Here is a 56,258-nt window from a genome sequence, read left to right on the forward strand (position 1 = left end):
CCACATAGCGCGCGCCGGTGCGGATGATGGCCAGCAGGCGGATGATCGCGCTGGGCATCAGATAGTTGAAGGTCTGGGCGGCCAGCATGCCGGCCACGCCGGCCAGGGCCGCGCCGGTGATGAACCAGCCGGACAGGCCCAGCAGACAGACCGCCGCCACCGAGACCGCCGCCCCGCCGGCGGCCGCCAGCCTGAGCCGGCCGCGCTCAAGGCGGCGCTGCCCGGCGATCATGGCGCGGATGCGCGCGCCCTCGACGGCCCGGCTCACAGCCGCACCACGCGGTCGGCCATGGCCGCAACGGCCGTGGAGTGGGTGGCGATCAGGGTGGTGCGGCCCCTGGCGGCCTTGCGGATCACATCCAGCATTGCGGTCTCGCTCGCAGAATCCAGATTGGCCGTGGGTTCATCCAGCAGCATGAGGGGTGCGCGCTTGAGCATGGCGCGGGCCATGCCGAGCCTGCGGCGTTCGCCGCCCGACAGACCGCCGCCACGCTCGTCCAGAACACGGTCCAGCGACAGGTCGAGTCCCGCCGCGCGGGCGGCGGTCGAAACCTGTTCGAGGGAGGCGCTCTGGTCGGCGACCCGGATGTTGTCCGCCAGGGTTCCGGGAATGATGACGGGGTTCTGGCCAGCCCAGGCGATCTGGCCGGCGAAATGGCCCGCCTCGCCGAGGGGCGCGCCGCCGACCTCCACCTGGCCGCCGGTGAGCGGTGCGAGGCCGAGCAGCAGATGCAGAAGGCTGGACTTGCCCACCCCGCTGGCGCCGGTCAGGGCCACGATCTGGCCGGGGCGCACATCCAGGGTGAAACGGTCGATCACCGGCGCGCCGGGACCGTAGGCGATGCGCACCTCCTTGAACCGGACGGCGGGTGCGGTCATCGGCAGGTCGACCTGACGCTCCGGCACCGCCGCCTCGACCACCAGCGAAGGAACCGCGGCCTCGGCGGCCTGCCGGTCATGATAGGCCGCAGCGAGCCGGCGCAGCGGATGATAGACCTCCGGGGCCAGGGCGAGGACGAAGAAGGCCTGCGCCAGGGTCAGGGCTTCCGGAACGGGAAACGGGAGCAGGCCCAGCAGGTTGAAGCCGCAATAGACCGCCACCAGCGCCACCGACAGGGCGGAGAAGAACTCCAGCACCGCCGAGGACAGGAAGGCCACCCGCATGACCCGGGCCGAGCGGGTCTCCAGCTCGCGGGAGGCGTCGGCGATCTCCTGGGTGACGCGCGCCTCGGCGCCGAACGCCAGCACGGCAGGCAGGGCGCGGATGCGGTCGATGAACAGGCCGGACAGCCGCTCCAGCGCCGAGAACTGACGGCGGCTTTCAGCGGCGGCCGCGGATCCGGCCAGGGCCATGCCGACAATTAAGGGAAACAGGGTGAAAACCAGAAGGCCCGCAGTGACCGGGCTGGCCATGGCGGCCGCCGCGATGATGATCAGCGGCGAGACCCCTGCGGCGATGCGCAGCGGCAGGAAGCGAGCGTAGTAGCCGTCCAGCGCCGCCACCCCCTCGACCGGCGCGGCCAGGCGGTCGGCCGAACGCCGGCCCCGCTGGAAGAGATCGGCCAGCAGCCGGGCGCGCACATCGGCCTTCACGTCCCTGGCCATCGTCGCGCCCATGGCCAGCATGGCCTGGCTGACGAAGCCGCGCGCGATCAGGCTGACCACCGCCAGGGCGAGCCAGGGCGTCGCCGCCGACAGGCCGTCGCTGAAGCGGGCGACGGTCATGGCCAGACCGCCCGCGAAGCCGATGGCCGGCGCCACGTCGGCGACGGTCAGCAGCGTCGTGACCGCGACCTTTCGCTTCCAGGGTCGCGCCGTGGCCTTCAGCCAGGCGGCGGGCGCGATGTCGCGCTCTGCGGTCATGGTCATGATCAGATGTCGTCCCGGAAGCTCACCAAACGGCTCTAGAGGCTGCCGCGCGCGCGCACTTTGATCAGGATCAAAGTCGAGGGAGGCCGGACCCGGCTAAGGGCCGAGAGACATCGGTCGTCGGGGCCGATTCCAGGAGTCTTCAGCCATGATCGACCTTGCGGTCGTCGACCTCTCCAGGCTGCAGTTTGCACTGACAGCCCTCTACCACTTCCTCTTTGTGCCCCTGACTCTGGGGCTCTCATTCATGCTGGTCATCATGGAGTCGATCTATGTGATGACCCGCCGGCCGATCTGGCGGACGATCACCCGGTTCTGGGGCGTTCTGTTCGGCATCAACTTCGCGCTCGGCGTCGCCACCGGGATCACCATGGAGTTCCAGTTCGGCATGAACTGGAGCTATTACAGCCACTATGTCGGGGACATCTTCGGGGCGCCGCTGGCGATCGAGGGGCTCATGGCCTTCTTCCTCGAAGCCACCTTCGTGGGCCTGATGTTCTTCGGCTGGGACAAGCTGAAGCCGGTGACGCACCTGTTCGTCACCTTCCTGGTGGCGCTGGGCACCAACTTGTCCGCCCTGTGGATCCTGATCGCCAACGGCTGGATGCAGAACCCGGTGGGTTCGACCTTCAACCCGGACACCATGCGGATGGAAGTGACGGACTTCATGGCCGTGCTGTTCAATCCGGTGGCCCAGGCCAAGTTCGTCCACACGGTCTCCGCCGGCTATGTGATCGCGGCGGCGTTCGTGCTGGCCGTGTCGGCCTTCTACCTGCTGCGCCGGCGCCACGTGGGCTTCGCCAAGCGGTCCATGACCGTGGCCGCGGCCTTCGGTCTGGCGGCGTCCCTGTCGGTGGTGGTGCTGGGCGATGAGAGCGGCTACGCCCTGACCGACAACCAGAAGATGAAACTCGCGGCCATCGAGGGCATGTGGCACACCCACGAGGCCCCGGCCGGGCTGAGCATCGTCGGTCTGCCCGACATGGCTGCCCGCGAGACCCGCTACGAGATCCAGATCCCGTGGGCTCTGGGGCTTATCGCCACCCGCAGTCTGGACGGCACCGTCGACGGCATCTTCGAGCTGGTCGCCATTTCCGAGGACCGCATCGAGCGGGGGGTGCTGGCCTATGACGCCCTTGAGCGGATCAAGGCCGACACCACCGACGTGCAGGCCCGTGCGGACTTCGAGGTGCACCGCAACGACCTGGGCTACGGCCTGATGCTGCGGCGCTATGTGGAGGATCCCCGTGACGCCACGCCGGAGCAGATCATGATCACCGCCTGGGACACCGTGCCCAACGTGCCTCTGATGTTCTGGACGTTCCGGATCATGGCGGGGATCGGCTTCCTGATGATCGCCCTGTTCGCCACCGCCTTCATCCTGTGCACCCTGCGCAAGCATGAGACACGATGGTTCCTGTGGGTGGCCCTGCTGGCCATGCCCCTGCCGTGGATCGCCGCCGAACTGGGGTGGATCGTCGCGGAAGTGGGTCGCCAGCCCTGGGCGGTCGAGGGGGTTCTGCCCACTTTCCTGGGCGCGTCCAGCCTGAGCGTTCCGCAGCTGTGGACCACGATCATCGGCTTCACCCTGTTCTACGGCGCCCTGGCCGTCGTGGAGGTGGGACTGATCCTGCACACCATCAAGAAGGGGCCTTTCCACGAACACAGCCTGTTCGGGGACCCTGACCCGCAGCCCGCCGAAGCCGCGCGGGAACCCGCGCCGACCGTGGCCTGACCTCGTCTTTCAAAGGATATCCGATCATGGATCTGCCGATCGATTTTGCGACGCTACGCGTCTTGTGGTGGGGCTTGCTGGGGGTGCTGCTGATCGCCTTCGCCCTCACCGACGGGTTCGACCTGGGCGTGGGGGCGCTGCTGCCCTTCGTCGCCCGGACCGATGAAGAGCGCCGCATGGTGATCAACACCGTGGGCGCGACCTGGGAGGGCAACCAGGTGTGGTTCATCCTGGGGGGCGGCGCCATCTTCGCCGCCTGGCCGCTCGTCTATGCGGTCAGCTTCTCGGGCTTCTACCTGGCCATGTTCCTGGTGTTGTCCGCCCTGATCCTGCGACCGGTGGCGTTCAAGTACCGGTCCAAGCGGACCTCGCCCCGGTGGCGGGCGTTCTGGGACTGGAGCCTGTTCATCAGCGGCTTCGTGCCGGCCCTGGTGTTCGGCGTGGCGGTGGGCAATGTCCTGCTGGGCGCGCCGTTCCGCCTGACAAGCGAACTGCGCATCTTCTATGACGGGACCCTGCTGGGCCTGTTCACCCCCTTCAGCCTGCTGGCGGGTCTCCTTTCCGTCGCCATGCTGGTGGTGCACGGCGCGGCCTGGCTGAGCATCAAGGCCGAGCGGGGACCGGTGCTGGACCGGGCCAGAACGTACGGCAGCATCGCCGCCATCCTGTCGCTGATCCTTTTCGCGGCCGGCGGCTTCTATGTGGCGTACGGCGGCGTCGGCTATGCGGTGACCGGCGTGCTGGACGTCCAAGGCCCATCCAACCCGCTGCGCGCCCTGACCGAAGCGGTCCCGGGCGCCTGGCTGACCAACTACCAGACCTATTCCTGGATGATGGCGGCGCCGGTTCTGGGCTTCCTCGGCGCCCTGGCGGCCCTGGCCGGCATATGGCGGCGATCCGCTGTGCTGGCGTTCGGCGGGTCCTCGGTCTCGACGGTGGGCATTATCTCCACGGTCGGTCTGTCGATGTTCCCGTTCATCCTGCCCAGCTCCATCGATCCGGCCTCCAGCCTGACTGTGTGGAACGCGTCCTCCAGCCACCTGACCCTGTTCATCATGCTGGTGTGCACGATCATCTTCCTGCCGCTGATCCTGATCTACACGGCCTGGGTCTACCGGGTGCTGTGGGGCCGCACCTCCACCGCCGAGTTGAAGACCAACCCTGACCTCTACTGAGCCGAGGAGCTCTCATCCCATGTGGTATTTCGCCTGGATTCTGGGCCTGGGCCTCGCAGTCGCCTTCGGCATCCTGAACGGCCTGTGGCACGAATTCCGCCTGTTCGACGAAGGAGACGCCGGGCTTTCGGCGCCGGACCCCGACGACGCCGAAGTCGGTCACTGACCCTCCACTGTCGCGGCGCTTCACCTGCGGAGCGCCGCGACCTTTTCTTTTGAAGAGCGCCTTCCATGCTCAGCCACAGCCTGTCCGTCACTTCCGCAGCCCCGTCTCCGGAGATCGTGCGCGACCTGATTGCGCGCTATGACGCCCATGCGCCGCGCTACACATCGTATCCCACCGCCGCCCAGTTCACCGCGGAGGTGGACGGGACGCGATGGGGCCAGTGGCTGTCGACGGCGCCGGTCGAGACCCCGATCTCGCTGTATCTGCACATCCCGTTCTGCAAGCGCCTGTGCTGGTACTGCGGGTGCAACACGCGGGCGATGAACCGCGTGGCGGTGATGAGCAGCTATGTGGATCTGCTGCTGGCCGAGGCCGATCTGGTGCTGGCCCATGTGGGGCGGGGTGTCCGGGTGGGGTCGATCCATCTGGGCGGGGGCACGCCCAATATGCTGCCGCCCGAGGAGCTGGAACGGCTGATGGCGGGCTTGGCCGGCCGGTTCGACCTGTCCGACTGCTACGACATCGCCGCCGAGCTGGACCCCGAGGTTCTCACCGACGACTGGATGCGGGCGGCCGGCCGGATCGGCCTGAGCCGCGCCAGCCTGGGCGTTCAGGATCTGTCGCCAAGGGTGCAGGCGGCGGTCAACCGGCCGGAGTCCTTCGAGTCCATCCGCCACGCCGTCGAAGGGCTGCGGGCGCAAGGGGTGACCTCGCTGAACCTGGACCTGATGTACGGCCTGCCGCTGCAGACCGAGATCAATGTGGTGACGACCCTGGGCCAGATCACCGATCTGAAGCCCGACCGCATCGCCCTGTTCGGCTATGCCCATGTGCCCTGGATGAAGCCCCACCAGAAGCTGATCCGCACCGAGGACCTGCCGGACTCCGGGGCCCGTTTTCTTCAGAGTCAGGTGGCGACACGATACCTCCAGGCCAAGGGATGGACGGCCATCGGGCTGGACCATTTCGCCCTGCCGCACGACTCCATGGCCGCGGCGCAGAGGGCGGGACGGCTGCGCCGCAATTTCCAGGGCTATACGACCGACACGGCCCCGACGCTGATCGGTCTGGGCGCCTCGGCGATCAGCCGGACGCCGCAGGGCTTCTCGCAGAACCTCGTCCAGGAGCGCGAGTGGCGCCAGGCGGTCCAGAAGGGACAGCTTCCGGTGGCGCGCGGCGTCGGCCTGACCGATCAGGACGTCCTGATCGGCGCGCTCATCGAACGGCTGATGTGCGACTTCGCGGTGGATGTGGACGCCTGCACCCGGCTTCACGGTTTCGATCCGGACAGCCTGGGCGATGTCTGGAGCCGTCTGGAGCCGTTCGCAGCGGACGGCCTGATAAGGATCGAGGGGACGCGGGTGACGGTGACCCCGCTGGGACGTCCGTTCGTGCGCGCCGTCTGTGCGGTGTTCGACGCCCATACCGTGCCCGCTGACCGTCATGCGCGCGTGATCTGAAACGTCTTTTCCAGCAAGGACTTGCGCTAAATCAAGGCGCGGGCTTCGGCCCCGGTTCATCCTCTGCACAAGACGCCACAGAGGCCGCATGAGGCGACCGGGCGTCGGGGATGACATCATGAAAGCGAAGACCTTTATCCTCACCGCCCTGGCCGCGGCCACCTGCGCCGCCCCCGCCCTGGCCCAGAGCGACGACGCCTGGCGCGCGCCCCGCGCCGGCGAGTGGCTGATCTCGGCGCGGGTCAGTAATGTGTCGTCGGGCGCCGACGACGCGATCCTGACCTCGGCCGGCGTGGGCACCGGCCTGAACGTCGATGTGGGCGACAGCACCATGCCGACGCTGGGGTTCACCTATTTCCTGACCGACCACTTCGCCGTCGAGGCCATTCTGGGCGCCACCAAGCATGAAATCCGCGCCCAGGGACCGGGCACGGATGTGGCGGTGCACGAGACCTGGGTGCTGCCGCCCGTGGTGACCCTGCAGTACCGCCCGCTGACCGAGGGACGGTTCAGCCCCTATGTGGGTGCGGGCGTGAACTACATGGTCTTCTTTGAAGGCGAAGACATGAACGGCTTTACGGTGGACCTGGACGACGGCTTCGGCCTGGCGCTGCAGGCCGGGGCCGACATCGGGCTGCAGGGCCCGTGGAGCCTAAACGTGGACGTGAAGAAGATCTGGTTCGACACGGACGCCGAGATCAACGGCGGCGCCCTGACCAGCGACGTCAGCCTGGATCCCTGGGTGGTCTCGCTGGGCGTGTCGCGCCGGTTCTGACGCCGGTTCAGCACGACAGGCATGGAGCGGCCCCCGATGCGGGGCCGCTTCTGTTTCAGCCACAGCCGGATACGCGCCGCGCCTCAGGCGCCGCTCGGCTCCAGGGCCGGGGGGCGGAATGCGTAAAGGGCTGCGGCGAGCGGAAAGACCACGGCGTATCCGAGGATGCCGATGTTGCGGATGTCCATCCGTCCGAGGACGGGCCCCAGCAGCCCGATGAGGGCGAGGGCGGCCGCCAGCAGCAGCAGGCGGCGGATCAGCTTGCTGCGAACGGCCGGGGCCGCGCAGAACAGGGCCAGGGGGAAGAACCCGTCCCACGCCAGGATGTCCAGGGCGTAAACCACCGACGGCCACTCGAACGCGAAGACCCCCGACCACGCGGCGTCAGAGAAGGGCGGCGTGCGGCTGAGGGCGAGAATCGAGAAATGAACCGTAGAGGTAATCGCCGCCGCCACGGTCATGAAGGCGACCGCGAGAAGCGCTCCAGTCCTTGCCTCGGGCGTCGCCCGCGCATGGATGTCCGCCATCATCGCCACCATCAGGGGCGCGATCAGAAGGATCAGCCCCTCCATCAGGGTGAACCACGGATCGGTGATGGGGGCGCCCTCCGGCGCCGTCGCCAGGCCGAGGACGAGGACGATCAGATAGACCGCCCCGAGTCCGGCCAGAGCCGCAGAGCTGCGCCCCTTCCATCGCGGCCTCAGCCCGCGGGTCATCAATGGGAGAGAAGGACCGGAAATTTGGGATCCTTCAGGAGCGCGCCGGTCGCGCCGCCGAGCAGGAAGTCGCGCACCCGGGAATGGCCGAAGCCGCCCATCACCAGCAGGTCTGCGTCCTGCTGGTTCATGTAGGTCTCCAGCACCTGGCCTATGGGCCGGCCGGCGGCGTCGACCTCATCCACCGTCGCCTGCACGCCGTGCAGCGCCAGATGCCGGATCACCTCTGCGCCCTGGCCGGACCTGGCCGAGGCCTTTTCGCCGACCACGGTCAGAATACGGACGTCGCTTGCGCCGATGAGCAGGGGCAGGGCGTCCCCGAGGGCTCGCGCCGCAGCTCGGCTTGCGTCCCAGGCCACGACGATGCGCTCGAAGGTCCCGCTGTCCCGCAGCGGATTGGCCTCGGGGAAGATCAGGAGCGGTCGCCCTGACGAAAACAGCATCGATTCCGCCGCCGCCTTGTCGATTTCCTGCTCGGGACCGATCGAGACCATGCAGATGTCGGAGGTCCGCGCCGCACTGGAAAGCGCCTCGGCCTCGCCGAACATGTCCACGTCGCGGATGAACGTCCGGTTTCTCAGGCCGCACCCGGCGGCGATTTCCGACCACGCGGCGGCGGTCTTTTCGGCCACGGCGACGCATCGACGGTTTTCTTCACGGATCAGGTCGTCCGTCTGGGCCAGAAAATTCGCCAGACGGTTCCGCGTGGGCTGGATCTGGACCCTGAAGACCATGGCGGCCAGTTCGCCGCCGTCCGATCCGCAGCCCAACCGCATGGCTATGGCCGCGGCGTTGCGCATGGCCGATTCGGGGATGGGCGTCGGGTAGGTGAAGAGGGGCAGAAGAATATCTTTGTACGCCATGGGATCCTCGGGGCTGTGCGATGGGTGCAGGTCAGTGGCTGAGCAGCAGACAGAGCGGGCTTTTCTCCAGCAGTGTGCGCGTCACGCCGCCCAGAACCCGTTGTCGCAGCCTTGCATGGCCGTATGCGCCGGCGACGATCAGCCCGGCGCCGTAGTCGTCGGCCGCCGCAAGCAGGCCGTCGCCTGCGGAGGCTGACCCGATGGCGCTGGCTTGAGACCCCGCGGTGATCCCGTGCAGACGCAGAAAACCGGCCACGTCGGCGGTGCGGGCGCCGGCGTCCTCCAGATCGTCGTCGCGGCAGAATTCGAGGACCTCGACCCGTTCCGCCAGCTTCAACAGCGGGAGTGCGGCCAGGGCCGCCCGGCGGGTCTCCGCCGTGTCTTTCCAGGCCAAGAGCACGGGAGCGCCGACCGGATTCGGGGCCGGGTCAGGAGGCGTCAGCAGCAGCGGCCGGCCGGCGGCGAACAACACATCCCCGACGTCGATCCGCCAGACGGCGTTTGAATGAGGCTGACGGCCCAGGATGATCACGTCGGCGGCGCGGGCCTGCCGGGGGATCACCTCGACCAGGTCACCCATTTCGCCGCGCCATTCACACCGGCTCGCCCGGGGTTTGGTGAGGGTCGCGAAATCAGCGGCCGCTTGAGCGAGATTGTCTCTGGCCATGTCCATGTACATGTCGAGCGCATCGCCCAGCAAGGCGCCGTGCATGTAGGGCGCGATGGCCCAGGTGTCCGGCGCAGTGGCGGCGACACCGATCAGCCTGGCGTCAAACGTCGTCGCCATGTCGTGCGCCAGGGTCACGCGGGTGTCGCTTTCCACACCATGGTCGACGTGAACCATCAGACTTGCATAGGCCATGGGACGTTCCTTCGTTGGGACTCTGGCCCGAGCGGACCCTGCCGGACGGTCGTTGCGTTACAGCCGGCCCTCACGCTCCAGCCTGCGGAAATAAGCCATCAGATCGTCGATCTCGCTGGCGCGGTATCGATACGGCGGCATGTCGGGATGAGAGGTCACCAGGCCCCGCCCGAAGTCCTCTTCAAGGAGAAAGAGATCACGCCTGGCCGCGACTTCGCGGAAAGGCGGCGCGGACGGCAAGGGGCTGGCGCCGGTCAGTCCGACGGCATGGCAGCCTGAACAGTTCGAGCGTACGATCATCTCCGCGCGCTCGGCGGCCGCGGCTTCCATTCCGGTGGAGTCGAGACGCGCGTCTCCGGTCGTGCTGATCTCGGGCGAGGGCGCGCAGGCGGCGCCCGCGCAGGCCATGGCGGCGACGAGTAGATTACGCATGACATCACTCCTTGATTGGCGGTTCAGGCTTGTCCGCGAAGGCGCCTGACGACGTCGCGAAGAGCAGTGGGGGTCTCGCCGCATCGTTCGGCGGCCTCGCTGGCTCCCAGTCGTTTCAGCGTGGCGGGCGGCAGGGCTGAACGTAAGACGCCAAGGGCCCGTGGGGGCGCGATGAGGATCACGTCTTCAAAGCCCTCGCTGACGACCAGCTTGTCCACGCGTTCCGCCAGATTTTCGAGAAATCGTGCTTCGGACCGGTCCTTGGGCCGCATGGCGTCAATGGTGTGCGATCCGGGACCGAAGCGCTCGAAAACCCGGCCCTTGGCGTGGGCGGTGGTCGCCGTGGGCGTGAGATCTTCGGTCCAGGCAGGGCGTTCCGCCAAGGGACCCCCGCGCCGCCCCTCCTCGAACAGGCGGGCGTTTTCCCCATCCGCCACCACAACCAGGCATTTGCCGTACATCTGCATGAGCGCCTCCTTGAGCGAACCATCCCTCCGCCAACGCCAAGCCGCCATGATGCAGATCAAAAGGCGGGGCTGGCCACTCCGTAGAATCCCTTAGGGGGCGGTCCCGAATTTCAGGGTCTCCGGCGCGCGCCTAGCTTGGGTTCAAGGAGCAAGCCCATGACCCTTCTGGATCCCGCCCTTCAAACCCTCGCCCATCCGGAGCCTTTCGAAGGACTCGGCGTCCGGATGGTGTTCGCCCGCGGCGAGGACATCTACACCCAGGACGAGAAGGCGGACCTGCTGTACCGGGTCATCTCGGGCGCGGTGCGCACGACCCGGATCATGAGCGATGGCCGTCGCCAGATCGGCGATTTCTATTTCGGCGACGACATGTTCGGGCTCGAGTGCGGTCAGACGCACCGGTTCGCAGCCGAGGCGCTGACCACCTGCGAAGTGCTGGTCTTCAAGCCCGGCGCGGCGCTTCCGGGGCACACCGGCGACACGCGCATCCAGGCCGCTCTTTGGGAAGCCACCACCCAGGAGCTGGAGCGGTCGCGGGAGCATCTGATGCTGCTGGGGCGCCATACGGCCCTTGAGCGAGTCGGTGTGTTTCTGCTGTCGCTGAGCCGCCGCATGGGTCATGGCGAACTGGCCATGGGCCGTCAGGACATGGCGGACTATCTGGGCCTCACGATCGAGACGGTCTCACGCATGCTGTCCCAGCTTCAGGCCGAGGGCATGGTCGAGTTCTTCGGCGCGCGCCGCTATCGCCTGCTGCGGCCTGAACGGCTGCGGGCCTGGGCCGACGCCTGACGTTGCGTCCCACGGCGACGGCGGGCGCCACCGCGCCGGAAAGAAGTGGCGGCGTTCGGCGCCGTCGTGATAGTCCCCGTGACCTCTCCTTTGCGGCGATGGGCATGCGGCTAGTCAACCTGACGGCAGTCAAGAGGGATGATCTCGTTCGAGGCGTCCTGGCGGTGGTCGCGGGCGTCGCCGTGGTGCTCATGCTGCGCTTCGGCCTGGATGAGACATTCACCGACCGCAGCTTCTTCCTGCTCTACCTGCCGGTTGTGCTGCTTGCGGCCACGTTCGGCGGGCGCACCCCCGCCCTGGCGGCCACGGGCCTGTGCCTCATCATGTCCGTCCTGCTTCTGGGCGACGCGCTCTGGCTCAATCGCGCCAACATCCTTGACGCCCTGCTGTTCCTGATCATCGGGCCCGTGGTTGCGCAAATGGGGCACATGAATCTCACGCGTCGCCGACAGGCCGCCGCGCGGCAGGCCCACCTTCAGTCCATCCTGGATACAGTCCCCGAGGCCATGGTCGTCATCGACGAAAAGGGCATTATCCAGTCGTTCAGCGCGACGGCCGAACGACTGTTCGGGTGGCGGACGGCCGAGGTGGAGGGCCGCAACGTCAAGGTGCTCATGCCGTCTCCCTACCGGGATGATCACGACGTCTTCATGGACCGGTATCGAACGACCGGTGAACGCCGGATCATCGGAATCGGGCGCATCGTCGTGGGCCAGCGGCGCGACGGGTCCACCTTTCCCATGGAGCTGGCGGTCGGCGAGGCGAATTTCGACGGAGATCGCTTCTTTACCGGCTTTGTGCGCGACCTGACCGACAAGCGCGAGCAGGAGCGGCGGCTTCAGGAGCTTCAGGCGGAGCTTGTCCACGTGTCCCGCCTGAGCATCATGGGTGAGATGGCGTCGTCGCTGGCCCACGAACTCAATCAGCCTCTGGCAGCCATCAACAACTACATGAAGGGCTCCGCCACCTTGCTGGAACAGCCCGATCCCGATCTGAAGCGGGTGCGTGAAGCGCTCAGGAAGGCGGGGGATCAGGCGCTCAGGGCCGGGGATGTGATCAGCCACCTGAGGGAGTTTGTCGCCAAGGGCGACACGGAGCGGGCGCCTCAGGATCCGGTCAAGATCATGGAGGAGGCCAGCGCCCTGGGCCTGATCGGCGCGCGCCCCCTGGATCTGCGTGTCTCCTATCAGTTCGACCGGAACGTAGGCCCGGTGCTTGCGGACTCGATCCAGATCCAGCAGGTGGCGCTGAACCTTATCCGCAACGCCATTGAGGCCATGGTCGGGGAACCCCGGCGCGACCTCATCATCGGCGTGGCCGCTCACGATGAAGGCTTCGCCCGAATCTGGGTCAGCGACACTGGAAAGGGCCTGGCGCCGGAGGTGCAGGCGCGGCTCTTCCAGCCCTTCGTCACCACCAAGTCTGACGGCATGGGCGTGGGGCTTTCGATCTGCCGCACCATCGTGGAGGCTCACGGCGGCTCGATCTGGTGTGAGCAGAACGACGTGGGAGGGACCATGTTCGCCTTCACGGTCCCCCTGGCCAGAGAGGGGGTCTGATGACCGATCCTGTGGTTCACATCGTGGACGATGACGAAGCCATGCGGGAGTCGCTGTCTTTCCTGCTGGACGTCCGCGGTCATGCGCACCGCACCTATCCGGAAGCCCATTCCCTGCTGGCTCGCGGACGGGATCTGGAGCCCGGGTGCATCGTGACGGATGTGCGCATGCCGGGTCTGTCCGGGCTCGATCTGCTGCGGCGGATCAGGACGCTCGACCTGCCCCATCAGGTCCTCATCATCACGGGGCACGCGGATGTGTCGATGGCGGTCGAGGCCATGAAGGCGGGGGCCTGGGATTTCCTTGAGAAGCCGTTCCACGACCAGGTGTTCATCCGGCTCGTTGAAGGAGCGCTGGCGGCTTCGGCCCCGACGCCGGCCGGCGCCGCGTCGGTGGACACGCCCGAATGGCTGAGCCGTCTCAGTCCCCGGGAGCGGGATGTGCTCGCCGGGGTGGCGTCGGGACAGTCCAACAAGGAGATCGCGCGAGACCTGGAGATCAGCGCGCGCACGGTCGAGGTCTACCGGGCCAGCCTCATGACCAAGGCGGGCGTCCGCACCCTGTCCGACCTGATGCGGCTGGCTCTGGCGGCGGGCTACTGATCCGGCCGGATCACCTGTCCCGTTGATCTGAATCAAGGCCGGCCGCGAGGCGGGCGACGATCATGGCGCATGGACACGCTCCGCAAGCCGCCCCGGCGCATCCTCATCATCGAAGGTCATCCGGATCCTTCGCCGCAGCGCCTGTGCCATGCCCTGGCCGAGGCCTATCGTGAAGGTGCGCGTGAGGCGGGTCACACCCTGCGCACCCTGATCCTGGGTGACCTGGACATTCCGTTGCTCACCAGCCGCTCGGACTGGGAGAGCCCGGCGCCGGAAATCGTGGAGATCTGTCAGCAGGATCTGCTCTGGGCCGAACATGTGGTGGTGATCTATCCCCTGTGGCTGGGCGATGTGCCGGCGGTCCTCAAGGCTTTCCTCGAACAGGTGTTGCGTCCCGATTTTGCGTTTGATCCGAAGCGTACGGCCAAGGGCGGGTTGCTCAAGGGGCGGTCCGCGCGGCTGGTCGTCACCATGGGCATGCCGGGCTGGGTCTATTTCAGCTGGTTCGGCGCGCACAGCCTCAGAAGCCTCAGCCGCAACGTCTTCCAGTTCGTAGGTTTCGGGCCGGTCAAGACTACCGTCTTCGGCATGGTCGAGGGGGCCTCTCTGGGACGACGGCGCGTCTGGCTGGACAAGATGAGCCGCCTCGGCCGCCTCGGCTTGTAATCCGTCATTTACGATCTTCATCAGGGAAAGGAAGAGCGCGCCGTCCTTGATCCGGATCAAGGACGCGAGGATTCACGACGCCCAGGATCGAGGGGAAAGGAGACCATCATGACTCTTCAATCCCTCATCATTCTCGGCGGCGTGGTCGCCGCCTTCGCCGCGTTCATCGTGTCGGTCGGCGGAATCGCCATTTGGTCGAATCTCGATATGCGTGATCCTGGAGCCGGAGAATGAGTGCTCAGGCCGCCTTTCACCACGTGCGGCTGGAACTGGCCCGTGAACCGGATCATCCGGCCGGGGATTCCGGCTTCGGCTATGATCTGGTCATCCCTCTGGACAGCGACCAGAAGCTGGACAAGGCGGCCTGCCGGACCCAGGCCGAGCACTGTCGCGTCCGCCGTTTCCGCAATGATGCAACGGAAGCCGTCGGTCGCCTCGCCCAGTCTGACGATGGCCGATGGTTCTTCGATTTCGAACCCGGCGAGGCGGATGACGAGTTCGGCTTTCGTCTGGACGACGAGCGTTTCGTGCCGGGCGAATATATCTCGATCCGGGCTGCGGACGGCGATCTGCACACCTTCAGGGTGATGACGTCTTCGCCGGTTGACCTGGGCGGCGCCTGAAGAGGGCCCTATGGGTCCGCGCCGGTTCGAGGTGTTTGCGGTCGTAAGCCGTCGCGTCACTTCACCGGCGGGGCGATGTAGGCCTCCACGTCGATCTCGTTCTCCCACTTGCCGACGACGGTGGCGACCGCGAGGTCGCTGATGACGTTGGCCACAGTGCGGGTCATGTCGAGGATGCGGTCGAACGGCAGGACGAAGCCCACCAGCAGGGCGGTCTGCATCGGATCGACGCCGATTCCCTGAAGCACGGCCGCAAGCATGAACAGCGAGGCCGAGGGGACCGGGGCTGTGCCGATGGACACCAGCAGGGTCGTGACCACGATCAGGGCGTAGTCGGACGCGCTGAGGGTGATGCCGAAGGCCTGGGCGGCGAAGACGGCGAGGATGCCGATGTACAGGGCGGTGCCGTCCATGGACACGGTCATGCCCAGCGGCAGGACGGTGGAGAAGACCGGCTTCTTGATGCCCAGATTGCCCTCGGCCACAGCCATGGTCACCGGCAGGGTCGCCGAGGACGACGAGGTGGAGAAGGCCACCAGCGCCGCGTCGGTCACGTCGCGAAAGAACGGCCAGACCGGAAGTCGCGCGAACAGCTTGATGATCCCGCCCTGGAAAACCAGAATCTGGATCAGGCAGCCGACCACCACGCACAAGGCCAGCAGCGCCACATTGACGAAGGCCGACAGGCCGGTGGTGCCCATGACCCAGGCGATCAGGGCGAAGACGCCGAAGGGCGCCACCTCCATGATGAAGCCCACCAGCTTGAGCATGGCCTCGGCGGCGGAGTTGAACACATCGGCCAGCGGCTTGCCCGCCTCGCCGGACACCAGAATGGCCGCGCCGAGGATCAGGGCGAAGAAGATCACCGCGAGAATCTGGCCCGAGGCCAGGGCGGCGATCGGGTTGGTCGGCACGATCATCTCGATCAGGCCGGCGAACGGTTGGGCCGCCTCGAGCCCTTCGCGGGGGATCGCGTCGGAGAAGTCCACGCCCGCACCGGGCTGGATAAGGAGGGCCAGGGTCAGGCCGACACCCACTGCGGTCAGGCTGGTCAGCACATACAACGACACGGCCTTGACCCCGATGGAGCCCAGACGTTTGGGGTCGCTGAGACTGATCACGCCGGACACGATGGTGACGAACACCAGCGGCGCCACCACCATCTGGATCAGACGCACGAACAGGTCGCCCAGCCAGCGGATCTGGCCGGCGCCTTCGCCCCAGATCAGGCCGACGACAGCGCCCAGGACCAGGGCCAGCAGAATTCGTTTCCACAGTACGATCCCGAACCAGTAGCGGTGCACGACGCCCCGGGGGCGTTCGTCGGCGGAGTCGCTGTCCAGGGTCATGCGGTCGTCCCGAGTCTGAAAACTATGGTGAGGAGAGGGCGGCGCGACCCAGCCCTGCGGCTGCTGCTCGGCCTCCACGGATGCACCGGCGTCAGCAAGGACGACGGCCCCCGAACGCATCCGATGTGGTCATGAAGCAGATGTGAGAGGCCTAACGCAAGACGGTCCTGTCGCTGGCGGCTGGACAGGGAGCTGGAGCGGGTGCGGCCTCACGAAACTGTTGCGCTCTTGACGCTAGGTGATCTTGTGGCCCGCCGCGTCGAGGGCTACCCATCACATCAAACGTCGATCAAGGGAGACGACCATGGCCGATCTGGCTTCCGTTACCGAACACATCCGCAGCGCCGTCGGCGAGAACTCCGGCCTGGGCAAGACCGTCAAGATCGACCTGGGCGACACCGGCCAGATCTACATCGACGGCGCCTCGGTGCCGAACACCGTGACCAATGAGGACAAGCCCGCCGACGCCGTGGTGTCGATCAGCTGGGACGACTTCATGGCTCTGTCGGAAGGCAAGCTGGATCCGATGATGGCCTTCATGCAGGGCAAGCTGAAGATCGCCGGCGACATGATGATCGCCCAGAAGCTGGCCCCGCTGCTGAAGCGCTAGGCGGCCTGGCTGCATTTCTCCCTCCCTCTCGGGGGAGGGCCGTCAACGCGCAGCGATGACGGGGTGGGGGCGCCTTGAGCGAGACAGCGAGCCTGCCTTGCCGAGTCCTCCCCACCCGGTCGCTTCGCGACCACCCTCCCCGGGACGGGGAGGGAGAGGGGATACGCCTATGCATTTCCAGCATTCCGACCGCGCGCTTGAATGGCAGGACCGCCTGAAGCGTTTCATGGACGCGCGTGTGCTGCCCGCCGCCGCCGATTACTGGGCCGAGGTGCGGGCCGAGCCGAACGTTCAGCCGCCCACCATGGAGCGGCTCAAGGCCGAGGCGAAGGCCGAGGGGCTGTGGAACCTGTTCCTGCCGGGCGAAGACGGCGCCGGCCTTACGAATATGGAGTATGCGCCCCTGGCCGAGATCATGGGCCGGGCGTTGTGGTCGGCGGAGGTGTTCAACTGCAACGCCCCCGACACCGGCAACATGGAAGTGCTGCACATGTTCGGGGACGCGGCCCAGCAGGACCGCTGGCTGAAACCCCTGATGGCCGGGGAGATCCGCTCGGCCTTCCTGATGACGGAGCCGGAAGTGGCCTCGTCGGACGCCACCAATATCCAGACCCGCATCGAGCGGGACGGCGACCACTATGTGGTCAACGGGCGCAAGTGGTGGTCCACCAACATGGCGCACCCGAACCTGGCCGTGACCATCGTCATGGGCAAGACGGACCCGGACGCCTCCACCCACGCCCAGCAGTCCATGGTCATCGTGCCGGCGGACACGCCCGGCTTCCGCGTGGAGCGGATGCTGACGGTGTTCGGCTATGACGAGGTTCCCATCGGCCACGCCGAGGTGGTGCTGGAGAACGTGCGCGTGCCGGCCGAGAACCTGATCGCGGGCGAGGGCCGCGGCTTCGAGATCGCCCAGGGGCGTCTGGGGCCGGGCCGCATCCACCATTGCATGCGCACCATAGGCTGCGCGGAGGCGGCGCTGGAGCTGATGGTGCAGCGGCTTCTGACCCGCACGGCCTTCCGCAAGACCATCGCCGAGCATTCGGTGTGGGAGCAGCGGGTGGCCGAGGCGCGCACCAACATCGAGATGTGCCGGCTGCTGGTGCTGAAGGCCGCCTGGATGATGGACGAGGTGGGGGTCAAAAACGCCCGCTCCGAGATCGCCCAGATCAAGGTGGCGGCGCCGCGCATGGCGCTGCAGGTCATCGACGACGCCATCCAGGCGTTCGGCGGCGCGGGCGTGTCGGGCGACACCGAGCTGGCGGCCATGTACGCCATGGTCCGCACCCTGCGCATCGCCGACGGCCCGGACGAGGTTCACAACCGCACCATCGCGCGGCTGGAATACGCCAAACACGCCGTCAAGTGATCCGTCTGCGTCGCACATCCTGTGCGCGACAGGCGTGACGGATCATGGCAAGCTTGGCCTTTGCAGCGCGTCGGGGGACGGATTGGCCAAGGATTCTGACAAGCGCGGAAAGCCTGCGTCCCTGCGCGCCGACGCGGTGTTGAAGGCTGCGGTTCGCCGGATTGAATCCGAAAGGGTTCCCGAGACGCTGGAAGACCACGCCCGGCGCATCAGCGGCGCGCCCTCGGCCAAGGGCGACAAGCGCAACTAGGCCGCGTCGCTCTCGCGATCCACGTCCATGATCTGGGCCAGACGGTTGCGCGCCCGGTTGACCCGGCTCTTGATGGTGCCCAGGGCGCAGCCGGCGATCTCGGCGGCTTCCTCGTAAGACAGGCCCGCAGCGCCGACCATGACCAGGGCCTCGCGGTGTTCGGGGGGCAGGGTGTTCAGGGCGGCCTGAAGCTGATGCAGTTCGACGGACCATTCCTGCGACGGCGGGCTGGTCAGGGTCGCGGCCATCTTGCCGTCCTCGTCCGGCGTCTCGCGGCGGTGTTTGGAGACGGCCGTGTACCAGCTGTTGCGCAGGATGGTGAACAGCCAGGCGCGAAGGTTGGTGCCCGGCTGGAATTTGTCGCGGTGGGTCCAGGCCTTGGTCAGGGTCTCCTGCACCATATCGTCGGCGTCGGACGGGTCGCGCGACAGGGACCATGCGAAGGCTCGCAGCGAAGGGATCAGGGCGATGACCTGTTCTCGCCAGACCGCGGGTTCGGCGATGCCGGTGTCGGCGTCCCCTTCAGGGCGCGAATCAACAACAGACGCGCGAGCGGGCATGGGCGGGACCTTGCGGACAGGAACTGGGGCCGCCACATCCGGCGGACGATGCTGAGAACGCGAGGCCAAACAGAGTGTTCCGGCCATAGGCGCATTTGGGGAACAGCGCCCGGCCCCGGGTGTTAGACTGTACGCGGAAGGGCGAATGGACGTTCAGAACACGGGGGGCGTCACGCCATGAACATCGCCAGCAGGGTCGACGGGGCATCCTGTCAGGACACGGATCGCTACCAGATCGTGCGCGCGCGGATGACCGGTCTGGCCGCCGGATTGTCCGCCGAAGATCTGGGCGCCCAGTCCATGGCCGACGCCAGTCCGGGCAAGTGGCACCTGGCTCACACAAGCTGGTTCTTCGAGGTGATGTTGCTGGCGCGACGGCCAGGCTATCAGCCGGTGGACGAGCGTCTGGGGCGGTTGTTCAACTCCTACTATGAGGCGCTCGGCGCCCGGGTGGTGCGGCCGAACCGGGGTCTGATGACGCGCCCGTCGCTGGACGAGGTGCTGGCCTATCGCCGCGAGATCGACCGCCGCATGATCGCCTTTCTGGGCGAGGGGCTGGAGGATCCGCAGGAACGCTATCTGTTCGATCTGGGCCTGAACCACGACCAGCAGCATCAGGAGCTGTTCCTGACCGACCTGCTGCACCTGATGTCCTGTTCGCCGCTGGAGCCGGCGGCCTATGGCGCGGAGCCGGGCGGGCCGGACGCGGCCGGCGCGGATCGGGGATGGACGGATTTCGACGGCGGGCTCGTCAGCATCGGCCATGACGGCGCGGGCTTCGCCTTTGACAACGAGGGGCCGGCGCATCCGGTGATGCTGGCGCCGTTCCGGATCGCGCGGTCGCTGGTGACCAATGGCGACTGGCTGGCCTTCATGGCGGACGGCGGCTATCGGCGCCCCGAGTTGTGGCTGTCGGACGGCTGGGCGGCGGTTCAGGCTCACGGCTGGACCGCGCCAGACTACTGGCGCGGCGAGGGGAATGACTGGCGGGTCTTCACCCTGGCGGGCCCGCAGGCGATCGATCCCCACGCGCCGGTGCGTCATGTCAGCTTCTATGAGGCAGACGCCTTCGCACGCTGGTCCGGCAAGCGGCTGCCCACCGAGTTCGAGTGGGAGCATGCGATGAAGCAGGGGACGCTGGACAACGCCTTCGACCAGGTCTGGCAATGGACCGGCAGCGCCTATCTTCCCTATCCGGGCTTTCGCGCCACGGAGGGCACGGCGGCGGAGTACAACGGCAAGTTCATGGCCAACCAGATGGTGGCGCGGGGCGCCTCCTGGGCCACGGCGCCGGGGCATTCGCGCGCGACCTACCGCAATTTCTTCTATCCGCATCAGAGGTGGCAATTCATGGGACTGAGACTGGCCGAGGACGCGCCCGCGCGGCGTTCGCAAGGGACCGACGATCTGGAGCCGTTCGCCCAGGCCCTGATCGAGGGGCTGTCCGCCTCGCCGAAGGCCATGTCGCCCAAATGGTTCTATGACGCCGCCGGCTCACGTCTGTTCGAGGACATCACCCGCCTGCCGGAATACTATCCCACGCGCCAGGAGGCGGCGCTGCTGGCCGAAGTCTCCCCCCGACTGGCCGAGGCCATGGGTGAGGATGCTGTGCTGGTGGAGTTCGGCAGCGGCGCCAGTGAGAAGACCGAGGTGCTGCTGGACGCCGCGCCCGGCGTCGCCGCCTATGTGCCCATCGACATCAGCGAGACGGCGCTGGAGGAGGCTGCGGTCCGAATCCGGACGCTTTATCCGAGGCTGGATGTTCGCCCCATGGCGGGCGATTTCCTGCACCCGGCGGCGTTGCCTGAGGGCTTGCCGAGCGGGTGTCGTGTCGGCTTCTTTCCGGGCTCCACCATCGGCAACCTGGACCCCGAAGAGGCGAGAGCCTTCCTGAAAGACGCGCGCGCCATGCTGGGCGAGGGCTCCCTGTTCATCCTGGGGGTGGATCTGGTCAAGGATCCCGCCGTGCTGATCGCCGCATATGACGACTCCGCCGGGGTGACGGCCGCCTTCAATCTCAATCTGCTGGAGCGGGCGAATGTCGAGGCGGACGCGGACTTCGACCCGTCGGCGTTCCATCATCAGGCGCTGTGGAACGCGGACGAGGCGCGCATCGAGATGCATCTTCGCGCGCGCCGGGATCAGGTAGTGGAGGTGTCTGGGCGGCGGTTCAAGTTCCGCGAAGGCGAAACTCTTCACACCGAGAATTCGCGCAAGTTCACACCGGATCGTGTGACGGCCCTGGCTGAGTCTGCGGGCTGGCGGGTGCGCGACCTGTACGTCGGCCCCGAGCCCAGCGTGGCGCTGGTGCTGCTCGGGGCCTGATCGTAAGCGTCAGTTCTGGATCAGCCCTGGTCGTTCTTCTCGGGCTTGCGGGCGCCGTGAGACGCTTCGCCGCCCTTGCGGCCGGCCTGGGCGGCCAGGCTGCGGTCCTGGGAGAAGCTGCGCTTCTCGCTGGGGACGCTGGCGCCGCCCTTGCGGGCGATTTCGCGCTGGCGTTCGGGGTCCATGGACGCGAAGCCGCGCTTGGATACGCCGGACGCGCGCGGGGTCTGTCCTTCAGCCATTTCGGGGCTCCTTTCGGTTCGCCTGAGAGGCGTGCTTTGCTGTTGAAAAGTGAACCCCGGGCCCCCGCCATGGTTCCGCTTGCGGATGGTAATTCGCGGGTCTTCAGTCGTGGGGGCGGGAGTCGCCTTCATCACCGCCGCCCGGTTCCAGCGGCGGCATCTCGGTGGGCGTGTCCGCGGGATCGATTTCCGGGCCGGGGGTGTTGCCGGGCTCGATCTCGGGCGACGGTCCGCCGGGAGGCGTGGGTTCGATGTAAGTCATGGGGTGGTCTCCTTTGTCAGGAAGCCAACGCGCCGCGGTCGTGCATGTTCACGGCCAAGCTGGAACCGTCTGCGCGGGCGCCAAGTTGAACAGGCTCCACCCCATGCAGGAGATCGCCATGACCGACGTCACCGCCCGGACCGACACGAACACGCCCGAAACCGGCTCCCTTGACCCCACATTGTCCCCCCGGCCTGATCTGAACGCCGGCGCGACCAGCGGGTCGTCGCCCATGACAGCCCGGATCGAACGCGGTCTGCGGGAAGGTCGCAGCTGGGCTGAAAGCCGCACACAGCGCGCCGGCGAAACCATCCGCGCCCATCCTGTGCGCAGCAGCCTCGGCGCCGTCGGCGTCGGCGTCGTGCTGGGCATGCTTCTGCGGCGCTAGGGCGTCAGGCGCGCTTCAGCGCCGAGTCCGACACGAACGGGTTGGTCCGGCGCTCCTCGCCGAGCGTCGAGACCGGCCCGTGGCCGGGGGCGAAGGTGACATCGTCACCCAACGGCCAAAGCTTGGTCACCACCGAATCCAGCAGGGTCTGATGATCGCCGCGCGGGAAGTCCGTGCGGCCGATGGAGCCCTTGAAAAGCACGTCGCCCACCTGGGCGAACCTGGCCGCCCGGTTGAAGAAGATCACATGGCCTGGTGTGTGCCCGGGACAGTGGCGGACCTCCCAGACGGTTTCACCCAGCGTCATCACATCCCCCTCGTCGAGCCAGCGGTCCGTTTCAAAGGTCCGCGCCTCGGGCATGCCGTACATCTGGCCCTGGGCGGCGAGGCCCTCGATCAGGAACTGATCCTCGGGGTGGGGGCCCTCGATGCGGACGCCGGACTTCTCCTTCATCTCCGCCGCCCCGCCCGCATGGTCGATGTGACCATGGGTGATCCAGATCTGATCAAGGGTCAGGCCGCGCCGCTTCACCTCGGCCAGGATCATGTCGACGCCGCCGCCCGGATCGATCACCGCCGCCTTGCTGGTGGCGGTGCACCAGACGACGGTGCAGTTCTGCTGCAGAGGCGTGACGGGGGCGATGAAAACGCCGATGGGGGAGGCGGGCTGGGTCATGCCGTCCAGATAGCCACGCCGGGCGGCAAACGAAACCCGGTCGTTGACCTGAACCGCCCTTGCCGACATAAGGGCGGGCTTCGAGGAGCCGCTTCCGCACGGGGCGGCCCTTTTCGCATTTTCCACCCGCGAGCGCTGCTCGAAAGCGCCGCCACAGAGCGTCAGACACGTCCATGCAAGTCGTCGAAAAGTCCGCCGAAGGTCTCAGCCGCGTGATCGCGGTGACCATCCCCGCTTCCGAGCTGAACGCCAAGCTGGACGCCAAGGCGGCCGAAGTCGCCCCGCAGATGAAGCTGAAAGGCTTCCGCCCTGGCAAGGTGCCGGTGTCGCACGTGCGCAAGACCTATGGCCGCGACCTGATGGGCGAGATCGTCAACGACGCCCTGAACCAGTCCAGCCAGAAGGCCCTGGACGACGCCAAGCTGCGCCCGGCCGCCCCGGCCGAGATGAAGCTGGTGTCCGACATGGACAAGGTGGTCGCGGGCCAGGAAGACCTGTCCTACGAGATGGCTCTGGAAGTCATGCCGGACTTCAAGCCGGTGGACCCCAAGTCCCTGAAGCTGACCCGCCCGGTCTATGAGGCGGCCGATTCCGATCTGGACGAGGCGCTGAAGGAACTGGCCGGTCAGGCCAAGACCTATGAGGACAAGGGCGGCAAGGCCCCGAAGGCTGCCGAGGGCGACCAACTGACCATCGACTTCGTCGGCAAGATCGACGGAGAGGCGTTCGAGGGCGGCTCGGCCGAGGACGCGGATCTGATCATCGGCTCCAACCGCTTCATCCCCGGTTTCGAGGAGCAACTGACCGGCGCCAAGGTCGGCGACGAGAAGACCATCGAGGTCACCTTCCCCGAGCAGTATCAAGCCGCTCATCTGGCCGGCAAGGCCGCGACCTTCGACGTCACGGTCAAGGCCCTGAAGGCCCCCAAGGACAGCGCGATCGACGATGAATTCGCCAAGCGCCTGGGCCTGGAGTCGCTGGACAAGCTCAAGGAGCTGCTGCGCGACAACCTGAATCAGCAGTACAAGGGCGCCGCCCGCTTCAAGCTGAAGCGCGCCCTGCTGGACCAGCTGGACGAGCAGCACTCCTTCGACCTGCCGCCCAAGATGGTCGAGGCCGAGTTCGACGGCATCTGGCAGCAGGTGGAGGCCGACAAGGAAGCCGGCCGCCTGCCCGAGGCCGACGCCAAGAAGTCGGAAAAGAAGCTCAAGGAAGAATACCGCAAGATCGCCGAGCGCCGCGTGCGTCTGGGCCTGGTGCTGGCCGAGATCGGTCGCGAGAACAACGTCACCGTGACCGACCAGGAGCTGAACAACGCGATCATCGCCGAGGCCCGCAACTATCCGGGCCAGGAGCAGGCGGTGCTGAACTTCTATCGCCAGAACCCCAACGCCGCCGCGGGCATGCGCGCCCCGATCTACGAGGAAAAGGTCTGCGACCTGATCTTCGATCAGGCCGAGGTCAAGGAAGAGCCCATCAGCAAGGAAGACCTGTTGAAGGACGACGAGGAATAGTCATCGTCAGACCCGGTCAGTCGCCGCTCGGCGACCGCTGATCCTAGAGTGCCCCCGGCGAACCCATCGCCGGGGTTTTCTTTTGGGCGCTCGACATCTTCTCATCGCGGTATTGGCGGCCTCGCTTGCGGCAGGGACGCTCGCCCACGCCCGTCAGGACGCGCTGGATCCCGCCCTGGCGGCGGCGTCAGAGGCGGACCGCGAGGCGCTTGCACGCATCGAGGCGCGTGTTCTGGCCGACTATGAAGCCGGACGGTTTGCTGAAGCCGACGCCGGGCTGGTCGAAATCCTGCCGATCGAAATCCGGGTGTATGGAGAGGATCACCCCATCGTCGCAGCCACCCACGCCTCACGCGGAGCGGTCGCCGAGGCGGTGGGGGACAATGTGGCGGCGGAGGCGCACCGACGCCGCGACCTGGCCATCCGCGAACGTCTGGACGACGAGGAGGCGCTGGCGGAATCGCGCCGCGCCCTCGGCGCCAATCTGGTGGCTCAGCAGAAGCACGACGAAGCCCTGCCATTGCTGACGCAGGCGCACGCGGTGCTCGCTCCCTCGGCGCCGCCGTCCGATGAGCAGATCGTCAGCGCCGCCTTCAACCTGGCGCGCGCGCTGTACGCCGGGGGCGAGCCTGAGCAAGCGCTCGATGTCCTGACGCCGTCTGCGCAGGCGCTGAACGACCCGTCACACGATACCTCGGCCTGGGCCGCGCTGGTTGCCTTCGACCACGGCTTCCTCCTGCGCGAGCTCGGCCGGGCCGAGGAGGCTGCGCCGGCTTTCGGGCGCGCCTGCGACCTGTGGCGCGCGCATGGCGGAATCAGCGCCACGCCGGGCGAAGCGTGTCTGAGCCAGGCGGAAATTCTCAAGGATCTGGGACGCGACGCCGAGGCGGAGCCGCGGCTGGCCTACGCTCTGGACGCGCCCGACCTGACGACGGCCCGGCGCAGCCATGCGGCCGAGCACCTGATCACCACTCGCACGCTTCTTCACGGCGAGGACGCGGTGGATGAGCCCCTGCTGCGACGGGCCCTGGAGCTGAGCATCGCGGCCTGGGGCGATCACACCGCCACCGCCTACGCGGCGAACCGGCTGGGTCTGGTGCTTCGTGATCGGCTTTTCCTTCAGGAAGAGTCACTTGGCGAGTTCAGACGCGCCCAGGCGATCTATATGGGAGAGCAGGGGCCGGCAGGGCAGGGCAGCATCGCAGCCACAGCCAATGTCATTTTCACTCTCAACGCGCTGGGGCGCTACGACGAGGCGCTGGCCGAGGGCGATGCGCTCCTCACGATTGCGGCGCCAGGCGAGAACGGAACGGACTCCGAGCGCCGGTCATGGCGGCCCTTCAACCTTTCCCGCGCCGATGCCTTGAAGGGGCTCGGCCGCTACGGCGAGGCCCGCGCCCTGCTGATCGCCCGTCTGGCCGAACTGGAGGGAGAGGGCGCCGACGCCGCCCAGATGGCCGATGTCCACACCCGCATCGCCCAGGTGGCGTCCCTGCAACGCGACTGGCCAGCCATGGCCGACCATCGTCGCCGGGTCATGGAGCACCGACGCGCGCTGGGTGATCCTCATGCGTTCGGCATGGCCATGGCGCTCTATGGCCAGGTGCTCAGCCAGATCGGTGAGGATCAGGCCGCCTATGAGATCCTGACCGAGGCGCTGCGCATTCTCGAGGGCGCCGAAGAGACCACGGCGCAGGACCGGCTTTATGTCCTCACCTACCTCGGCTACGCGGCCGTGGAGTTGGGGCGGCTGGAGGAGGGCGAACGCCACCTGGAAGCGGTCATCGCGGCGTATCGCCTTGACGGGGAAGGTCAAGGCTCCCTGGCCAATGCGCTGCGCTATCTCGCCAGCCTTAGGACGGAGCAGAACCGCTTCGACGATGCGGAGGCGCTTTATCTCGAAGCCCTCGCCCTGACAGAAGGCGCGAATGATGAGGAGGCTGCGTCCTTTGCGTACGGCGCCCTGGGCGAGCTCTGGCGCTTTATGGGGCGACACGACGAAGCGGAAACGGCCCTGCGCCGCGTGGTGGACTTCACGACCCAACAGTATGGCGCCGACAGCATCGAGAACGCCGTGCCCCTGCGCAATCTGGCTGTTCATCTGGGTTCCACGGGGCGTCAGGAGCGCGCCCTTGACCTGCTGCTTCAGGTCCTGGCGCTCGAACAGGCCGTGCTGGCGCCTGACGCCGCCGCGCTTCTGCGCACACGGGTGCTTATCGGCCGCGTGCTGGCCGACCTGGGACGCTATGGAGATGCGGAGGTGATGTTCACCGAGATCCTGGCCCTGGCGCTCCCGGCGCTGGGAGAAACCAATGTGGTCACCCAGGAGGCGGCGAGCCAACTGGGCTTCGTGATGGCTCTGCAGGGCCGCTACGACGACGCGATCCCGCACCTGCAATCCGCAGCGGACATGACCGAGCGCAGCTTCGGGCCGGACAGCCGCCAGATGATCAATGCGCTGCAGCTGTTGTCCTATGCGCTCTACATGGAGCGCCGCTTCGACGAGACCATCGTCATCATGACGCGAGCGGTGCAACTTGTTGATCTGGAGGGCGCCCGCTGGCCCAAGACGGTGGTGGATGTGCGGTCCAACCTGGGCCGGACCTATCTGGAGGCCGGCCGTCCGGAGGAGGCTTTGCCGCCCCTGCGCGAGGCGGCTGCGCTCGCCGCCCGCATCAGTCGCGAACGGGCCACGGCCATCAGCACCCAGGCGGAAATCAGCCGCGCGCCGTTCCGCGCCCTTGTCGACGCGGCGTGGGAGGTGGCGGAAGCCCGCTGACCCGTCACACGCGAAACCGTCGGCCGCGCCTTGCAAGGCGGCGCGGGGAACGCGATATCAGGAAGCAACGATGCGCGGCGCCCGAGTCGCGCACGCACGCAGCTTCGAGAAGGCCTTCATGCGCGATCCGATCGACTACATCCAGAGCAACCTCGTCCCCATGGTGGTGGAGCAATCCAGCCGCGGTGAACGGGCGTTCGACATCTTCTCGCGCCTGCTGCGCGAGCGCATTATCTTCCTGACCGGCCCGTTCGACGACGGCATGGCCAGCCTGATCTGCGCCCAGCTTCTCTTCCTGGAGTCCGAGAACCCCAAGAAGGAAATCTCCATGTACATCAACAGCCCCGGGGGCATTGTGACCTCGGCGCTCGCGATCTACGACACCATGCAGTACATCAAGTCGCCCGTTTCGACGGTGTGCATGGGCATGGCCGCCTCGGCCGGATCGCTGATCCTGACGGCGGGCGCTGCGGGCCAGCGGGTGTCGCTGCCCAACGCGCGCATCATGGTGCACCAGCCCTCTGGCGGGTTCCGCGGCCAGGCCTCGGACATCGAGCGTCACGCCGAGGACATCATCAAGACCAAGCGCCGCCTGAACGAAATCTATGTCCAGCACACCGGCCGGACCTATGAGGAAGTCGAGCGCACCCTGGACCGCGACCACTTCATGAGCGCCCAGGAAGCCAAGGACTGGGGTCTGGTGGACCATGTCTATGAGCAGCGTGAGGAAGCGCCGGCCGAAGAGCCCAAGAAGAGCTAGGGTTTAGCCGTAAACACCTGAAACCCGGGCTGGTCAGCGATGGCCAGCATTTCGGTGTCGCCGGAGGTGTCGCCGTAGGCGGCGGTCAGGCGGACGTCGTCGCCATAGGCTGTCTTGAGCCGCGTGACCTTTTCGCAGCCCCGGCAGTTTTCGCCTGCGAAGGCGCCGGTGATGCGGTCGTCGTGATCAAAGGCCAGCTTGGTGCCCAGCAAGGCCTCCGCGCCCAGGCGGCGGGCGAAGGGGGCCACGGTGATCTCGGGCGAGGCGGTGACGATGACCCGGTGCGCGCCCTTGGCGCCCCAGTCGTTCCAGCAAGCCAGGGCGTCGGGGCGCATGAGACGGCTCCAGGCCTGTTCCGCATAGGTTTCAGCGAGCCCTTTCAGGGTCTTGCGGTCGACGCCGTCGAGGAACTCGGCCACCGCCGCCGCCTTGATGGCTCCGCGGTCCCTTGTGCGCAGGTAGGAGAGGGCGGCGGGCGTCAGACGCGCCATGCCGAACAGGTAGCCCACTGCACCCACGCGCCAGCGCAGGAAATCGGTGAAACTGTCCCTGACGGTCATGGTCCCGTCGAAATCGAAGGCGACAAGAGGCTGGCCCGGCGCGGGACCCAGAACCTGGGGCTGGCGAAGTGGTGCGAGATTTCCCATCTGGAATGACCGTAACGACCTTTCCCCCGCCTCGTCCATCCCGCGAAAACCCGCCGCCGGTTCGCCTCGTCGGGGTTGTGATGGACCTTCGGATGGGTGATTGTCATTTTTTGAAGACCTTCCGGCGCAGGATTTGCGAATCGTGACGGAAGGAGGCGCGCCCGGATCGTTTCGGGACGCGAGAGTGAGAAGGCCGATGACCAAAGCCGCCAGTGGCGACGCCAAGAGCACCCTGTACTGCTCCTTCTGCGGAAAGAGCCAGCATGAGGTGCGCAAACTCATCGCCGGACCGACCGTGTTCATCTGTGATGAATGCGTCGAACTCTGCATGGATATCATCCGCGAAGAGCACAAGATCGCCTTCGTGAAGTCCAAGGACGGCGTGCCCACGCCCAAGGAAATCCGCGAAGTCCTTGACGATTACGTGATCGGCCAGAGCCACGCCAAGAAGGTGCTGAGCGTCGCCGTCCACAACCACTACAAGCGCCTGAACCACGCCACGAAGAACAACGACGTGGAGCTGGCCAAGTCCAACATCATGCTGATCGGGCCTACCGGGTCGGGCAAGACGCTGCTGGCCCAGACCCTGGCGCGCATCATCGACGTGCCGTTCACCATGGCCGACGCCACCACCCTGACCGAAGCCGGTTATGTGGGTGAGGATGTCGAGAACATCATCCTGAAGCTGCTCCAGGCGTCCGACTACAATGTCGAACGGGCCCAGCGCGGCATCGTCTACATCGATGAAATCGACAAGATCAGCCGCAAGTCCGACAACCCCTCCATCACCCGCGACGTGAGCGGGGAGGGCGTGCAGCAGGCCCTGCTGAAGATCATGGAGGGCACCGTGGCCTCCGTGCCGCCCCAGGGGGGCCGCAAGCATCCCCAGCAGGAATTCCTGCAGGTCGACACAGCCAACATCCTGTTCATCGTCGGCGGCGCCTTCGCCGGCCTTGAGAAGGTCATCTCGGCGCGTGGCGTGGGGGCCTCCATCGGCTTCGGCGCCAAGGTCAAGGAGATCGACGAACGCCGCATGGGCGACATTCTCAAGGAGGTCGAGCCCGACGATCTGATGCGCTTCGGCCTGATTCCCGAGTTCATCGGCCGTTTGCCGGTTCTGGCGACGCTGGAGGATCTGGACGAGGCGGCCCTGATCACCATCCTGACCGAGCCCAAGAACGCCCTGGTCAAGCAGTACGGCCGCCTGTTCGAGATGGAGAACGTGGGGCTCACCTTCACCGATGACGCCCTGTCGGCCATCGCCAAGAAGGCCATCACCCGCAAGACCGGCGCCCGGGGCCTGCGCTCGATCATGGAGGGCATTCTGCTCGAAACCATGTTCGAACTGCCGACCTACGAGGGTGTGGAAGAGGTGGTGGTCAACGCCGAGGTGGTCGAGGGCCGGGCCCAGCCGCTGCTGATCTATGCCGAAAAGCCCAAGAAGCAGCAGGACGGCGCCGCCTGATTGCGGCAGGATCCCTGAAAATCAAAAGGGCGGGCCTCACGCGAGACCCGCCCTTTTTCCTGGCCTGAGCCGCCGTCGCTATTCGGTGCGCGGGCGCAGGTTGGTGGATTCCGCCTCGGCCTGGGCGTCGGCACGGGCGTCTTCGGTCACCGGGCCCGGCCCGGTGTTCATATCCGCAGGCGGAACGGCGTTGTCCTGCGTGGTCGAATCCATGACAGGGGCGCTTTCGGGCTCCGGGTCGGTCGCGGCGGTGTCGATCGCCACATCCTCGGCCGCGACGGTCTCGTCCATGGCCGGCGTGTCTTCTTCCTGATTGCAGGCCGCCAGGCCCAGAACCGCAGCGCTCGCGGCGACGATCATCAAACGCATGGCATCCTCCTTGAATGGACGCCTTCAACGGCCAAGCTGGCGTTCGGTTGCGCGAAGGTTGGCCGCCAGGGAGGAGCGCGCTGCCTTCATGTATGTGCAGTTTATGGTCAAGCTACCAATAATTAAGCCTTTTCGGTCAGGGGTGATTCCGTAGTTCTGCGCTCAGAAAGGGCGTTTGTAGTGATCGAACGCATGCGTCCCTATGCGCCCACGGGCATCATCTTCCTGTTGATCCTGTACTTCGGGGTGCAGGCGCTGACCGGCGAGCGTGGCCTGCTGAGCCATGGCGAACGGGCGGAGATGCTGGAGCGCCGTCAGGTTGAGCTGGCCCAGCTGGAAGACCGGCGTCAGGATCTGGAGCTCCGCGTTCGCTACCTGCGCACCGACAACCTGTCGCGGGACTTGCTTGAAGAGCGCGCACGCGTGGTTCTGGGCTTCGCCGCGCCCGGCGAATATCTGATCCCGGTGGAGCGGCGCGCGGTCACGGCCTCCTGAACTTTCGTTACAGGCGAAGCCCGGCTTTGCCATCCGGGAAGGAAGGCTGCTAAAGCCCCCTTTCCGTAACGATAAGAACCCGTTCGTTCAGAGTTCAGCTGGAGGGCGCCGGATGGCGAAAGCCGCCGCTCAAAAACCGACCACCGCCAAGGGCAAGCCCCCGGCGAAGATTCCAAACACGCCTCAGGCGACCAAGGACGAGCTGCTCGAGTACTATCGGCAGATGGTCCTGATCCGCCGCTTCGAGGAGCGGGCGGGCCAACTGTACGGCATGGGCCTGATCGGCGGCTTCTGCCACCTGTACATCGGCCAGGAGGCCGTGGCGGTGGGCGTGCAGGCCAGCGTCAAGCAGGGCCACGACAAGATCATCACCGGCTACCGCGACCACGGCCACATGCTGGCCGCGGGCATGGATCCGAACGAGGTCATGGCCGAGCTGACGGGGCGCATCGGCGGCTCCTCCAAGGGCAAGGGCGGCTCGATGCACATGTTCGACGTGCCGACCGGCTTCTATGGCGGGCATGGCATCGTCGGCGCCCAGGTGGCGCTGGGCACCGGCCTGGCCTTCGCGGGCAAATACCGGGGCGATGACTCGGTCAGCTTCGTCTATTTCGGCGACGGCGCGGCCAACCAGGGTCAGGTCTACGAGAGCTTCAACATGGCCCAGCTGTGGAAGCTGCCGGCCATCTACATCATCGAGAACAACCAGTACGCCATGGGGACGAGCATCGAGCGCTCGTCGTCCACCACCGACCTGAGCCAGCGCGGCGCCAGCTTCGGCATCCCCGGCGAACAGATCGACGGCATGGACGTGCTGGCCGTGCGCGACGCGGTGAAGCGCGCGGTGGAGCGCGCCCGGTCCGGCGAAGGCCCCTACATCCTGGAAGTGAAGACCTACCGCTATCGCGGCCACTCCATGTCCGATCCGGCCAAGTACCGTGCAAAGGAAGAGGTGGACGAGGTCAAGAAGACCCGCGACCCCATCGAGCACGTCAAGAAGCTGCTGGCGGACGCCAAGGCCACCGAGGACGAGATCAAGGCCATTGACGCCGAGATCAAGGCCATCGTCGCCGAGGCCGTGCAGTTCGCTCAAGAGAGCCCGGAGCCGGACCCGTCCGAGCTCTACACCGACGTCTACGTGGAGGCCTGACCCGTGACCGACATTCTGATGCCGGCGCTGTCCCCCACGATGGAAGAGGGCACGCTGTCCAAGTGGCACATCAAGGCGGGGGACACCGTCTCCGCCGGTGACGTGATCGCCGAGATCGAGACCGACAAGGCGACCATGGAGGTCGAGGCGGTGGACGAGGGCGAGGTGCTGGAAATTCTCGTTGCCGAGGGCTCAGAGGGTGTGAAGGTGAACACGCCGATCGCGCGCTTGTCCGGAGACGACGCCGCGCCTGCACCGAAGAAGGCTGACGCCGACAAGGACGAGCCCAAGGCCGAGCAGGCCGACTCCCCCGAGAAGGAAGCGGCCACCACCGAGGGCGAAGGCGCAGCGCCCGTGACGCCCAAGGTCGCGCTGAAGGATCCGGAAATCCCGTCCGACGCCAGGCTGGTCAAGACGACCATCCGCGACGCCCTGCGCGACGCCATGGCCGAGGAGATGCGCCGCGACGACCGTGTGTTCCTGATCGGCGAGGAAGTGGCCCAGTACCAGGGCGCCTATAAGGTCAGCCGCGAGCTGCTTCAGGAGTTCGGCGACAAGCGCGTGGTGGACACGCCCATCACCGAGCACGGCTTCGCCGGGCTGGGCGTCGGCGCGGCCATGGCCGGGCTGAAGCCCATCGTCGAGTTCATGACCTGGAACTTCGGCATGCAGGCCATCGACCACATCATCAACTCGGCGGCCAAGACGCTGTACATGTCGGGCGGCCAGATCCGCGCCCCCATCGTGTTCCGCGGTCCCAACGGCGCGGCCAGCCGCGTGGGCGCCCAACACAGCCAGGACTATTCCGCCTGGTACGCCCAGGTGCCCGGCCTGAAGGTCATCGCGCCCTATGATGCGGCTGACGCCAAGGGCCTGCTGAAGGCGGCCATCCGCGATCCCAACCCGGTCGTCTTCCTCGAGCACGAGATGATGTACGGGCTGGAGTTCGACGTGCCCGAGGTGGAGGACTGGGTCCTTCCCATCGGCAAGGCCAAGGTGCGCCGCGAGGGCACGGACGTGACGATCACGGCCCACAGCCGCATGGTGGGCTTTGCGCTCGCCGCCGCCGAAAAGCTGGCGGAAGAGGGCATTGAGGCCGAAGTCATCGACCTGCGGACCCTGCGCCCGCTGGACCACGAGACCATCGTGGAGAGCGTCAAGAAGACCAACCGCCTGGTCTCGGCCGAGGAAGGCTGGGGCCCCATGGGCGTCGGCGCCGAGGTGGTGGCCCGGGTGATCGAGCATGCCTTCGACTATCTGGACGCCCCGCCGCTGCGGGTGCACCAGGAAGACGTGCCTCTGCCCTACGCCGCGAACCTGGAAGCCCTGTCGCTGCCGGGTGTGGACAAGATCATCAAGGCCGTGAAGGCGGTGACGGCATGAGCCAGTCCGAGGACTTCAAGCTGCACACGCCGGACAGCGTCGCGGCCGATCCCCAGGCCGTCGAGTTCACCCGCATGTGGTGGTCCAGGGGCGAGCCGGTGATGTCCATCAAGCCGGCGTTCAAGGACCCGGCCGAATATGGCCGCATGCTGGCCATCGCGGCGCGCCACATGGCCCATGGCTATTCGGTTCGCCACGGTCAGGACGAGCGGGAGGCGTATCACCGCATCCTTCAGGGGATGAGCGACGTCATCAAGGCTGACAACGCCCAGACCGTGGTCGAAGACACCAAACCCGGAAGCGTCCAATGACCGACATCCTGATGCCCGCCCTGTCGCCCACCATGGAGGAGGGCAACCTCTCCAAATGGCACGTCAAGGTCGGCGACACCGTTTCGGCCGGTGACGTGATCGCCGAGATCGAGACTGACAAGGCGACCATGGAGGTCGAGGCGGTCGACGAGGGCGAGGTTCTGGAGATTCTCGTGGCCGAGGGCGCCGAGGGCGTGAAGGTCAACACGCCCATCGCGCGTCTGTCCGGCGACGAGGCCGCGCCCGCGCCGAAGAAGAAGGACGAGCCGAAGGCGGAAGCCAAGGCCGAAGAGAAGGCCGAGCCCAGGCCCGAAGCCAGGGCGGAAAAGGCGGAGGCCCCCAAGGCTTCGCCCGCGCCCGTCAAGGACGGCGAGCGCATCTTCGCCTCTCCGCTGGCGCGCCGCCTGGCGAAAGACGCCGGGCTGGACTTGAAGAGCCTCAAGGGCACGGGCCCGCACGGCCGCATCGTCAAGGCGGACGTGGAGTCCGCCGACAAGGGCGGCGCCGCAAAGGGCGCGACCGCCGCCGCATCGGGCGAGCCGCGCAAGGTGCTGTCGCTGGAGCAGCAGGGCATCGCGCCGGGCAGCTATGACCTGATCCCGCTGGACGGCATGCGCAAGGCCATCGCGCGTCGCCTGACCGACAGCTTCCGCGACGTGCCGCACTTCCCGCTGGTCATCGACTGCGAGATCGACGGCTTGCTGGCCGCGCGGGCGCAGGTCAATGCGATGCTGGAGCCTCAGGGGATCAAGGTCTCGGTCAACGACTTCGTCATGAAGGCCGTGGCCATGGCCTTGAAGGCCGTGCCGGAAGCCAACGCCAGCTACACGCCCGAAGGCATCGCCATGCACCACCACGCAGACGTGGCCATGGCGGTCGCCATCGACGGCGGCCTGATCACCCCGATCATCCGCAAGGCCGAGACCAAGTCCCTGGCCGAGATCGCCACGGAATCGAAGGACCTGGCCAAGCGCGCGCGGGACCGCAAGCTGAAGCCCGACGAGTTCCAGGGCGGCACGTTCAGCGTCTCGAACCTGGGTATGTTCGGCATCAAGTCGTTCGCCTCGATCATCAACGAGCCGCAGGGCGCGATCATGAGCGTGGGCGCCGGCGAGAAGCGGCCTGTGGTGCGCGGCGACAGGATCGAGATCGCCACGGTCATGACGGTCACCCTGACCTGCGACCACCGCGTGGTGGACGGAGCTGTGGGCGCCCGGTTCCTGCAGGCCTTCAAGCCGATGATCGAGAACCCCGTCACCATGCTGGCCTGATCGTCCCGGAATCTCCTATGCTTCGCCGCGGGAGGGGTGATCATGACAGCGGTGGGAGAGCCGGGCGGCGCGTGCGCCGCCTGCGGGGTGACCCTGAACGGTCGGTACTGCCACGCCTGTGGTCAGGACACCGAGGCGCGCCCGCGTCCCCTGCGGGAGATGGCGCTTGAGGCGTTCTCCGAGACCAGCCTGATCGACGGGCAGGGGGTGCGCACCCTTGTCGCCCTCGTGACCCGGCCCAGCCGCATCCTGATCGCCTACCGCGAGGGGGCGGGCAGTCTGTACGCCAGTCCGGTCAAGATCTTCGTGGTGGTGACGGCCCTGTTCCTGGCGGTGCTGAACTTCAGCGACGTGGTGATCTATCAGTATGTGCGGCACGTCGAGCCGGGGGCCCAGGTGACGGCGCGCGCCGATCCCGATGGCTATACCGTCCATGTGACTGGAGAAACCGACGCGGAGCTCTGGATGCAGCGGCGGGTGGAGCCGGCCATCGACCCCCGCATCCATGCGGCCATGCAGGAAGCGGCGGATCGCGCGACCAGCGAACTGGATCGGCAGAACCTGCTTTACGAGATTCAGGATGACCGTCAGACAGCCCGGTTCAGCGAGCGGCTGGCGGCGTGGCTGCCCAACGCCATCTGGCTGCTGACGCCCCTGTTCGCGCTTCTACTGGGGCGGTTGTTCGGTCGTCGGCGACTGTTCATGGAGCATCTGGTGTTCGCCCTGTGGGCCCATGTCACGGCGTTCACCCTGCTGATGCTGCTGGCTCTGGCCAACCGGTTCGGCGCGAACCTGCCGGCGTGGCCGCTGGTCATTCCGTACCTGTTCTATTTCGCGCGGGCGGCGTCCCGGTACTATGGCCTGTCGATGGTTTCGGCCGCCTGGCGTTCTGCGGCGCATCTGGCGCTGTATCTGCTGCTGGTGCTCCTGCCGGCCGCGCTCATCGTGGCGATCTCGGTGATCGACATGGAGGCCTATATCGCCTTCCTGGCCGCCTGAACTTTCGTTTCCGCAGGGGTCTCAGGTGTGGCCAGCGGAGGCGGGGGCGGATATGACCGGGCGTCAAGATTCAAGGTGTTGGAGACTTCTGGATGGCCGACTTCGATCTCATCGTCATCGGTTCGGGACCGGGCGGCTATGTGGCCGCGATCCGGGCCAGCCAGCTGGGCCAGAAGGTCGCCATCGTCGAGCGCGAGAACCTCGGCGGCATCTGCCTGAACTGGGGCTGCATCCCCACCAAGGCGCTGCTGAAGTCGGGCGAGAAGTACGAGAGCCTGAGCCACCTGAAGGACTACGGCCTGAGCGCCGACAAGGTGGGCTTTGACTTCGAGGCCATCATCGCCCGGTCGCGGGGTGTGGCCAAGCAGCTGAATCAGGGCGTCGGTTTCCTGATGAAGAAGAACAAGATCGAGGTCATCGAGGGCGACGCGAAGCTGGAGAAGGGGCAGGGCGCCCCCAAGGTCGTCATCGCCTTGAAGGACGGCAAGTCGCGCACGGTGCAGGCCAGGGCGGTCATGCTGGCCGTCGGCGCCCGCGCCCGCGCCCTGCCGCAGATCGGGCTGGAGGCGGACGGGGACCGCATCTGGGCCTACCGCGAGGCCATGACGCCGAAGGTCCTGCCCAGGTCCATCGTGGTGATCGGCTCGGGCGCCATCGGCATCGAGTTCGGCAGCTTCTATCGGGCGCTGGGCTGCGAGGTGACGGTGGTCGAGGCGCTGGACCGCATCATGCCGGTGGAGGACGAGGAGGTCTCCAGGACCGCCAAGAAGGCCTTCGAGAAGCGCGGGATGACCTTCCGCGTCGGCGCCAAGGTGACCAAAGTCACCAAGGATTCCAAGGGTGTGAAGGTCTTCGTTGAAGCGGACGGCAAGGCCGAGACGCTGGAGGCCGAGGTGTGCATCTCGGCGGTGGGCATCACCGCCAACACCGACGGCATCGGGCTGGAGGCGCTGGGCGTCGAGATGGACCGGGGCCACATCAAGACCGACAGCCACTGCCAGACCAACGTCAAGGGCCTGTACGCCATCGGCGACTGCGCCGGCGCGCCCTGGCTGGCGCACAAGGCCAGCCACGAAGGCATCCACGCCGCCGAGCACATCGCCGGGTTCAAGACCCCCAATGTGCACTCGCCCATCGCCGGCTGCACCTACGCCCAGCCCCAGGTGGCCTCGGTCGGCCTGACCGAGCAGGGCGCCCGGGAGGCCAAGCGCGAGGTCAAGATCGGCCGTTTCCCCTTCAAGGTGAACGGCAAGGCCATCGCCGCCGGGGACACCGAGGGCTTCGTCAAGGTGATCTTCGACGCCAAGACCGGCGCCCTGATCGGCGCCCACATGATCGGGGCCGAGGTCACCGAGATGATCCAGGGCTACGTCACCGCCATCACCATGGAGGCGACCGAGGAAGACCTGCACGGCACGGTCTATCCGCACCCCACCATGTCCGAGGCCATGCACGAGGCGACGCTGGACGCCTATGGGCGGATGATTCACCTCTGATCGATTTCGGACTCCGGACTCAAAAAAACAGGGTCTGAATTGTCCGAAATCTCAGAATCCGCTTTGAAAACAGAGTCTGAATTGTCCGAAATCGCGCCCCTGATTTCGGACTCCGGCGCCGGAAAAATCGGGGTCTGAATCGTATCAATCGTATGAAATCGCCCTCCCGTGTTCTGGTCGACGCCGCATTATAAGGCATGCAAAACCAGCGGGATTAATTAGCGGCGCTTTTTCGCATCGGGCCCCTGAAACCTGATCGCGCCCGGGGCGTGGACCTGTAAGCCGCGCTAAAATAGTTCAGTGATTTCAATATTCCGTCACCCTCGGGCTTGTCCCGAGGGCCTATGGTGAAAACAGTCTCGACAGGTCGCCGGGTCGCCCCGGACAGTCAAGGCAGCTCAAAATTACGCTTGAGGCCACAATGGGTCCTCGGGACAAGCCCGAGGATGACGGATTTATAGGGACAGACCCCAGGGCGTGGACCCATGAAATCGGCGATGCGGGGTTCGCTCGCAGCCAGAAAGCCAACGTCGCAAATCGACCCGTTGCGGACATTGATCGGACATCGCATTGTCCAGCCTATGGCACTGGATGATCTCGAAGGCGTCGTCGTTGCAAGCGGCACTTGGCTCTATGACGGAGACATCTCCAAGCGCACCCTGGTCACGGCGCGAAACTACGATGTGAGATGGGCAACCTATCACGCCGACGGTCTGCTCAACGAAGGTGAACTTCCAGCAGAACCGGGGCCAGATGGCCTCTATTACTACGTCTCAGGGACCGGACCATTTCCGACTGTCGCCGACGCCAAGGCTTGGACCGAGCAGGCGTGGGGTCCGGTTGTCTGGGACGAATAGATATGAGTTCCGATCTTTACACGGCTTTCGCTGCCTTACCGGCTGACAGTCAGGCGAGGGTTTTGGCGCGGTTGATCCACATGGAAACGATCCATGTCAGGTCAGCCCACCTTGATGATCCAACCGACACCAAGAACCTGTATGCTTCGAGCGAGTTCACCCATCGCCTGTCAGGCTTCATCCTCGCCGTTTTGAACACCGACAGCCCAGCGGAACGCGAGGCGGGAATGATCGCCACGATCCTTCGTTCGGTCGAGCCGCGAGGACAGTTCTATGTTGATAGGCTTGGTGAATGGATCGCTGCGGAAGCCGATCGCAAGGTCCGCTAATCACCCGTTGCGGCCGTTCGGAACGTCTGCTGTTCGGCAGGCCCTAGAGATAAGCGCCCACCTGCCAAGGGACGAACTCGTTGTCGCCGACGCCCAGGGCCTCGGACTTGCTGGGTTCGCCCGAGGCGACGGCCAGGATGCGGGCGAAGATGAGATCGCCCACCTCGGCCAGGGACGCGCCGGTCAGGACCGGCGAGGCGTCGATGTCCATGTCCTCGTCCATCCACGACGCCAGCTTTGCGTTGGAGGCGACCTTGATGGACGGGGCGGGCTTGGCGCCGAACACCGAGCCGCGCCCGGTGGTGAAGACGATCAGATTGGCGCCTGAGGCGATCTGGCCGGTGGCCGAGCAGGGATCGTAGCCGGGGCTGTCCATGAAGCTGAGGCCCTTCACCGTCAGGGGCTCGGCATAGCCGATGACGTCGTTCAGGGGCGTTGAGCCGGACTTGGCCACGGCGCCCAGCGACTTCTCCAGAATGGTGGTCAGGCCGCCCTTGAGGTTGCCGGGGGAGGGATTGTTGTTCAGCTCCATCTGGTGCCGCTCGGCGTAGTCGCGCCACCAGTCCAGCCGGGCGTTCAGACGGTCGGCCACGCCCTGTGACGCGGCCCGGCGCAGCAGCAGATGCTCGGCGCCCCAGATCTCCGGCGTTTCCGACAGCATGGCCGAGCCGCCCTGGGCCACGAGACGGTCCACCGCCGCGCCCAACGCCGGGTTGGCGGTGACGCCGGACCAGCCGTCCGAGCCGCCGCATTGCAGGCCCACGGTCAGGTGCTCGGCGGAGACAGTCTGGCGCGTGGCTTTGGCGGCCTCGGCGATCATCTCGCGGACGATGGCCTGGCCCTGTTCGATGGCGCGGGATGTGCCGCCGGCTTCCTGAATGGTCATGGCGCGCAGGGCAGGCCCGGCCTGAAGCCCCTCGCGGGCCATGAAGTCGGGGATCTGATTGGCCTCACAGCCGAGGCCCACCACCAGAATGCCCGCAAAATTGGGGTGGCGCGCATAGCCCGCCAGGGTGCGCTGGAGCAGGGTCACGTCGGGGCTCATGGACGCGCCGCCGCAGCCGCCCTGATGGGTGAAGGCCACAACGCCGTCGACGCCGGGATGATCCTCGGGACGGAAGCTGTCGGCGATACGCCGGGCGACGGTGGCCGAGCAGTTCACGCTGGTCAGCACGCCGATGTAGTTGCGCGTGCCGACCCGGCCGTCGGCGCGGACATAGCCCTCGAAGGTGGCGCCGGGCTGGACCGCGACGGGGCGGGCGTCGACGCCGATCTCGGCGTCGCGGCTGTCGTCGGCCATGGCCAGGTTGTGGGTGTGGACATGGGCGCCGGCGGGGATGGCGGCGCGGGCGCGGCCGATGACCTGTCCGTATTTGCGCACGATGGCGCCCCCGGCGATGGCGTGGCGGGCGACCTTGTGGCCCGCAGCGACGTCATCGCGCACCGGGACGGCCAGCCCGTCGGGGGTCGCACCCGCCGCCAGATCCTCGAGCGCCACGGCCACGTCGTCGGCGGGGTTGAGGATCAGGACGCGGGTCATGACTTGGGCAGGCTTTCCACGAAGGCGTCGACAGCGCCCTCGGCGCCGCGCTCGACGAGGCTGAGATGGGCGTTGGCGACAGCCCTGGCGAACCGGGCGTCGGCGGCGAGGGCGGGCGGAAAAACGGCGGACAGGTCCAGCAGGGCGGCGACCTTGGCGGCGGGTCCGGCCGCGCCCTGGACGCGGCGGGCGGTCTCGGCGGCGAGGGGGTCGTCCACGGTGAAGGCGTTTCCGGCGTCGTCCACGCCGTCCTGCCAGCGCATCCAGCCCGCCACGGCCAGGGCCAGGGCGTCGATGGGCTGATCCTTTTCAAGCCGCGCGGCGCAGGCGGCCAGCAGGCGCTGGGGCAGTTTCTGGCTGCCGTCCATGGCGATCTGGACCGTGCGGTGCTGCAGCGCGCTGTTGGCGAAGCGGCGCATCAGCTCGCCGCGATAGGCGGCCACATCCAGACCCGGCGGCGGGGACAGGGTGCTTTCGGCCTCATCCCACAGGGCCTCGACGAAGCGCGCGTAGGCGGGGATGGCGACCACCTGATCGACGTACTGGAGGCCCGCCAGACCGCCCAGATAGGCGATGGCCGAATGGGCGCCGTTGAGAAGGCGCAGCTTGGCGTCCTCCCACGGGGCCACATCGGCGGTGACCTGAACCCCGAGAGATTCAAAGTCGGGGCGGGGTCCGGCGAAGCGGTCCTCGATCACCCACTGGGTGAAGGGCTCGGTCTTGACCATGCCCTGATCGGCAGCGCCCAGCAGGGCCTCATTGGCGGCTACGTCGTCGGGCGTGGTGGCGGGGACGATGCGGTCCACCATGGTCTGGGGAAAGGCGCCGTGGGCCTCGATCCAGTTTTTCAGGCCGGGGTCGATACGCCCGGCCATGTCCAGCACCGCCTGGCGGATGCGGGCGCCGTTGTGGGGGACGTTGTCGCAGGAGACCACGGTGAAGGGGGGCAGGCCCGCGGCCCTGCGCGCGGCCAGGGCGGCGGTGACGAAGCCCGGCGCGGTGCGCGGCGCTGACAGGTTGGACAGGTCCGCCGCCACATCGGCATCGTCGATCATCAGGGCGCCGGAGGCGGGGTCGAGCCGGTAGCCTTTCTCCGTCACGGTCAGGGTGACCATGTGAACGTCCGGGTGGGTCATGGCGGCGACGAGGACGGCCGGGTCCTCGGGGGCCACCAGCACCTGTCCGATCGCGCCGATGATGCGCACGTCGCGCCGGTCGCCGTCGCGCACAACGACGCTGTAGAGGCCGTCCTGGGGGTTGAGCTGATCGCGCACGCCGGGCGAGCGCAGGGAGGCGCCCAGCACGCCCCAGCGCGGGTCGCCCGCCGCCAGGGCGTCGTCGAAGACCACCGCCTGATGGGCCCGGTGAAAGGCGCCGACGCCCAGGTGCACCACCCCGGTCTTCACCGCCGCGCGGTCATAGGCCGGCTGTGCAACGGCGGGAGGCAGGGCGCCGAGGACGGACGCGGACAGTCGTGGGCTCATCGCATCAGGTTGGGCAGGGTCATGGAGAAGGCCGGCACATAGGTGATCAGCATCAGGGAGACGATCAGGGCCAGATAGAACGGCCACATGGTCTTGACCGCATCCTCGACCCGGATCTTGCCCACGGCGCAGCCCACGAACAGGACCGAGCCCACCGGCGGGGTGACCAGGCCGATGCCCAGGTTCAGCATCAGCACCATGCCGAACTGGATCGGATCCATGCCCGCCTCCATGGCCACCGGCAGGAAGATGGGCGAGGTGATGACGATCAGGGGCGCCATGTCCATGAAGGTGCCCAGCAACAGCAGGATGACGTTGATCATCAGCAGCATGATGATCGGATTGTCCGACACCATGCGCATCAGGTCCGCCAGCTGTTCGGGCGCCTGGTTGAGGGCCAGCAGCCAGCCGAAGGCCGCCGCCGAGCCGATGATCAGCATGACCATGGCCGTGGTCTTGACCGCATTCATGGCGGCGGTGACGAAGCCCTTGAAGGTCAGGGTCCGGTAGACCAGGAAGCCCACCACCATGGTGTAGATCACCGCCACGGCCGAGCTTTCGGTGGCGGTGAAGATGCCGCCCAGGATGCCGCCGAAGATGATCACGGCGGTCAGCAGGCCGGGGATGGCGCCGACGAAGGCCCGGGCGAAGGCGCCCCAGCCCGGGAACTCGCCGCGGGGATAGCCGCGCTTGAGCGCCACCAGCCAGGCGACGATCATCAGGATCAGGCCGGTGACGAGGCCGGGGATCACGCCCGCCATGAACAGGTCGGCCACGGAGATGGAGACCCCGGCGGCGGCCGCATAGATGATCATGTTGTGCGACGGCGGGATCAGCAGGCCGGTCACCGCGGAGGTGGTGGTGATGTTGACCGCGTAGTCGGCGTCATAGCCGCGCTTCTTCATCATGGGGATGAGGGTCGAGCCCAGGGCCGAGGCGCTGGCGATGGCCGAGCCGGACACGCCGCCGAACATCATGGAGGCGCCCACATTGACCGGGCCCAGCCCGCCGCGGATGCGCCCGACGGCGGCGTTGGCCACGCGAACCAGCCGCTCGGCGATGCCCGCCTGCTGCATCAGGTCGCCGGCGAAGATGAAGAAGGGAATGGCCATCAGGGCGAAAACGTTCACCCCGGCGGCGATGCGCTGGAACGCCACCAGGGGCGCGATGTCCATGTAGATGAAGGTCACCAGCGAGGCGATGCCGAGGGCGAAGGCCACCGGCACGCCCAGCACCAGCAGCACCAGCAGGGTCAGGAGGAGAAGCGTCAGCTCCATAGCGGTTCAACCTTTCCGCCGCGGGCCTCGGCGATCAGATGTTCGATCGAAAAGAAGACGATGAGCCAGCCGGCGATGGGCAGGGGCAGGTAGTTGAAGCCCCGCGATATCCCCAGGGTGGCGATCTCGATGTCCCAGGTGCGGATGACCAGCTCGCCGCCCCACACGCCCATGGCCGCGCCGAACGCGCCGACCACGAGCAGGGAGAAGGCGCGCGCCACCCGCGCCATGGCGGGGGGCATGGCGTTTGTGGCGGCGGTCATGCCGATGTGGAACTGCTCGCGCACCCCCACGGCGGCGGCGAGCAGGATGAACCAGACCATCAGGGCGAGAGAGGCCGCTTCGGCCCAGGCGGGCGAGTCGCTGAGCACATAGCGGGCGAACACCTGCCAGCCGATGACGGCGGTCATGACCACCAGGCCGGTGGCGGCGAAGACCAGAGTCACGCGGCTTATCCAGCGCGATACGGCGGCGAGGAGGGACAGCATCGGCTACTCCATGGCCTGGATGTCGCGGACCAGCCGCTGTTGCAGGTCGCTGACGATGAACCGCTCCCAGACCGGCGCCATCAGGGCGCGGAACGGCTCCACGTCCACGTCCTCGATCAGCTCGCAGCCGGCGTCGATGACGTTCTGGCGCGCCGAGGCCTCGCGCGCATCCCAGATCTCGCGCATGTAGGGCACGCTCTCGTTGGCGCATTCCATGACCAGATCGCGGTCGGCGGGGGTCAGGCGGTCCCAGGTGCGCCGGGACATGACGAAGGCCTCCGGCGCCATGACGTGGCCGGTGGCGGTGTAGTACCGCGCCACCTCGTGGTGCCGGGTGTCGTCATAGGAGGGCATGTTGTTCTCGGCGCCGTCTACCACGCCCTGCACCAGCGCCTGATAGACCTCGCCGAAGGGGATGGGCGTGGGGTTGGCGCCCAGGGCGCTGACCATGGCCACATAGAGGTCCGACGGCTGCACCCGGATCTTCATGCCGCGCAGATCCTCCGGCGTCCGCACCGGGCGGACCCGGTTGTAGAAGGAGCGCTGGCCGGAGTCGTAGAAGCACAGGCCGATCAGGCCGTGGGGCCGCAGGGTCTCGAGGATGGCGCGGCCCGGTTCGCCGTCCAGCGACCGGCGCATGTGGTCCGTGGTGCTGAACAGGAAGGGCAGGGCGGGCACGAAGGTGGTGGGCTCGATCACGTTCAGGGGCGCCAGATTGACCCGGTTCACGTCCAGGCCGCCGAACATGGTGATCTCGAGGGTGTCGCCCTCGCCGCCCAGCTGGCCGCCGGGATAGTTGCGCAGGCGCAGGCGGCCGTCGGTGCGTTGGGACAGCAGCTCGCCGAAATAGTCGACGGCCTGGACCGTGGGATAGCCGGCCGCGTGGGTGTCGGCGCCGCGCAGGGGGCGTTCGCCGATCTCCTGGCTGCAGGCCGCGGCCCCCAGAAGCAGGGGCGCGGCGAGGGCGGCGCGTCGTGTGGGGTTGATGGTCAAAGCTTGTACGCCTGTTTCACGAGGTCATAGGTGAGGGCGCGGGCCACCAGGTGGGCCTCGTCCTCCTCCAGCCGGTGCTCGACCACCAGCCGGGCCAGGAAGCCGCAGTCCATGCGCCGGGCCACGTCGTGGCGGGCCGGGATCGACAGGAAGGCGCGGGTGTCGTCGTTGAAGCCGACGGTGTTGTAGAAGCCCGCCGTCTCGGTGGTCTGCTCGCGGAAGCGGCGCATGCCCTCGGGGCTGTCGTGGAACCACCAGGCGGGCCCCAGCTTCAGCGCCGGATAGTGGCCCGCCAGCGGGGCCAGCTCGCGGGCGTAGACGCTCTCGTCGAGGGTGAAGACGATCATGGAGAATTTGGGGTCGGAGCCGAAGCGGTCCAGCAGCGGCTTGAGCGCGCGCACATAGTCGGTGCGGGTGGGGATGTCGGCGCCCTTGTCGCGGCCGAAGCGCTTGAAGGCCCAGCCGTTGTGGTTGCGGAACGAGCCGGGGTGCAGCTGCATGACCAGACCGTCCTCGACGCTCATGCGGGCCATCTCGGTCAGCATCTGGCCGCGGAACAGCTCGGCGTCGGCGGGCTCGAACCGGCCCGACACGATCTTTTCGAACAGGGCCTTCGCCTCGGCCGGGGCCAGGTCGGCGGTGAAGGCGGTGGGGTGGCCGTGATCGGTGGAGGTGGCGCCCATGGCGGCGAAGAATTCGCGCCGGTTCTGCAGGGCCGCCAGATAGCCCTCCCAGGTCAGGGCGTCCTCGCCGGTGATCGCGCCCAGCTCGACCAGATTGTCCCGGAAGCCCTCGTAGTCGGGGTCCAGCACCGGGTCGGGGCGGTAGGCGGTGAGCACGCGGCCCTTCCAGCCGGACTCGCGGATGGTCTTGTGGTGCTCCAGAGCGTCCAGCGGGCTTTCGGTGGTGGTGATGACCTCGATGTTGAAGCGCTCGAACAGGGCGCGGGGGCGGAAGTCGTCCTGCCCCAGCTTGTCGTCCATGACATCGTAATAGTGGTCGGCGGTGTCGGGGGTGAGGCGCTCGGTCAGGCCGAAGACCTCGGAATAGACCCAGTCGTGCCAGAGGCGCGAGGGGGTGCCCCGGAACAGGGGGTAGTGCTCGGCGAAGCGGCGCCAGATGGCGCGGGGATCGGTCTCGACCGGCCCGCCGTCGGCGCGCGGCACGCCCAGGCTCTCCATGGACACGCCCTGGCTGAACAGCATGCGGAAGACGTAGTGGTCGGGCGTGATCAGCAGCTCGGCGGGGTTGGCGAAGGACTCATTGCCGGCGAACCACGAGGGATCGGTGTGGCCGTGCGGGCTGATGATCGGCAGATCCTTGACCTCCGCATAGAGGCGGCGGGCCACGGTGCGGGTGTCCGCATCGGCGGGGAACAGGCGGTCCGGGTGCAGGCTGAGCTTGGCGGTCATCACGACAATCTGAACAGGGCAGGACAGGGCGCAAGGGCGCGGGCGACGCGGATGTTAGCGCGACCATAGGGCCCGGGCAGGCGAACGCGAAGGCCGCCCGTATGTGCTCCAAGGATCGGAAAAGTCGCCAACCCGTGTCTCATCCCTTGAAATGGAAGGCCTTGGAGATGCGGCCTTCTCTGGTTCTCCGACCATAGTTTCTGCAATCGGGGAAAATGTCCACCGGTTACCGCAGGGATTGCCACCGGTGTCATATCGCGACAGTATCGTTCCCGAGCGACCGGGGCGGGGGCATCCGTTCACGAGCGCCGATGATGAGCCGGGCGTCAGACCTGGCCAGTCAATGGGACGGAGACACCATGCGCCACATCAAGACCTCGTGCAGCCTGTTCGCCATCGCCGCCGCCCTGGCGGCCGCACCCGCCGCGGCCCAGGACGGGCTGCTGTTCCATGTATCCGCCGATGACGGCCTGACCGCCGACGTTGCGCAGGGACAGGCGGAGCCGAATTTCGCCAGCCACGTCTCGATCCGGCCCGACGGGCGATTCGGCGGCTACATCGAGGCGCAGGGCGCCCAGACCCTGACCTGGGAGGCGCCCGGCAACATCCAGGCCCAGCGCGGCACCCTGTCCTTCTTCTGGCGCGCCCGCGAGCCGGTCAGCCGCAACGAGTTTCCGGTCTTTCGGGTCAGCTATTCGGACCACAGCAGCTGGGACATGGTCTGGCTGCGCATCGACTGGAACGGGGCGGGCTTCGACGCCTTCGTCACCGACACCAACCTGTCCCGGTCCCGCGTCTCCTGGCGCGGCCTGGAGACGCTGGATCCCGATCGCTGGGTCCATATCGCCTTCGCCTGGGACGAAACCACGGGCGTACAGCTTTACGTCGACGGCCAACTGGTCGGCGAGCAGGCCGGGGCCATGACCCTCGACGCAGGGCTGGACCAGATGGGGCCGCACAGCCGCATCATCAGCCCCTATCAGGTGCAGAGCCGCTACAACTTCATGCGCGGCGGCGACCTGGACGAACTGAAGGTCCATGACCGCGCCCTGTCGGCGCCGCAGATCGCGGCCCTGGCCCGCGGCGGCGAGGTCGAGGTTCCGGCCCCGTCGATCACCGCCGACCGCTGGGGCGCCTGGCGCCACCGCCTGGGTTTCGACGGCGAGGCGCCGCCCGCCATCGCGCCCTACACCGCTATCCGCAAGGTGGAGTTCGACAGCACCTATGACCTGCAGCAGCGGTTCCTGAAGGGATCGGACGGGGTGCGGGAATCCACCTGGCCGGGCGTCTACTACCGCTCGCGCCTGCCGGGCCGTCACGACTATTTCGAGATCCCGGACTGGAACGTCTATGTGGAGGGTGGCCGCGCGATCACCTTCAACCTGCCCGACGAACCCTGGAACCGGCTGGAGTTCACCGGCGCGGCCGACGGGACGCTGACGTGGGTCGACGGCGACGCCGAGGCCCCGCTGGCGACGCGACCGGAAGGGCACGAGCGGACCACCTATTCCGTGGAGACGCGCACGGGTGGCTCGGTGCGGTTCGACAACCGCCTGCCGGAAACGCCGATCCAGGAATTCGCCGCCTACAACATCACTTCGGCGCGCGCACCGGATGGGACGTCCGAGCTCAACTATGTGATCGACAGCCGCGTGGCGCCTGACTATCCGGCGCTGGACGTCCTGCTGAGCCATGTGGCCGGGCGCCATCCGGCCGAGGAGCGGGCCACGGTGGTGGCGCTGCCCGCCACAACCATCGAGATGAGCCGGCCCGCGCGCGGCGATAGCGGCGCGCAGCCGGGGCGTCTGCCTCTGGTCCACGTGATAATCCCGTTCGATTTCCGGGATTCGCGGCCGGGCGAACCGGCGCACCGGGGCACCCATGGCTGGATCAACTATGACGGCGGTCTGGACGGCATCCAGCTGGACCTGCCGCCTCTGGATGTGACGCCCACCCACGGCGGCCTCTATCCGCTGAACATCCGGGTCAAGGACCCGCTGTGGCCCGAACGGGACCTGCTGGACGTCAACGTCTCGATCGAGCCGAACCGGCCCTACAGCCTGTGGCTGGACACCCGCGACCGCATCCTGCCCAACGACGGCAGCCTCTATTTCACCGTGGCCGGCGCGGGCGAAGGCCTGACGGCGGACAGCCTGAACGGCGCGCGTGTGCGGCTGGTGTTCAAGAGCCGTGAGGACGCCGCCGTCGAGCATGTGGCGGACCGTTTCGAGCAGGTGAGAGACAACCTCTCGTTCCTGGTCGAGGAGCGGCCCCAGAACCGGCGTCTGCGGCTGCATGACCGCTACATGCGCGATCTGGAGGACATCCTGCGGGTCGATCCCGATCACGAGCAGGCGCGTTTCCACTGGGCCGAGACCAATCCCGGCCAGCCCTGGCCCGCCTTCGAACAGACCGAGGCCCCCGAGGGCACGCCCGTCTGGGCGTTCCGCCAGATGGAGCACATGCGGTTGCTGCGTCACTTCATGGAGTGGTGGATCGACAACCGTCAGTCGGAGTACGGCGACTTCGGCGGCGGTCTGTCGGACGACACCGACATGACCAACCAGTGGCCCGGCGCGGCCCTGATGGGCCTGATGCCGGACAAGGTCACGGGTTCGCTGAACCGGATGACCGACGCCATCTATCGTCTGGGCATGGTCACCGACGGCCTGCCGACGATCCGCACGGACGAACTTCACGTCTATGAGGAAGGGCAGAACTCCGACGCCCAGTCCCTGTATCTGAACTGGGGCGACCCCACGGTGGTCGACCGGCTGATGACCACGGCGCGCAACTATTCGCGCATCATCGAGCCGAATGCGGCGGGCCACACCCACTTCGTCAGCAACTATTTCAGCGCCACCGATGTGGTGCGTGAGGGCATCTGGGAGTGGTCCAAGCCGCACTCGTATCTGATCCTGCACGCCGCGCTGCTGCTGGGCGAGTACAACGGCGATCCCACCATGCGGTCGCTGGTGACCGCCATGTCGGACCACTACCTGGCCCACGGGACCCAGGACGCGGAGGGGAACTGGAGCTTCCCCGCCGAGATCAACTGGCGCAGCGATGAGGCGCGGGGCAGCCTGGAGGCGGGCGACATCGCGCCGTACCAGATGTTCTGGGCCGCCTGGCGCTGGACCGGCGATGACAAGTATCTGGCGCCGCTGGAGGCGCGGGTGCGCGAGCGAGGGCCCGGCCAGCTGGCCATGCTGAACGCCAACACCCTGGACGCGCTGGACCGCCGGGAGGACTGGGGCCAGGCCCTGGTCGAACAGGCCAACGCGCGCGGCGCCTCGGGCTACTCGCTGTACGCCGCCTGGGAGATGACCGGTGATCGCTCGTATCTGGAGCGGCTGTATGGCGACGAGGTCCAGCGCGCGAGCCAGCGCATGTTCATGATGACCGAGGGTCACTGGTGGAGCGACCGGGTCGAGGTCTACAGCGAGTTCCTGCAACGGGCGCGACTGGGCGGCATGGCCCTGCGCCGCAACCAGATCTTCCCTGGCCACACGGTCAGCTGGCGCTTCGGCCGGGACGGCGACGCCGAGAACATCGCCATCCTGATGCCGGGCGCCACGCCGGAGCGTTTCACCGTCATGGCCTTCAACGGTTCGGACCGCGAGATCAGCGCCGAGATGACGGGCTGGAACGTCACGCCCGGCCGGTGGACGGTGCGGTCCGGAACGGATCGGAACGGCGATGACGCCATCGACGGCCGGGCCCAGGCGCGGGAGGTATCGCTGGAGCGCAGCCGCTCCACGTCCCTGACCTTCGCGCCCGGCGTGATCACCATCCATGAGTTCTCGCTGGCCGAGGCCTCTGGCGCGGTGGTGCATGATCGCCCCGACCTGGCGATCGGTCCGCGCACCACGCGGATCGAGAACGGCGTCCTGCATGTGCAGGTGTTCAACCAGGGCATCCGCGCGGCGCCCGCCGCCACGGTGATCCTCGAGGACGCCGCGGGCCGCGAGATCGCGCGGGGCCGCAGCGCGGCCCTGGCCGCCGCTGACGACCTGACGCCGAAATCCGTCGAGGTGGTTCTGGACCTGCCCTCGGGGTTCGTCGCCGAGGGCCATCGGGTGCGGCTGGTTGCCGACGGTGATGTCGCTGAAGTCACCCTGCTCAACAACGAGGTTCGCCTCTGATCATCCGGCCCGCCCTGTGGACGCAGGGCGGGCCGCACTGTTTCATGGACGGCCTGTCCGTCCCGAATGCTGGAGTTCCCCATGTCCATATCCCGTCGGGCCCTGATGTCCGCCTTCGCCGCCACCACCGCCGTGGCGGGTTTCGCGGGCAAGGCCGCGTTCGCGCAGGCTTCGGCCGATCCGGCGGTGCTGGAGGCCATGAGGCGGGCCACGCGGTTCATGGTGGAGGAGGCGGCGGTGAACGGCGGCTATGTGTGGTCGTACCTGCCGGACTTCTCGCGCCGCTGGGGCGAGCTGGAAGCGTCGCCGACCATGATCTGGATCCAGCCGCCGGGCACCGCGACCATGGGGCACCTGTTCCTGGACGCCTATCACGCCACCGGCGACGAGTTCTATTACGAGGCCGCCCAAAGCGCGACGGGCGCGGTCATCGCGGCGCAGGTTTCCGCCGGGGGCTGGAACTATGTGCACGACACGGCGGGCGAGGCGGCGGAGCAGCAGTGGTACGACACCGTGGCGGCCAACGCCTGGCGGCTGGAGGAATTCCGCAAGCGCTACGGCAACGGCACGTTCGACGACGCGGGCACCTCGGAGTCGGCGCAGCTGCTGCTGCGGATGTATCTGGAGAAGCGCGACGAGACCTATCGGGGGCCGCTCTACAAGGCCATCGACTTCATCCTGGACGCCCAGTACCCGAACGGCGGCTGGCCCCAGCGCTTCCCGCTGCCGGAGGACGAGGACGACTACACCCGCTACATCACCTTCAACGATGACGTGGCCGGGGAGAACCTGGAGTTCCTGATCTTCGCCTATCAGGCGCTGGGCGAGCAGCGTCTGCTGGATCCGATCCGCCGGGGCATGGACATCTTCCTCGAGACCCAGCAGCCCATGCCGCAGCCGGGCTGGGGTCTGCAGCATTATGTGCACGACCTGACGCCGGCGCCCGCCCGCAGCATCGAGCCGCGCGCCTTCGCCACCCACACCACGGCGGCCAATATCCGCGCCCTGATCGGCTTCTATCGCCTGACCGGCGACCGCAAATATCTGGCGCGCATTCCCGAGGCCATCGACTGGCTGGAGTCCGTCGCCGCGCCGGCCGACATCCGCCCGCCGGGCCGCACCCACCCGACCTTCATCCAGATCGGCAACGGGCGCCCGCTCTACATCCACCGCCGGGGATCGAACATCACCAACGGCAGCTACTACGCCGACGAGAACCCCAACGACACGGTGATCCACTACGGCTCGTTCCGGGCCGTGGACACCGACGCCCTGCGGGCCGAGTACGAGGCCGCCGCCGCCCTGTCGCCCGAGCAGGCGAGCGCAGGGTCGCCGCTGCTGGCGGCGTCGGGGTCGCGGGAGCTGCCGCGATACTTCACCCTCAAGGACGTGGACGTGTCGGACCTGAACACGCCGGGCTTCGATCCCAATCCGCCGTCGGCGGAGCGCGTGGCGGAACTGATCGGAACGCTCAATGAGCGCGGCTACTGGTCGACCCCGCTGACCACCACCAGCAACCCCTACATCGGGCAAAGCCCCGCCGCGGTGACGCCGGGCGAGTATCGCCTGACGCGTGTGGGCGACCAGTGGGACACCTCGCCCTATGTCACCGACTTCCCGGTCGAGGGCGTGTCCACCAGCGTCTACATCCGCAACATGGGCCAGTTCATCCAGGCGCTCGGCGCGCGCTGACCGGCGCGATGCAGCGGTGAAAAGAAGAAGGGCGGCGTCGCATGCGACGCCGCCCTTTTCCTTGCCGGAGAGCCGGGCCTGACGGAGGTCAGTCCCGGTCTTCCTTGACGTTGTCCACGTGGCCGGCGAGGCCTTCCACGGGGCTGGACAGGGCCGGGTCCTCGGTGATGTCGATCCCCTTTGCCAGCTTGGAGTTCCAGAAGCCGTAGACGGCGTAGATCACCGCCCCGACCAGCGCATAGACCCCCAGGATGGTGAGGGGCAGCGGGTTGTCGTTCATGGCGTGCTGGATCATCGGGGTGAAGTTCAGCCCCGCCAGTCCCAGACAGGCCAGGATGCCCAGGGTGGCCGTGACCACGCCGCCGGGAACCCGGAACGGGCGCTCCAGCTCCGGGTGACGGATGCGCAGCATGATCACCGAGAAGCAGACGATGGAGAAGGCCAGGGCGGTGCCCAGGGACACCAGATCGCCGAGGATGCCGATGGGCAGGAAGGCCGCTGCGACGGCGATGGCGACGCCCAGCAGGATGGTGCCGATCCACGGGGTGCGGAACTTCTGGTGCACCAGGGCGAAGGCGCGGGGCAGCAGGCCGTCGCGGGCCATGGTGTAGAACACCCGGGTCTGGCCGAAGCACAGCACCAGCATGACCGAGGACAGGCCGGTGATCGCGCCGATCTTGATGAGGAAGCTCATCAGGTTCAGCTCGCCGCCGGGCGCCACGGCCAGCGGGACGTTGGCCCAGTCCAGCGCCATGCGGTCGATGGCGACGGCGATGGGGGCGGGGCTGGCCAGCTCCAGGAAGGGGACCACGCCGGTCATCACCAGCGCCACGATCATGTAGATGATGGTGCAGACGATCAGGGCGCCGAGGATGCCGATGGGCACGTCCCGGGACGGGTTGCGGGCCTCGGCCGCGGCGGTGGAGACCGCCTCGAAGCCCACATAGGCGAAGAAGATGATGGCCGCGCCGCGGAAGATGCCGCCGACGCCGAACTGGTCCCAGGTGCCGCCCTCGGGGGTCGGCGGGATGAAGGGCTGCCAGTTGGCCGGATTGATATAGGCCAGGCCCACGGCCACGAAGGTCAGCAGCACCAGCAGCTTGATGATGACGATGACGTTGTTGACGTTGGCGGACTCGCTGACGCCCATGACCAGCAGCAGGCAGACCATGCCGATGCCGATGGCGGCCACCAGGTTGAAGGTGCCGGTGGGCTGGAACAGGATCTGACCCGTCTCCTGGGTCACGGCCTGGACCAGCGGGGTGGCGAACTGCGGCGCCGCCTCGCCCCCGACCATGATGGTGGGGAACAGCACCCCGAAGTCGGCGAGGATGGAGACCACATAGCCCGACCAGCCGACCGCCACGGTGGAGGCGGCCACGCCGTACTCCAGCACCAGCAGCCAGCCCATGATCCAGGCGAAGACCTCGCCCAGGGTGCCGTAGGCATAGGTGTAGGCGGAGCCGGACACCGGCATGGTCGAGGCCAGCTCGGCGTAGCACAGGCCGGCGAGGGCGCAGGCGATGCCCGCCAGCACGAAGGAGAAGATGATGGCCGGGCCGGCATGGGCGGACGCCACCTGGCCGGTCAGCACGAAGATGCCCGCGCCGATGATGCAGCCGATGCCGAGACTGACCAGATTGATGGGACCCAGAGTCCGTTTCAGCTCGCTCTTGGCGGCTTCCTTCTGAATCTGGGCGATGGATTTCTTCAGGAACAGGCGGTTGCCGGTCCTGGGCGAGGCGTCTGCACTCATGCAGGGTGATGCTCCACGCGGGCGATCCCGATTGACGCCGTTCGCGCTGGACGGGGACGCTATGCCTGGTCCCGTGTTCACGCAATCGTCATTTACGAACGCCGTTCCTTTTCTCTCGAGAGGCGATCGCCCGCCCGGAAAGCCTTGATTCACCGGGGCCGCTCCGTAAGGTCCGGGCAACAACAGGGCGCGCTCGTGGGGATGCGACGCCGTAGGGAAACGGGAATCAAGATGATCGCAACGACGCCGCCGGGCCAGGCCCGCTGGTCCTCGCGCGCCGCCTTCGTGCTGGCCGCCACCGGGTCCGCCGTGGGGCTGGGCAACCTCTGGCGCTTTCCGACCGAGGCCGGGATGAACGGGGGCGGGGCCTTCGTCTTCTTCTACATCCTGTTCGTGGCCCTGATCGCCGCGCCGCTGCTGCTGTCCGAAACCCTGATCGGCCGCCATGGCCAGCGGTCGACCATCGGCAGCGCCGCCTATCTGGCGCGCCAGTCCGGGGCCAGCCCGGCGTGGAGCGCCCTGGCGGTGGTGGGCCTGATCGCCAACACCCTGATCCTGACCTTCTACGGCGTGGTCGCGGGCTGGGTGATCTATTTCGTCGGCAGCACGGGCATGGACCTGTTCGGCACGATCGCGGCGGGCCAGCCCCTGGCGGGCGCCTACGCCGACAGCACGGTGGAAGGCATCAGCCTGCTGATGCCCAACCTGTTCGCCAATCCGGGCCTGCTGGTGGCCATGCAGGCGGTGTTCGTGGTCCTGACCGTGTGGATCGTCGCGCGGGGCGTGAAGGGCGGCATCGAGGCGGCGGCCGTGTGGCTGATGCCCGCCTTCTTCATCCTGCTGATCGCCATCACCATCTATGCGGCCATCACCGGCGACTTCGGCGCGGCCCTGACCTTCCTGTTCACCCCGGACTTCGAGCGGGCGCTGCAACCGGGCGTGCTGAGTTCGGCGCTGGGGCAGGCGTTCTTCTCGCTGAGCCTGGGCGGCGGCGCCATGATCGCCTACGGCGCCTATGCGTCGCGCGACACCAACATGGGATCGACCAGCGGCGTCATCGCCTTCGCCGACACCTCGGTGGCCATCATCGCGGGTCTGGCCATCTTCCCGATCGTGTTCAGCGTGGGCCTGCAGCCGGACGCCGGCCCGACCCTGATGTTCCAGACCCTGCCCGCCGCGTTCCATTCGATGCCGGGCGGGGCCATCGTGGGCTTCCTGTTCTTCGTGCTGGCCTTCTTCGCGGCCCTGACCTCCTCGGTGTCGCTGCTGGAGATTTCGGTGGCCTGGGTCACCGAGAAATTCCGCATGACGCGGGTCAATGCGGCGGTGATGATGGGGGTGATCGTGTTCGCGGTGGGCCTGCTGTCGGCCCTGTCGTTCAATATCCTGGCGGACCAGCGGCCCATTCCGTTCGTGCCGGGCTTCGAGAACGCAGGCTGGTTCGACGCCATCGACGGCATCACCTCGCGGCTGCTCCTGCCCCTGTCGGGTCTGATCACGGCGATCTTCATCGGCTGGGTCGCGGACCGCAAGCTGGTCAACGCCGAGACGGGCCTGTCCGGGCCGGTGCTGGTCGCATGGCGGTTCCTGATCGCCTGGGTCTGTCCGCTGGCGGTGGCCGCCATTCTGGTGATCGGCCTGTTCCCGTCCCTGCTGGGCTGAGGCCAGTGACGGGCCGTCTGTCGCGCGGGGCGTTCCCTGTGTAGAGACGGCCCATGCTGCCCATCCATGAGGTTCTCGAGCCGCTGAAGGCGGCGCTGGCCGCGCGCAATGCGGTGGTCCTGTCGGCGCCGCCGGGCGCGGGCAAGACCACGGTGGTTCCGCTGGCGCTGCTGGATCAGCCATGGCTGGACGGGCGCAAGGTGCTGGTGCTGGAGCCCCGGCGGCTGGCGGCGCGGGCGGCGGCCGAGCGCATGGCGCAGACGCTGGGGGAACCGGCGGGCCAGACCGTGGGCTACCGGACCCGGGCGCAGACGAAGGTCAGCGCCGCCACCCGCATCGAGGTCATCACCGAGGGCGTGTTCACGCGCATGATCCTGTCCGACCCCGGGCTGGAGGGGATCGGGGCGGTGCTGTTCGACGAATTCCACGAACGCAGTCTGGACGCCGATCTGGGGCTGGCGCTGGCGCGGGAGGCGCAGGGGCTGCTGCGCGACGACCTGCGGCTGCTGGTGATGTCGGCGACGCTGGATCAGGTGGGGATCGCGGCGCTGCTGGACGACGCGCCGGTGATTGAATCGCAGGGGCGCATGTTCCCTGTGGAGACCCGCTATCCGGGCCGCAATCCGGCCGAGCGCATCGAGGATGCGGTCGCGCGCGCGGTGCGGCTGGCCCTGAGCGAGGAGACGGGCTCCATGCTGGTGTTCCTGCCGGGGCAGGGGGAGATCCGGCGGGTTCATGAGCGGCTGGCGCCGCTGGAGAATGACCGGCTGATCCTGGCGCCGTTGTACGGGGCGCTGGACCGGCGGGATCAGGACCGGGCCATCGAGCCGGCGCCGGAGGGCGTGCGCAAGATCGTGCTGGCCACCGCCATCGCCGAGACCAGCCTGACCATTCAGGGGGTGCGGGTGGTGATCGACGCGGGGCTGTCGCGGGTTCCGCGTTTCGACCCGGCCAGCGGCCTGTCGCGGCTGGCCACCGTGCCGGTGAGCCGCTCCTCGGCGGACCAGCGGCGGGGACGGGCGGGCCGGACCGAGCCGGGGGTCTGCTACCGTCTGTGGGACGCCGAACAGACCCGGGGCCTGGCGCCCCACCAGCGGCCCGAAATTCTCGAGGCGGACCTGACCGGCTTCGCGCTGGATCTGGCGCGGTGGGGGGCGCGGTCGTTGGAGGATCTGGCCCTGCTGGACC

Annotated in this window: 54 protein-coding genes (2 of these 54 running past the window's edge); 33 read left to right on the plus strand and 21 right to left on the minus strand. The window is 67.4% G+C overall.

The features are described 5' to 3' along the window. Together IWC96_RS07000 and cydD are read right to left on the minus strand one after the other, a co-directional pair. Positions 1–268 carry the 5' end (the start) of an amino acid ABC transporter ATP-binding/permease protein gene (locus IWC96_RS07000; RefSeq protein WP_021698183.1) on the minus strand. The gene continues 1,382 nt to the left of window position 1, outside the view, so the window shows 268 of its 1,650 coding nt (coding positions 1–268); its start codon is at positions 266–268; its stop codon lies off the left edge, out of view. After that, complete coding sequence (gene cydD / locus IWC96_RS07005) at positions 265–1,869, minus strand: thiol reductant ABC exporter subunit CydD (RefSeq protein WP_021698184.1); 1,605 nt, start codon at positions 1,867–1,869, stop codon at positions 265–267. Before cydD ends, IWC96_RS07000 begins: the two co-directional genes overlap by 4 nt. Before the next feature lie 151 nt (positions 1,870–2,020). Here cydD and IWC96_RS07010 point away from each other — a divergent pair, with 151 nt between their 5' ends. From IWC96_RS07010 to IWC96_RS07030, 5 genes are all read left to right on the plus strand, one after another. Then, entirely contained in the window at positions 2,021–3,604 is a 1,584-nt protein-coding gene (locus IWC96_RS07010) for a cytochrome ubiquinol oxidase subunit I (protein WP_045319263.1), read from the plus strand. A 26-nt stretch (positions 3,605–3,630) separates the two neighbouring features. Then, the gene (cydB, locus tag IWC96_RS07015) at positions 3,631–4,779 is read left to right on the plus strand and encodes a cytochrome d ubiquinol oxidase subunit II (protein ID WP_196838639.1); all 1,149 of its coding nucleotides are present in this window, start codon (positions 3,631–3,633) and stop codon (positions 4,777–4,779) included. A 19-nt stretch (positions 4,780–4,798) separates the two neighbouring features. Continuing rightward, positions 4,799–4,945, plus strand: a complete 147-nt coding sequence (gene cydX, locus IWC96_RS07020) for a cytochrome bd-I oxidase subunit CydX (protein ID WP_021698187.1) — start codon at positions 4,799–4,801, stop codon at positions 4,943–4,945. A gap of 65 nt (positions 4,946–5,010) precedes the next feature. Beyond that, positions 5,011–6,405: an oxygen-independent coproporphyrinogen III oxidase gene (gene hemN, locus IWC96_RS07025; protein ID WP_021698188.1), complete on the plus strand. Its 1,395-nt coding sequence runs from the start codon at positions 5,011–5,013 to the stop codon at positions 6,403–6,405. Between the two features lie 118 nt (positions 6,406–6,523). After that, entirely contained in the window at positions 6,524–7,180 is a 657-nt protein-coding gene (locus tag IWC96_RS07030; RefSeq protein WP_045319264.1) for an OmpW family protein, read from the plus strand. A gap of 83 nt (positions 7,181–7,263) precedes the next feature. Here the strand turns inward: IWC96_RS07030 and IWC96_RS07035 are convergent, their stop codons facing one another. From IWC96_RS07035 to IWC96_RS07055, 5 genes are read right to left on the minus strand one after another with little or no spacing between them, the layout of a single operon-like run. Then, on the minus strand, positions 7,264–7,896 hold the full coding sequence (locus IWC96_RS07035; protein ID WP_021698190.1) for a hypothetical protein: 633 nt from the start codon (positions 7,894–7,896) through the stop codon (positions 7,264–7,266). Beyond that, positions 7,896–8,759, minus strand: coding sequence for a universal stress protein (locus IWC96_RS07040; RefSeq protein WP_196838640.1), 864 nt, complete (start codon positions 8,757–8,759; stop codon positions 7,896–7,898). The genes IWC96_RS07035 and IWC96_RS07040 overlap by 1 nt, the downstream gene beginning before the upstream one ends. A 31-nt stretch (positions 8,760–8,790) precedes the next feature. After that, positions 8,791–9,621 carry a universal stress protein gene (locus tag IWC96_RS07045; RefSeq protein WP_021698192.1) on the minus strand — a complete coding sequence of 277 codons (831 nt, stop codon included), beginning with the start codon at positions 9,619–9,621 and terminating at the stop codon, positions 8,791–8,793. 57 nt (positions 9,622–9,678) lie between these two features. Further along, a complete protein-coding gene (locus tag IWC96_RS07050; protein WP_021698193.1) occupies positions 9,679–10,053 on the minus strand; it encodes a c-type cytochrome in 375 nt (124 codons plus the stop codon). 23 nt (positions 10,054–10,076) lie between these two features. Continuing rightward, positions 10,077–10,580, minus strand: a complete 504-nt coding sequence (locus tag IWC96_RS07055; protein WP_081703515.1) for a host attachment protein — start codon at positions 10,578–10,580, stop codon at positions 10,077–10,079. A gap of 96 nt (positions 10,581–10,676) precedes the next feature. Here IWC96_RS07055 and IWC96_RS07060 point away from each other — a divergent pair, with 96 nt between their 5' ends. From IWC96_RS07060 to IWC96_RS07080, 6 genes are all read left to right on the plus strand, one after another. Then, entirely contained in the window at positions 10,677–11,312 is a 636-nt protein-coding gene (locus IWC96_RS07060) for a helix-turn-helix domain-containing protein (RefSeq protein WP_021698195.1), read from the plus strand. Positions 11,313–11,416: 104 nt separating this feature from the next. After that, positions 11,417–12,871, plus strand: a complete 1,455-nt coding sequence (locus IWC96_RS07065; protein ID WP_021698196.1) for a PAS domain S-box protein — start codon at positions 11,417–11,419, stop codon at positions 12,869–12,871. Continuing rightward, on the plus strand, positions 12,871–13,473 hold the full coding sequence (locus tag IWC96_RS07070; RefSeq protein WP_021698197.1) for a response regulator transcription factor: 603 nt from the start codon (positions 12,871–12,873) through the stop codon (positions 13,471–13,473). The genes IWC96_RS07065 and IWC96_RS07070 overlap by 1 nt, the downstream gene beginning before the upstream one ends. A 69-nt stretch (positions 13,474–13,542) precedes the next feature. Then, complete coding sequence (locus IWC96_RS07075; RefSeq protein WP_021698198.1) at positions 13,543–14,139, plus strand: NAD(P)H-dependent oxidoreductase; 597 nt, start codon at positions 13,543–13,545, stop codon at positions 14,137–14,139. Positions 14,140–14,247: 108 nt separating this feature from the next. Continuing rightward, the gene (locus IWC96_RS16085) at positions 14,248–14,373 is read left to right on the plus strand and encodes a hypothetical protein (protein ID WP_021698073.1); all 126 of its coding nucleotides are present in this window, start codon (positions 14,248–14,250) and stop codon (positions 14,371–14,373) included. Then, on the plus strand, positions 14,370–14,762 hold the full coding sequence (locus IWC96_RS07080; protein WP_021698074.1) for a hypothetical protein: 393 nt from the start codon (positions 14,370–14,372) through the stop codon (positions 14,760–14,762). The genes IWC96_RS16085 and IWC96_RS07080 overlap by 4 nt, the downstream gene beginning before the upstream one ends. Positions 14,763–14,818: 56 nt before the next feature. Here the strand turns inward: IWC96_RS07080 and IWC96_RS07085 are convergent, their stop codons facing one another. After that, positions 14,819–16,111: a dicarboxylate/amino acid:cation symporter gene (locus IWC96_RS07085; RefSeq protein ID WP_196838642.1), complete on the minus strand. Its 1,293-nt coding sequence runs from the start codon at positions 16,109–16,111 to the stop codon at positions 14,819–14,821. Positions 16,112–16,415: 304 nt separating this feature from the next. Between IWC96_RS07085 and IWC96_RS07090 the strand changes: the two genes are divergently transcribed. From IWC96_RS07090 to IWC96_RS07100, 3 genes are all read left to right on the plus strand, one after another. Then, positions 16,416–16,721: an SCP2 sterol-binding domain-containing protein gene (locus IWC96_RS07090; RefSeq protein WP_021698076.1), complete on the plus strand. Its 306-nt coding sequence runs from the start codon at positions 16,416–16,418 to the stop codon at positions 16,719–16,721. 169 nt (positions 16,722–16,890) lie between these two features. Next, the gene (locus IWC96_RS07095) at positions 16,891–18,093 is read left to right on the plus strand and encodes an acyl-CoA dehydrogenase family protein (protein WP_021698077.1); all 1,203 of its coding nucleotides are present in this window, start codon (positions 16,891–16,893) and stop codon (positions 18,091–18,093) included. Between the two features lie 82 nt (positions 18,094–18,175). Continuing rightward, positions 18,176–18,343, plus strand: a complete 168-nt coding sequence (locus tag IWC96_RS07100; protein WP_021698078.1) for a hypothetical protein — start codon at positions 18,176–18,178, stop codon at positions 18,341–18,343. On the opposite strand, the gene IWC96_RS07105 is transcribed toward IWC96_RS07100, so the two are convergent. Continuing rightward, positions 18,340–18,903, minus strand: a complete 564-nt coding sequence (locus tag IWC96_RS07105; protein ID WP_021698079.1) for a sigma-70 family RNA polymerase sigma factor — start codon at positions 18,901–18,903, stop codon at positions 18,340–18,342. The genes IWC96_RS07100 and IWC96_RS07105 overlap by 4 nt on opposite strands. 177 nt (positions 18,904–19,080) lie before the next feature. Between IWC96_RS07105 and egtB the strand changes: the two genes are divergently transcribed. Beyond that, positions 19,081–21,228, plus strand: a complete 2,148-nt coding sequence (gene egtB / locus IWC96_RS07110; RefSeq protein WP_021698080.1) for an ergothioneine biosynthesis protein EgtB — start codon at positions 19,081–19,083, stop codon at positions 21,226–21,228. 20 nt (positions 21,229–21,248) lie between these two features. Here egtB and IWC96_RS07115 read toward each other — a convergent pair whose 3' ends face one another. Together IWC96_RS07115 and IWC96_RS07120 are read right to left on the minus strand one after the other, a co-directional pair. Then, positions 21,249–21,470: a general stress protein gene (locus IWC96_RS07115; RefSeq protein ID WP_021698081.1), complete on the minus strand. Its 222-nt coding sequence runs from the start codon at positions 21,468–21,470 to the stop codon at positions 21,249–21,251. A 103-nt stretch (positions 21,471–21,573) separates the two neighbouring features. Next, positions 21,574–21,732, minus strand: coding sequence for a hypothetical protein (locus tag IWC96_RS07120; RefSeq protein WP_021698082.1), 159 nt, complete (start codon positions 21,730–21,732; stop codon positions 21,574–21,576). Between the two features lie 118 nt (positions 21,733–21,850). Here IWC96_RS07120 and IWC96_RS07125 point away from each other — a divergent pair, with 118 nt between their 5' ends. After that, positions 21,851–22,120: a hypothetical protein gene (locus tag IWC96_RS07125; protein WP_196838643.1), complete on the plus strand. Its 270-nt coding sequence runs from the start codon at positions 21,851–21,853 to the stop codon at positions 22,118–22,120. Between the two features lie 4 nt (positions 22,121–22,124). Here IWC96_RS07125 and IWC96_RS07130 read toward each other — a convergent pair whose 3' ends face one another. Continuing rightward, positions 22,125–22,796, minus strand: a complete 672-nt coding sequence (locus IWC96_RS07130; RefSeq protein WP_045319233.1) for an MBL fold metallo-hydrolase — start codon at positions 22,794–22,796, stop codon at positions 22,125–22,127. A 173-nt stretch (positions 22,797–22,969) separates the two neighbouring features. On the opposite strand from IWC96_RS07130, the gene tig reads away from it, so the two are divergent. From tig to IWC96_RS07145, 3 genes are all read left to right on the plus strand, one after another. After that, positions 22,970–24,310 (plus strand): trigger factor, encoded by a 1,341-nt coding sequence (tig, locus tag IWC96_RS07135; RefSeq protein WP_021698086.1) that lies wholly within the window; start codon positions 22,970–22,972, stop codon positions 24,308–24,310. Between the two features lie 112 nt (positions 24,311–24,422). Further along, positions 24,423–27,089, plus strand: a complete 2,667-nt coding sequence (locus IWC96_RS07140) for a tetratricopeptide repeat protein (RefSeq protein WP_196838644.1) — start codon at positions 24,423–24,425, stop codon at positions 27,087–27,089. Positions 27,090–27,207: 118 nt separating this feature from the next. Continuing rightward, positions 27,208–27,849, plus strand: a complete 642-nt coding sequence (locus tag IWC96_RS07145; RefSeq protein WP_045319234.1) for an ATP-dependent Clp protease proteolytic subunit — start codon at positions 27,208–27,210, stop codon at positions 27,847–27,849. Here the strand turns inward: IWC96_RS07145 and IWC96_RS07150 are convergent. Next, entirely contained in the window at positions 27,846–28,496 is a 651-nt protein-coding gene (locus tag IWC96_RS07150) for an HAD-IB family hydrolase (RefSeq protein ID WP_045319229.1), read from the minus strand. The two genes, IWC96_RS07145 and IWC96_RS07150, sit on opposite strands and share 4 nt — an antisense overlap. A gap of 196 nt (positions 28,497–28,692) precedes the next feature. Between IWC96_RS07150 and clpX the strand changes: the two genes are divergently transcribed. After that, complete coding sequence (gene clpX, locus IWC96_RS07155; protein WP_021698089.1) at positions 28,693–29,961, plus strand: ATP-dependent Clp protease ATP-binding subunit ClpX; 1,269 nt, start codon at positions 28,693–28,695, stop codon at positions 29,959–29,961. A gap of 78 nt (positions 29,962–30,039) precedes the next feature. Here clpX and IWC96_RS07160 read toward each other — a convergent pair whose 3' ends face one another. Then, positions 30,040–30,330: a hypothetical protein gene (locus tag IWC96_RS07160; protein ID WP_021698090.1), complete on the minus strand. Its 291-nt coding sequence runs from the start codon at positions 30,328–30,330 to the stop codon at positions 30,040–30,042. Positions 30,331–30,510: 180 nt separating this feature from the next. On the opposite strand from IWC96_RS07160, the gene IWC96_RS07165 reads away from it, so the two are divergent. From IWC96_RS07165 to IWC96_RS07205, 9 genes are all read left to right on the plus strand, one after another. Beyond that, the gene (locus IWC96_RS07165; protein ID WP_021698091.1) at positions 30,511–30,825 is read left to right on the plus strand and encodes a septum formation initiator family protein; all 315 of its coding nucleotides are present in this window, start codon (positions 30,511–30,513) and stop codon (positions 30,823–30,825) included. Between the two features lie 112 nt (positions 30,826–30,937). After that, the gene (pdhA, locus tag IWC96_RS07170) at positions 30,938–31,975 is read left to right on the plus strand and encodes a pyruvate dehydrogenase (acetyl-transferring) E1 component subunit alpha (protein WP_021698092.1); all 1,038 of its coding nucleotides are present in this window, start codon (positions 30,938–30,940) and stop codon (positions 31,973–31,975) included. A gap of 3 nt (positions 31,976–31,978) precedes the next feature. Then, positions 31,979–33,358 carry a pyruvate dehydrogenase complex E1 component subunit beta gene (locus tag IWC96_RS07175; RefSeq protein WP_021698093.1) on the plus strand — a complete coding sequence of 460 codons (1,380 nt, stop codon included), beginning with the start codon at positions 31,979–31,981 and terminating at the stop codon, positions 33,356–33,358. Then, positions 33,355–33,669, plus strand: a complete 315-nt coding sequence (locus tag IWC96_RS07180; RefSeq protein ID WP_196838645.1) for a DUF5076 domain-containing protein — start codon at positions 33,355–33,357, stop codon at positions 33,667–33,669. Before IWC96_RS07175 ends, IWC96_RS07180 begins: the two co-directional genes overlap by 4 nt. After that, entirely contained in the window at positions 33,666–34,940 is a 1,275-nt protein-coding gene (locus IWC96_RS07185) for a pyruvate dehydrogenase complex dihydrolipoamide acetyltransferase (RefSeq protein ID WP_196838646.1), read from the plus strand. The genes IWC96_RS07180 and IWC96_RS07185 overlap by 4 nt, the downstream gene beginning before the upstream one ends. Before the next feature lie 42 nt (positions 34,941–34,982). Then, positions 34,983–35,939, plus strand: coding sequence for a DUF3667 domain-containing protein (locus tag IWC96_RS07190; protein ID WP_021698095.1), 957 nt, complete (start codon positions 34,983–34,985; stop codon positions 35,937–35,939). Between the two features lie 92 nt (positions 35,940–36,031). Then, positions 36,032–37,435, plus strand: a complete 1,404-nt coding sequence (gene lpdA, locus IWC96_RS07195) for a dihydrolipoyl dehydrogenase (protein WP_021698096.1) — start codon at positions 36,032–36,034, stop codon at positions 37,433–37,435. 485 nt (positions 37,436–37,920) lie between these two features. Next, positions 37,921–38,292, plus strand: coding sequence for a hypothetical protein (locus IWC96_RS07200; RefSeq protein WP_148291476.1), 372 nt, complete (start codon positions 37,921–37,923; stop codon positions 38,290–38,292). A 2-nt stretch (positions 38,293–38,294) separates the two neighbouring features. Beyond that, entirely contained in the window at positions 38,295–38,621 is a 327-nt protein-coding gene (locus IWC96_RS07205; protein ID WP_045319085.1) for a hypothetical protein, read from the plus strand. A gap of 43 nt (positions 38,622–38,664) precedes the next feature. Here the strand turns inward: IWC96_RS07205 and IWC96_RS07210 are convergent, their stop codons facing one another. The 6 genes from IWC96_RS07210 to uxaC are packed head-to-tail and all read right to left on the minus strand — an operon-like array spanning position 38,665 to position 45,815. Then, complete coding sequence (locus IWC96_RS07210; RefSeq protein WP_045319086.1) at positions 38,665–40,161, minus strand: UxaA family hydrolase; 1,497 nt, start codon at positions 40,159–40,161, stop codon at positions 38,665–38,667. Then, positions 40,158–41,645 (minus strand): mannitol dehydrogenase family protein, encoded by a 1,488-nt coding sequence (locus tag IWC96_RS07215; protein WP_196838647.1) that lies wholly within the window; start codon positions 41,643–41,645, stop codon positions 40,158–40,160. Before IWC96_RS07215 ends, IWC96_RS07210 begins: the two co-directional genes overlap by 4 nt. Next, complete coding sequence (locus IWC96_RS07220) at positions 41,642–42,922, minus strand: TRAP transporter large permease (protein WP_021697557.1); 1,281 nt, start codon at positions 42,920–42,922, stop codon at positions 41,642–41,644. The genes IWC96_RS07215 and IWC96_RS07220 overlap by 4 nt, the downstream gene beginning before the upstream one ends. Continuing rightward, positions 42,913–43,410, minus strand: coding sequence for a TRAP transporter small permease (locus tag IWC96_RS07225; protein ID WP_021697558.1), 498 nt, complete (start codon positions 43,408–43,410; stop codon positions 42,913–42,915). Before IWC96_RS07225 ends, IWC96_RS07220 begins: the two co-directional genes overlap by 10 nt. 3 nt (positions 43,411–43,413) lie before the next feature. Then, positions 43,414–44,403, minus strand: coding sequence for a TRAP transporter substrate-binding protein (locus tag IWC96_RS07230; RefSeq protein ID WP_021697559.1), 990 nt, complete (start codon positions 44,401–44,403; stop codon positions 43,414–43,416). Next, complete coding sequence (gene uxaC / locus IWC96_RS07235) at positions 44,400–45,815, minus strand: glucuronate isomerase (protein WP_045319087.1); 1,416 nt, start codon at positions 45,813–45,815, stop codon at positions 44,400–44,402. The genes IWC96_RS07230 and uxaC overlap by 4 nt, the downstream gene beginning before the upstream one ends. 359 nt (positions 45,816–46,174) lie before the next feature. Between uxaC and IWC96_RS07240 the strand changes: the two genes are divergently transcribed. Together IWC96_RS07240 and IWC96_RS07245 are read left to right on the plus strand one after the other, a co-directional pair. Beyond that, the gene (locus IWC96_RS07240) at positions 46,175–49,960 is read left to right on the plus strand and encodes a LamG domain-containing protein (protein ID WP_196838648.1); all 3,786 of its coding nucleotides are present in this window, start codon (positions 46,175–46,177) and stop codon (positions 49,958–49,960) included. Between the two features lie 81 nt (positions 49,961–50,041). After that, a complete protein-coding gene (locus IWC96_RS07245; protein ID WP_231378945.1) occupies positions 50,042–51,652 on the plus strand; it encodes a pectate lyase in 1,611 nt (536 codons plus the stop codon). A gap of 88 nt (positions 51,653–51,740) precedes the next feature. On the opposite strand, the gene IWC96_RS07250 is transcribed toward IWC96_RS07245, so the two are convergent. Next, complete coding sequence (locus IWC96_RS07250) at positions 51,741–53,408, minus strand: amino acid permease (protein ID WP_021697563.1); 1,668 nt, start codon at positions 53,406–53,408, stop codon at positions 51,741–51,743. A 231-nt stretch (positions 53,409–53,639) separates the two neighbouring features. Between IWC96_RS07250 and IWC96_RS07255 the strand changes: the two genes are divergently transcribed. Both IWC96_RS07255 and hrpB read left to right on the plus strand, forming a co-directional pair. Continuing rightward, positions 53,640–55,070 (plus strand): sodium-dependent transporter, encoded by a 1,431-nt coding sequence (locus tag IWC96_RS07255; protein WP_021697564.1) that lies wholly within the window; start codon positions 53,640–53,642, stop codon positions 55,068–55,070. A 53-nt stretch (positions 55,071–55,123) separates the two neighbouring features. Continuing rightward, a protein-coding gene (gene hrpB / locus IWC96_RS07260; RefSeq protein ID WP_196838649.1) for an ATP-dependent helicase HrpB crosses the window boundary here: on the plus strand, positions 55,124–56,258 show its 5' end (the start). 1,307 nt of this gene lie beyond the right edge of the window; 1,135 of the gene's 2,442 nt are visible here — the first part of the coding sequence; it begins with the start codon at positions 55,124–55,126; its stop codon lies off the right edge, out of view.

The organism is Brevundimonas sp. BAL450 (assembly GCF_015767455.1).
GTDB lineage: Bacteria > Pseudomonadota > Alphaproteobacteria > Caulobacterales > Caulobacteraceae > Brevundimonas > Brevundimonas abyssalis.

Excerpts from the sequence above, each read along its gene's own strand:
- cydD (WP_021698184.1), bottom strand. The coding sequence starts at position 1,869 with ATGACCATGACCGCAGAGCGCGACATCGCGCCCGCCGCCTGGCTGAAG.
- cydB (WP_196838639.1), top strand. The coding sequence starts at position 3,631 with ATGGATCTGCCGATCGATTTTGCGACGCTACGCGTCTTGTGGTGGGGC.
- cydX (WP_021698187.1), top strand. The coding sequence starts at position 4,799 with ATGTGGTATTTCGCCTGGATTCTGGGCCTGGGCCTCGCAGTCGCCTTC.
- hemN (WP_021698188.1), top strand. The coding sequence starts at position 5,011 with ATGCTCAGCCACAGCCTGTCCGTCACTTCCGCAGCCCCGTCTCCGGAG.
- IWC96_RS07030 (WP_045319264.1), top strand. The coding sequence starts at position 6,524 with ATGAAAGCGAAGACCTTTATCCTCACCGCCCTGGCCGCGGCCACCTGC.
- IWC96_RS07035 (WP_021698190.1), bottom strand. The coding sequence starts at position 7,896 with ATGACCCGCGGGCTGAGGCCGCGATGGAAGGGGCGCAGCTCTGCGGCT.
- IWC96_RS07040 (WP_196838640.1), bottom strand. The coding sequence starts at position 8,759 with ATGGCGTACAAAGATATTCTTCTGCCCCTCTTCACCTACCCGACGCCC.
- IWC96_RS07045 (WP_021698192.1), bottom strand. The coding sequence starts at position 9,621 with ATGGCCTATGCAAGTCTGATGGTTCACGTCGACCATGGTGTGGAAAGC.
- IWC96_RS07050 (WP_021698193.1), bottom strand. The coding sequence starts at position 10,053 with ATGCGTAATCTACTCGTCGCCGCCATGGCCTGCGCGGGCGCCGCCTGC.
- IWC96_RS07060 (WP_021698195.1), top strand. The coding sequence starts at position 10,677 with ATGACCCTTCTGGATCCCGCCCTTCAAACCCTCGCCCATCCGGAGCCT.
- IWC96_RS07065 (WP_021698196.1), top strand. The coding sequence starts at position 11,417 with ATGCGGCTAGTCAACCTGACGGCAGTCAAGAGGGATGATCTCGTTCGA.
- IWC96_RS07070 (WP_021698197.1), top strand. The coding sequence starts at position 12,871 with ATGACCGATCCTGTGGTTCACATCGTGGACGATGACGAAGCCATGCGG.
- IWC96_RS07075 (WP_021698198.1), top strand. The coding sequence starts at position 13,543 with ATGGACACGCTCCGCAAGCCGCCCCGGCGCATCCTCATCATCGAAGGT.
- IWC96_RS16085 (WP_021698073.1), top strand. The coding sequence starts at position 14,248 with ATGACTCTTCAATCCCTCATCATTCTCGGCGGCGTGGTCGCCGCCTTC.
- IWC96_RS07080 (WP_021698074.1), top strand. The coding sequence starts at position 14,370 with ATGAGTGCTCAGGCCGCCTTTCACCACGTGCGGCTGGAACTGGCCCGT.
- IWC96_RS07085 (WP_196838642.1), bottom strand. The coding sequence starts at position 16,111 with ATGACCCTGGACAGCGACTCCGCCGACGAACGCCCCCGGGGCGTCGTG.
- IWC96_RS07090 (WP_021698076.1), top strand. The coding sequence starts at position 16,416 with ATGGCCGATCTGGCTTCCGTTACCGAACACATCCGCAGCGCCGTCGGC.
- IWC96_RS07095 (WP_021698077.1), top strand. The coding sequence starts at position 16,891 with ATGCATTTCCAGCATTCCGACCGCGCGCTTGAATGGCAGGACCGCCTG.
- IWC96_RS07105 (WP_021698079.1), bottom strand. The coding sequence starts at position 18,903 with ATGCCCGCTCGCGCGTCTGTTGTTGATTCGCGCCCTGAAGGGGACGCC.
- egtB (WP_021698080.1), top strand. The coding sequence starts at position 19,081 with ATGAACATCGCCAGCAGGGTCGACGGGGCATCCTGTCAGGACACGGAT.
- IWC96_RS07115 (WP_021698081.1), bottom strand. The coding sequence starts at position 21,470 with ATGGCTGAAGGACAGACCCCGCGCGCGTCCGGCGTATCCAAGCGCGGC.
- IWC96_RS07120 (WP_021698082.1), bottom strand. The coding sequence starts at position 21,732 with ATGACTTACATCGAACCCACGCCTCCCGGCGGACCGTCGCCCGAGATC.
- IWC96_RS07125 (WP_196838643.1), top strand. The coding sequence starts at position 21,851 with ATGACCGACGTCACCGCCCGGACCGACACGAACACGCCCGAAACCGGC.
- IWC96_RS07130 (WP_045319233.1), bottom strand. The coding sequence starts at position 22,796 with ATGACCCAGCCCGCCTCCCCCATCGGCGTTTTCATCGCCCCCGTCACG.
- tig (WP_021698086.1), top strand. The coding sequence starts at position 22,970 with ATGCAAGTCGTCGAAAAGTCCGCCGAAGGTCTCAGCCGCGTGATCGCG.
- IWC96_RS07145 (WP_045319234.1), top strand. The coding sequence starts at position 27,208 with ATGCGCGATCCGATCGACTACATCCAGAGCAACCTCGTCCCCATGGTG.
- IWC96_RS07150 (WP_045319229.1), bottom strand. The coding sequence starts at position 28,496 with ATGGGAAATCTCGCACCACTTCGCCAGCCCCAGGTTCTGGGTCCCGCG.
- clpX (WP_021698089.1), top strand. The coding sequence starts at position 28,693 with ATGACCAAAGCCGCCAGTGGCGACGCCAAGAGCACCCTGTACTGCTCC.
- IWC96_RS07160 (WP_021698090.1), bottom strand. The coding sequence starts at position 30,330 with ATGCGTTTGATGATCGTCGCCGCGAGCGCTGCGGTTCTGGGCCTGGCG.
- pdhA (WP_021698092.1), top strand. The coding sequence starts at position 30,938 with ATGGCGAAAGCCGCCGCTCAAAAACCGACCACCGCCAAGGGCAAGCCC.
- IWC96_RS07180 (WP_196838645.1), top strand. The coding sequence starts at position 33,355 with ATGAGCCAGTCCGAGGACTTCAAGCTGCACACGCCGGACAGCGTCGCG.
- IWC96_RS07185 (WP_196838646.1), top strand. The coding sequence starts at position 33,666 with ATGACCGACATCCTGATGCCCGCCCTGTCGCCCACCATGGAGGAGGGC.
- IWC96_RS07190 (WP_021698095.1), top strand. The coding sequence starts at position 34,983 with ATGACAGCGGTGGGAGAGCCGGGCGGCGCGTGCGCCGCCTGCGGGGTG.
- lpdA (WP_021698096.1), top strand. The coding sequence starts at position 36,032 with ATGGCCGACTTCGATCTCATCGTCATCGGTTCGGGACCGGGCGGCTAT.
- IWC96_RS07200 (WP_148291476.1), top strand. The coding sequence starts at position 37,921 with ATGAAATCGGCGATGCGGGGTTCGCTCGCAGCCAGAAAGCCAACGTCG.
- IWC96_RS07205 (WP_045319085.1), top strand. The coding sequence starts at position 38,295 with ATGAGTTCCGATCTTTACACGGCTTTCGCTGCCTTACCGGCTGACAGT.
- IWC96_RS07210 (WP_045319086.1), bottom strand. The coding sequence starts at position 40,161 with ATGACCCGCGTCCTGATCCTCAACCCCGCCGACGACGTGGCCGTGGCG.
- IWC96_RS07215 (WP_196838647.1), bottom strand. The coding sequence starts at position 41,645 with ATGAGCCCACGACTGTCCGCGTCCGTCCTCGGCGCCCTGCCTCCCGCC.
- IWC96_RS07220 (WP_021697557.1), bottom strand. The coding sequence starts at position 42,922 with ATGGAGCTGACGCTTCTCCTCCTGACCCTGCTGGTGCTGCTGGTGCTG.
- IWC96_RS07225 (WP_021697558.1), bottom strand. The coding sequence starts at position 43,410 with ATGCTGTCCCTCCTCGCCGCCGTATCGCGCTGGATAAGCCGCGTGACT.
- uxaC (WP_045319087.1), bottom strand. The coding sequence starts at position 45,815 with ATGACCGCCAAGCTCAGCCTGCACCCGGACCGCCTGTTCCCCGCCGAT.
- IWC96_RS07240 (WP_196838648.1), top strand. The coding sequence starts at position 46,175 with ATGCGCCACATCAAGACCTCGTGCAGCCTGTTCGCCATCGCCGCCGCC.
- IWC96_RS07245 (WP_231378945.1), top strand. The coding sequence starts at position 50,042 with ATGTCCATATCCCGTCGGGCCCTGATGTCCGCCTTCGCCGCCACCACC.
- IWC96_RS07250 (WP_021697563.1), bottom strand. The coding sequence starts at position 53,408 with ATGAGTGCAGACGCCTCGCCCAGGACCGGCAACCGCCTGTTCCTGAAG.
- IWC96_RS07255 (WP_021697564.1), top strand. The coding sequence starts at position 53,640 with ATGATCGCAACGACGCCGCCGGGCCAGGCCCGCTGGTCCTCGCGCGCC.